Genomic DNA, 47,637 nt, shown 5'->3' on the forward strand with positions numbered 1-47,637 from the left:
AGTAAAAAATCATTGTTTAGCAAAATCAATTAGTGATGCTAGTTGGTATTTGTTCCGACAATGGATTGAATATTTTGCGGTTAAATTTGACAAGATTGCTATAGCCGTAGCACCTCATTACACTTCTCAAAAGTGTTCTAGCTGTGGCGTAATTGTCAAAAAATCTCTATCAACTCGTACCCATAATTGTAGTTGTGGATCATATCTTCATAGAGATACAAACGCCGCAATTAACATTCTTAATCTTGCAAAAAATAGGGGAGGGCATCCCCAAATTAACGCTACAGGAGTTGAAGCCACTACTCTGCTTGGTGTAAACCTGGAAAAGCCAAGTTTTGACGGTGAATGTAGAATCCCCGTGTCTTTAGACCGGGGAGTGTCAATTGTGTAAATAACTGATAACGGCTACGTATTTGTGGATAATAATAATATGACCGTGACAAATTTACCTATTATAAAGCTAACGCCACGCTATCGGCCAACTATAGATTGTCAATGTGAAACCGTAGTTATGGAAAAATTGGAAGACAGTAACCAACAAGACTGGATTGCAGAACCTAATATTGATCAACAAGCACAGATCAACTTAGAATTTCAGCAATTACTCAAGTTAAATACAGAATTAACTACAGCTAATAATCATCTCTATGCTCAGGTAGAGCAGTTAAAAACCGAATTAGCTGAAGCCGAAAAGATTTTGCAATGGCACAAAACCCGGTCTAGTGTGACGGAATCTATGTTTAACCAACAAAATCAAGAACTTTCCGCTGGTCAAGAACAAATTCATTCCCTGTATCAGCAGTTAGAAACTGCTGTCCAAACAGTTCAACAACAAGAAATTTGTATTGAAAATTATCAAGCTAATTTGCAAGTTAGCCAACAGCGGTTAGCGCATTTGGAAAGAGAATGTTCTCTTTTGCAGGCTAACTACAGTCAAGAGTCTCAACAGTTATTACACTCGGAAAATACTTGTCGTGAATTGCGGTCTCGGCTAATGCGTCAACAACGACAAACTATGCAATTTAAATCGGCTTTGGAAAAATGTCTAGATACTCCCATTCCTAGCCATGAAAATTTAGAAGATCATATCCATCATCCCCATGATGTGATTCACAAACAAACGCGATTCTCCAGAAAAGCCCGGTCTTTGTTTCCCAATGCTCAACCTATTCGACCTTGGACAGGGGAGACAGATTCTGTGAATGAGTCTGTAAATAATTCCTGGGTTAAGCCGACAGCAACAACTTCTGAAAATTATCCCCATGATCCAGAACCAGTAATCTCTCAGCCTACACAAGTTGATGAATCAACAACTCCATCAACAACTGAAGATGATTCTGGGGTATTATCCCTAGACCAGCAATTAGAAGGGATAATTCATCGGTTTTTTATTACACCATCATCTGACACAACGGAGGAGGGGACCCAGGCAAAAGTAAATATTCATCAAGGTGATATATCTGTTTTAGAAACTTTAGTATCTACTTCGGAAAATTATGCACAACCAGAAATAATAATTAAACAGGATTTGCAGATAGAAATTGATCCTTATGGTACTACTGAAAATCCTGGAAAGGAAGATTTTTCACTATCACTAATAGAGGAATTTCCAATTATTTCCACCGCTCTCAGCCATCAGATCAATACTGTGGAAATGGAAGATTATTGGTTGGATATTTCCCCGACAACGGAATCAAATTTACCCACTAATGATGTTTTGCCAAAGTTATTGGATGAAAATACATCTGACCATAAATCGCCTTCACCATTGATTTATCCCCAACGACCACCCAAGGGACGCAAATCTTTAGCATCTGTAGAATTGCCGAATTTTCAACCTAAGCACAAGTAGATGATTAAGACTTTATTTCTGGTCACGCATTTTATAAAATTGTTAATAGGCTGAAATAAATATCAAAATGATATTGTTGACTCTTGGCAGGCTAGAAGCCCACCCCACAATAAGTATAATATTATTGTGGGCTGGGCATCCTGCCTGCCCGTATTATGTTTAATTGTAACTATCAAACTCGTTTTGGCTGGGGTTATTTGTTGAATATTTGAACCGCATAAATCTTAATCACTAAAGGTTGATTGATTTAATGTTTCCATCAAAATTTCTCCAGCCCCGAAGTTATCATAAGGCGTTGCTAGGTGATATGTTTTGAAGGGTTCTAGTGGAGAAATATTTTCAGATGAATCTAAATTTTCTGCAAGAATGCGAATTAATTTGAGTTTTTCTGGTGCTGAGAGTTGTTGAATTGATGGGAGTAAATCGGTTAGTGTCATATTTTTCTCTTGATATATCTGAGGGATAGAGTCAAAATTACTTTATTCTATTTTATCTCAAAGCGATTTCTAGGTTGTGGTTTGTGATCACTCATTTTATCATGGTGGGATTAAAAAAATCTACAACTGTTTCTGTAGATTTACCTTCTCGCGGAATCAATAGACATCTCCGAAAATGAATGTAGAGACGTTCTATAGAACGTCTCTACAAGGGTTTCAAACCACGCACATTTAATTACCGGAGATGCCTAATGCAGAAAACGCCACAATATTCAGTCATATTGATACTAAGGGTGCGGAAGGTGGGTTCTAAATCAAAACTTTAATCTTGGGATTGTTCAAAAACTCCTGACTATCTTTTATCAACTTATCACCCCAATTATTCTCTTTTAGAAACTCAATTTTTCCATAACGTTTATCTAATTTTAAAGCCGTTTCTGCCGATTTCAAACCGGCTTCTTGATCACCTTTAGCATACAAAGCTACACCTAAAGCTAAATGTGCTTCTGCAAAATTGCTATTGATTTTGATCGCATTTCGCCAATAATTAATTGCTGTTTCTACTTCTCCCATTTCATAGGAAACTATCCCTAAATTCGTGTATGCTTCAGGATAGTCGGGTTTTAATTTAATGGCTTGATTCCAATCATTTATTGCTTGTTGGTAATCTTTGAATTTGTAGTTTGCGAAACCTCTACTGTAGTAATAATCAGCATTTTTCGGGTCAAGTTTAATGGCTTGAGTGAGATCATCAATTGCCTGTTTATAGTCTTTTGACTCAGAGTACGCAACACCTCGAACATGATAAGCACCAGCGAAATCGGGTTTTAATTTAATGGCTTGAGTGTAATCATTAATTGCCTGTTTGTAGTCTTTCAATTGTAAATAAGCATCACCCCTAGTACCATAGTATATTGCATTTTTAGGATCAAGTTGAATGGCCTGATTATAATCATCAATTGCCAGTTTGTATTCTTTCAATTGTAAATAAGCAGCGCCCCTTAAATTGATTATTTTTTTAGGGTCAATTTTAATGGCTTGAGTGTAATTATCAATCGCTTGTTTATAGTCTTCTAAGAAATGGTGAGCAATACCCCTACCACTATAGTAGTTTGCATTTTTAGGATCAAGTTGAATGGCTTGAGTATAATTAGCTATGGCTTGTTTGTAGTCTTTTAATTGTAAATAAGCAAGACCCCTCATACTATAGTGTATTGCCTCTTTAGGGTCAAGTTGAATGGCTTGAGTATAATCAGCTATGGCTTGTTTATAGTCTTTTAATTCTGAGTAAGCCCCACCCCTCATACCATAGTATGTTGCATCTTTAGGGTCAAGTTGAATGGCTTGAGTATAATCAGCTATGACTTGTTTGTAGTCTTTTAATTGTGAGTAAGCAATACCCCTGCTATTATAGTATTTGGCATTTTTAGGGTCAAGTTGAATCGCTTGAGTATAATCAGCTATGGCTTGTTTATATTCTTTCAATCCCTCGTAAGCAGTACCCCTGCTATGATAGTATGTTGCATCTTTAGGGTCAAGTTGAATGGCTTGAGTTGAATCAGCTATGCTTTGTTTGTATTCTTCTAATTGTCCGTACAACAAACCCCTGAAGTTGTAAGATACAGCGTCTTTAGGGTCAAGTTGAATCGCTTGAGTAAGATCAGTTATGGCTTGGCGATAGTTTTTTAACTCTACATAAGAAAAACTACGCACATTATAAGCAAATTTGAACAGAGGATTAATTTTAATAGATTGATTGTAAGCCTCAATTGCTTCAGGAAACCGCTTTAAGTAATGAAGCGTAAAACCTCGCCAGTAATAAAGATCAAATTGATTAGGACTCAGAGTAATGGCTTTGTCAAAAGATGTTAAGGCTTCAGAATATTTATCTAATGTAAACAGCAATCTACCCCGATCTTTCCAAGCTTGAGCAAAGTTGGGATTAATTTTAAGAGCTTTATCATAAGCAGCAATGGATTCTGGGTATTTTTTCTCACTATCAAATATCACCCCCTTGAAATACCAAGCTTGATAAAAATCCGGTTTTTTCGCAATCGCTTTATTAACAGCTTTTCTCGCTTCTGCATATTTTTGAGAACGCCATAGTTGATTGGCATAATTTAGCCATGATATTTCATTATCGCTGTTTTTAGGAACTTGATCCAATGGTAATAAATATTCACTAATTACATCCTCTTCCGATTTTTTCAGTGTAGCTGGTACAGTAGTTTCGACTTTTAAATCTGAATCTATTCCTCCTTGTTCAACCAAATTTAAAAATGTCTTAATGGGAACACCAGAACTACTACCTAAATTGATTTCACCATCAAAATCGAGTGATATTTCACCTTCCACTCTGCCATGAATACCAACTAATCTTCCTTGGGTATCTAAAACCGCACCGCCACTCATTCCTCCCTTAGTAATATTACTATAAAGTAGATCATAACCATCACTTAAAACAGTTTGTATTTGCACAGGTATCAGAGAACTTTGATTATTGAAACTTAGATAAGTATTTAACTTAATGAATTGCTGTTGCCTCAAAATTCCCGCTGTTAAAATCCGATGAGGTTTGTTTTTATTTTGTTGTTTATTACCAGGAAAACCAGAAACAAACACTTTTTTATCTTTAGTATTTAAACTATAATTTGCTAAAGTTGCAACTTGATATTTTTGATTACTGGTAAATTGAACAACGGCTAAATCAACTCCAGGCATTCTTTTCGCATTGCTGATATTTATAGCATATCTTTGATTATCTGGTGCGACTATTTCTAACTTATCTTTTAATTTTTTTTCATCACGATTCCAGATAACATGATCTGCGGTCAACACATAATAAATATTACCTTTCTGGGCAATAATTACCCCGGAACCCATATCTGTGGGGTTAGCATTAGGAATTAAAACCGTAATTTCTTGGGCAATTTTATCAATATCATTAATCAAACCTTTTTTCGCTATCAAAGCAGAATCATCAATCTTTTTAGGCGATTTAGCAATAACTTCATTGACTACTTTAGCGACACTATAAATCGGTAAACCCCAACTATATTGACGCATTTGCTGACGTTCGGCTGTACTGGGTTTACTATTGTCAATATAAGTATATATTTTATCAGAAATAGGATAAGCATGAACGGCATTAATACCAATAACTTCACCTTGATAATTTAATATAGGTCCGCCACTCATTCCTGGTTGAACTTTATTGCTGTAACCTATGCGATAACCTCTTTGAAAACTTTTATCTGGTAATAGAGAAATTTGTCCTTCTGTGAAAACCAATTTAGCACTATCACTCACAAATCCAGCCGCGACAATTTTTTGTTCTACTGCTATAGGTGCAGAAATTCCTAAAGTAGCTATCGTATATTCTGCTGTTGATTCAAACTGGAATAAAGCTACATCTTGATTTTTTAAAGATGGTGGTTTTTCTTTAATGACAGTAGCAGGATATATTTTTTCATCTGGTGTTTGAATGCGATAAGATGCACCTGGATTCATCACATGATCATTAGTTAAAATAGTGTAATTATTACCATTTTTAGCAATTAAAGTTCCTGAAGCACTGCCATTTTTAGTTAATATTTTCACCGTGATAGATTTGGCTAAAGCTTGTAATTGTGCTGAGGTTAATAGTTTTTTTGTAGGTTCTTGTGCGGTAACTGGTTGAGGAGAAATCAATAACAATTGCTGAGGAATAGTTAATAAAGCAGTTGTGCAAATGAGGGTAAAAAATAGGTGTTTCATGATCTTTTTTTGTTTGAGTAAATTAGGAGATGAATATAAGTAGGTTGGGTTGAGGAACGAAACTCTTGTAGTGTGGGCATCTTGCCCGCTAGATATGTACCTCATAACACCGGGAAGTGCTGTATAAGTAGGTTGGGTTGAGGAACGAAACCCAACACTTCTTGATAACTTCCTTAAATTAGTTGGGTTTCACTTCGTTCTACCCAACCTACAATTTTTGAGAATCTTCTTTATTGCATTTTATTCGCTGGTGGTGTATTGAGGAATTGGCGAATATCAATGTAAAATTTGTCTTCTCCAGAACTTTGTGCAATAGGTACTGTCGTAGCACTGCCAAACCAGAGTTTGTTTAACTGTTTGAGAACATCCCTAGACTTGTCCTGATGTCGCAATGTAAATAATACAGTATCACAACCACCATCAATTGAACTCACAGAACAAATTACTTTATTACCGTTTTGAAAACCATTGGTAACGTAATTAAGACTGCCGTTATTAAAAGCTGTTTGGAAGTTCTGAGAAACTATTTTACAACGTTGTTGTGGTTTAACTCCTCCTAAAACAGATGTCCAAGTCACCATTGCTTTTTGGAAATTTGGTGTCCAAAGAAAAGTGGTAGGAACAGACTTTCCATTTTCGGAGTAACGACTTGTAGAACAGATAAAGCGAATTTGATTATTAGCGTCTTCTTGAGCAAAAACAGGAGTAGATGCTAATGTGGTGGTTAAGAACAGTGTGGTTAATAATGTTAATTTCATCATTTCTTAAATCTCCTAATTTGGGAAAGGGACATTTAATTTCTGTGGGGTGGGCATCCTGCCTGTTCAGATAGACAAACTAGCTAGAAGCCTATACCAATCTCAATTCTCAACAGACTATTAGCGCCGTAAACGGGAAATATTTCCCTGACGAATTGCCGTTAAGAAAGGTTGTATTTTATTTACCAGGATGGCAATACTAATACCACTATTGCTGCCATTTCTATCAAGTTGAATAGCAGTATTTACGCCAATAACTTGGGCTTGGGAATTGAGAAGTGGACCACCAGAATTACCGGGATTAATTCTAGCATCATGTTTAATTATACCATCTTGCTCGTCAAGATTGCTCAAAACACCGGCAGTAAAATTATTTTGATTGTCATAGCTGAAGGGACTACCAATAGCATATACAGACTGTCCCACTTGGGCTGATTTTGCTAAAGACAATGTGGGTAAATTCTTCTGGTTACGAATTTTAATGGCTGCTAAATCTACTCCATTTTTAGCAAAGCCAATCACGTTAGCAGGAAGCCGTTTCCCGTCTTCTAAAACTACAGTAACGGTTGCGGGTGCATCTTGCAAAACGTGAGCATTAGTAATAATTAACCCGTCAGAACTAACAATAAAGCCACTGCCGCTTGATTTACCTGTGTTGATATAAACTACGGCTGGACTGGCTTTTTGATTCACTCGAATGCGTGTTTGTTCCTCCGAGTTTTGGGCTATGACAGGGTTGGAATGATGATTTGGTTGGGGAAATGCCAAGCCATTTGGTGATGCTAGAGCCTGTATGGATAAAACAGCAAGCCCTGTAACTGCTATCAGATATGGTTTTCTGTTCATTAGTGAACTTGGTATAGACTAAGGTAGCTATGACATTGTATTTAGAAGATTATCTAGGATAATTGACAAAATTCAACTGTTGTTACCATTTTTGTAACAGCCTCTTTGATGGTGATTGAGGATTGATTATAACAAAACCCTTGCGGGACAAGGGTTCTGAACAATTATCTCTATATTTTCAATGAAATGCCCACACAATAAGAGGTTGTTTGAAAAGTATTAGATGAAACCGATAATCTCCGAAACCTAACCCCCCTTCCCCCCTTCCCTACAAGGGAATGGGGGTTTCAAAGCCTCTCCCCGCGTCGGGGAGAGGTTTGGAGAGGGGTTTATTGATACATTAAAAACTTTTCAAACATCCTCTAAGGCCGCCATTGATTTTGAACCAGGTTTTCCATAAAAAGAACCGAATAACCGCATATTTTAGAAAATTAAATATTACAGCGGTTTCCGCTCTTATGAGGTACAAAGTTGAATCATGAAACTCTTGTAGTGCGGGCATCTTGCCCGCTGGATATGTACCTCATAACACCGGAAAGTGCTGTATCTTTAATTAATATTTTCGCTCTTTTGGTGCAAACATTGTGATTGTCACGGGACGATATTGAATATCAATTCCTGTGGTTGAATAATAAGCCATTGTGTGTTGTAAAAACTTATTATCGTCCCTTTCGGCAAAGTCTTCTCTAAAGTGTGCGCCACGACTTTCTTGACGGTTGAGGGCGGAAGTTAAAATGGTTTGTCCAACTACCATTAAACTTTGCAATTCTAAGGCTTCAACTAATTCTGTATTCCAGCTTTTTCCTTTGTCATCTAAATATATTTGTGAATATTTTTGTTGTAGTTGGGCGATTTTTTCCAATCCCTGACGCATGACTTCGTCGGTGCGGAAAACGCCACAATTTTCAGTCATATTATCTTGAAAAGCTTGACGGATTTGATTAATTCTGTACTGTCCTGGTTGGTCTATTAAGAGTTGTATTTGTTGTTTGGCTTCGTTGATGTAGCGTGTTTCATCTATGGATGGTAATTGCCGATTTTGGACATAATTAGCGATCGCTGCTCCAGTCCTTTTACCATAAACTACACATTCTAATAAGGAGTTACTACCGAGACGATTAGCCCCGTGAACCGACACGCAAGCAGTTTCCCCAGCAGCAAAAAAGCCTTCGACAAAACTATCATTATTACTTCTAACTTGTCCGTCAGTGTTGACAGGAATACCCCCCATACAATAATGATTGGTAGGACGCACAGGCATCGGTTGAGTCACAGCATCTACACCAACCAAACGATGGGCTTCTTCCCAGCAAAAGGGAACGCGACTCATAATTTTTTCCTTACCTAGATGGCGTAAATCCAGATAGACAAAGGGACCACCCGCGCTACCATCAGTATTCACTCCACGACCAGCCCGGATTTCATAGGTAATTGCCCGTGAGGTAATATCACGAGGGGCTAATTCCATGCGACTGGGGGCATAATTGGCCATAAAGCGATCGCCATCGGCATTAATCAAATATGCCCCTTCACCGCGCACAGCCTCGGAAATCAGCACACCCACAGGATACAAACCGGTAGGATGAAATTGGACAAACTCCATATCTGCCAAAGGCAAACCAGCCAAAGCGGTCATCGCCAAACCGTCACCAGTGGAAGCATAATCATTGGAAGTCGTGTTATAAACGCGACCATAGCCCCCGGTGGCAAACATCACAGCCTTTGCTCGTAATACCTCAATATGTCCATCCAAGAGGTGAAACATCACCACACCCTTAGCCTGACCATCCTCCAAAATCAGGCGCATTACATACCATTCTTCGTAAATTTGCACACCATAACGGCGCAAATTATTCACCAACTCATGTAAAATTGCATGACCGGTTTTATCAGCCGCGTAACAAGTGCGGTTGTGAGAATGACCACCAAAAGCCCGTTGAGCAATGCGACCATCAGGTAAACGAGAAAATAACACCCCCAGATGTTCTAAATCAATCACCACATCTGGAGCTTCCTGAGTTAAAATTGCGACTGCATCTTGATCTGCTAAATAATCAGAACCCTTAACAGTATCAAAAGCGTGAGCTTCCCAAGAATCGGTATCATCCACATTCTTTAAAGATGCCGCCATTCCACCTTGAGCAGCCACAGAATGAGAGCGAATCGGGTGAGTTTTGGCAACTACCGCTACCTTTAAACTAGGGTCAGTCCTGGCGATTTCCAGCGCAGCCCGACATCCAGCTAAACCGCCACCAACAATAATTACATCATGTTCGAGCATTATTAACCACCAATTATAAAAAAATTCCCCGTCTACAAGACAGGGTAATAGAGAAATTGATAAAATTCCTTTTAGCTAGTTGCTTGGACTGGGTTTTGTTGGGGAATATTATTTGAGATTGATTCTGTCTTTGTTTTTGGCTCTACAGCATTGAGTTCAATATTATTTAATAAAGTCGTCACAAAGGCAAAAAGTAAAAAAGGTAGAGATAAGAGAACAACAAGACCTACTGTAGCTAAAGCGTATACTGGTCTTTTTGCACCCATCAGAGCTAAAGCTGAAGCCAAGCTAATGGTAATCGTAATTAACCAAATAATAATTTGACCGTAAATATCACCAAAAGTTAAGGTACAGACAAAGCGATAGTTTTGAATATTATTTGTGTTCATTTTAAAACTGGCCTCAATTTTGTCCTCTAGCTTCTACCTTAAATCTATGTTTGCCTCCAGAACAATTTCTCAATATTTTTCCAAGGTTTGTAATATTACTTTACAAAAAACTAATTTTTCAGTCACATCTTCTGCAAAATTGTCAATCTATATATTTGATCATATTTGCAGGATAATTGATTTACGCCTCTAAATACCTGTGTTTTTATCTTACTTTTTAAAGATGCAGAGTAGTACACAACAGCGTAAATCAACCACCCATCCTCTCAATCAGCAATCTACAAAATAGCAAAAAAGCTAGATTAATTAGCTGCTTGACTAAGACATACTTTCATCATTCCTCAGCAAAAGCGAACAGCAATTAACATCATTTAAACAGACTTTACCCCATTCTAAAGCCCAACGCACCAAAGCCACACGGTTATCAGTTTTTGTCTTGGTGAGAATATTACTGATGTGGTTATCAACTGTCCGTTTACTAATTTCCAGTTTGACCGCAATTTCTTGGTTAGTTAAGCCTGTGGCCACTAAGTCGATGATTTGCAGTTCTCTGTCTGACAGACTAACACGGGTCCCAGGCTCACTAGTAGCCATGACTTACTATTTCTCCCTTAGTATATGTACTCAAATCTTATTCCTCATTCTAGAAGATTCTTTCCGAGGTAGATAGTTTTAAATGTTACTAATAATACTAATATCAAGATTTTCTTTTAATTTTAGGTTTGTAGTCACAGATGCTACAGATCAAAGGTATTTACTTTAACTTTACACGTAATTTATCTGCGTTTATCTGCGTTTATCTGCGTTAAATAATTCTGGAAACCTGATGATCTGGAGCTTCATTTTCAATTAGTGTCAAACTAAATTTAGATCATGCCCCATCGAAAATCAAAAATGCAATGAGTAATCCCTCTATTTTATGTCTTGGTGAAGTCTTGTTTGATTGTTTAGCTGATCAATTGGGACTTGAGTTAGATGCAGTGAAATCATGGACTCCCTACCCCGGAGGAGCGCCTGCTAATGTGGCTTGTGCTTTGGTGAAGTTGGGGACATCAGCCGGATTTATTGGTGCTGTGGGTGAGGATGAAGCAGGGAATACACTGGTAAAATTATTAGAAGATGTTGGTGTAGATATAATGGGTGTACAACGTCATTCTACAGCACCAACTAGACAAGTATACGTGGTTAGGGATTTGGGGGGCGATCGCACTTTTGCAGGTTTTGGTAAATATGATACTTCCGAATTTGCTGATACCCGTCTAGAATCTGCAAAATTGCCACCCGCGCTTTTTAATGAAGCTGATTTTTTGGTAGTGGGAACTTTAGAACTAGCCTATCCTGACAGTGAAAAAGCTGTTTTGCGGGCTTTAGACTTAGCAGAACAATATGACCTAAAAATTATTCTGGATGTCAATTGGCGACCAGTATTTTGGCAAGATGAAAATACAGCTAAGAGCAAAATTCTGGCATTATTAAAGCGATTTGATTTTCTCAAACTAACCAAAGAGGAAGCTCATTGGCTATTTGATACTAATGATCCAGGAGCAATTACTTATAGACTCAATTCCTTGGAAGGGGTTTTAGTCACAGATGGTGAAAATGGTTGTGCCTATTGTTTAGGGGAAAATGAAGGTAAAATCCCGGCGTTTTCCATGTCTGTAGTGGATACCACTGGTGCAGGAGATAGTTTCTTGGCTGGGTTTATTCATCAATTACAACAAGTTGGGATTCACAGCCTTAAAGACGGAGATACAGCAAACAGGATTGTCACCTATGCCAGTGCTGTGGGAGCATTAACTACTATTAAACCAGGTGCGATCGCATCCCAACCCACTGCGGCGGAAGTTGAGGCTTTTCTTGCTTCCCATAGACTTTAAATAGTAGCACATTCAACGGGAATATCAGCTAAAATTGCTTGATATTCCTGGTTGGAAACCGGACGAGAATCATCATCCCATCAACTAAAAAAGTTATAAGAGACTAGATTATAAATTATTGCAAAGTTATCTCAAGAAAGATTGTGTTTAATATAGATATATGAAGAATATGAGCAGTTAGATAATAATAGTATTAAGGTGCAGATATGACCAATTAAAAGACTTAAAAAAGGGCTATAGTATTATGGCTATCTCCGAAATGTTTATTGATATGGCTCAGTTTATTTCTGAAGCCTTCATGCGGATTTTCACCCCTGCTAATGATGCCTATCCTGTGATTGGAGTACAGCCTTTTACAGGTAAAATATATAAAAAAGGTAAAGCAGCTTGGTAAGTATTGACTTGAGAAAAGTCATACCATTTCTTTGGGGGGCATTCCCAAGGTTTTAACAAGGAACTGGCAAATAACGAGTTCTAGATTTGGTGAATAAAAAGATCCCCGACTTCTTCAAGAAGTCGGGGATCTGAATCCTATGAGCTGCTTTTAACCGCCTATTTCTTGCAGCATTGTTTGTATTCTGGCAGCGCCTTCTGGATCATTTCCCCGCTGATATAAATCTAATGCTTTCCTGAGAACTTTATTGGCTTGTGGAGTTTGCCGTTTTTGTTTGAACATAGAACCAATTAACTCATAGGTGCGGGGATTATTTTTATCTAAATTAACTGCTTGTTCATAAGCCCACATAGCTGCTTGATAATCACCCAAACTAGTTTGAGCAACTCCTAATCCTAAATAGGCGTTGACATTATTGCGATTTAACTGGATAGCCCGACGGTAAGCTTCTTTTGCACCTTTGTTATCTCTCGTACTGCTTTTAAGATAACCCACAGCATAGTAAAAATCACTATTATTAGGATTAATGGCAATAGCTCGACGATAAGCATCTAAGGCTGAGGTAAAATTGCCTTGTTGAGTATATAAGTAGCCAATACCAGCATGAATTCTCTCATTTTTGGGATCTAATTTTGCTGCTTGTTGATAAACAGCGATCGCTCCATTATAATCTTTAGAATCTACCAGTCTCTTCCCCTCATCTATCAAGTTTTTTAACTCTGGATTATTCGCCTGTGTCACTAAGACATCAGCTTTCGCTACTACAGGTGTACTAATAAATAAACATCCTAATAATAAAGTAGTTAACAGAAGTGATGTTTTTTTGTACATAGTAAATTTTCCTAAATTCTCTTAAACCGTTTTTATTCCTACATTAAAACAAAAATATTAATCTTTGTAATCTGTATTTATTCACATTTATACAATATTAATAATTTCTTGAATCACTTGATACCTTCGGAATTATAGCAATAAATTAATCTTTTCGCCAATCGGTACTGATAAATTACACAAAATTACAGGTATAATGAAGTATGAACGGATATTTCTCCCTAAATTTGGCCATAATTACCTATTTTACCTAAATTTATGCTTTTAACTACTACTGATGTTATTCAAGGTGCTGTAATTCAATCATACTTAGGTATTGTTACAGCCGAAGTTGTCTATGGTAGCAACTTCCTGCGGGATTTTTTAGCGAGTATTCGAGATATTGTCGGTGGACGCACTGGCAGCTATGAGCGTCTCTTTGAAGAAGGACAACGGAAAGCAATGGAAGAATTAGAACAAAGAGCGCAACGTTTAGGCGCAGATGCGGTTGTCGGCATTGCCGTTGATACAGGCACAATTAATGTTGATCAATCTGGTGTTTTATTAGTCATTACAGCCACAGGAACAGCCGTAAAAATTCGTTAATATTTTCCTGATTTTGTAATTTTCAAACAATCACTCATTCAGCCAATTTATAACTAAAGAAATAGCAAATAACTCTTGCTATTGATAGAGATTGAGAATTATAATTAGCGATTTAATTTTAAACATGGGGATAAAAAAGACGTAAGCAGAAAAGAATTCAAAACCAGGGATTTTTTTCTGTAAAAATATCCAATCTGTGAGTAACTTTGCTGTAATAGCAAGAGAGAAAAATAGCTATGGCATACATAAATCGGGTAGGCGAGGAAATTAATTCTTCCGAGTCTTTGTTAGCTGGTAGAGTAACTGAATATCGGGACAGAGTGCGCTGGGGTCCAATAGTTTCCGGTGTGTTAGTGGCTTTAGCAACTCAATTAGTCTTGAGTTCATTTTTTAGCGCCCTTGGTGCGGGGAGAATTGCTGATTCTTTAAACCCAAGAACAATTGCCCCTACTATTATTAGTAATGTCGGAATTTGGTCAACAATTGCTTTATTACTATCTCTATTTATCGGTGCTTGGATAACGACTCGTGCTTGTGGACCAATGCACAGAGATACAGCCATACTCAACGGGGCAATTCTCTGGGCAACAACTCTAGCACTTAGCTCTTTTCTCTTAGCAAATGGAGTCTGGGGGGCTTTTGGTGTAGTGGCTTATAATACAGCACAAGTTATTAATCAACTACAGCAACAAGGAAATGTTATAGCACCGAATGTACCGATATTAACTGCTGAACAAACTCGTGATGTTGCTGCTGCAACTTCGAGAACTTTGTGGTTTTATGTTTTTGGTTCTTTATTAGGTTTACTTACTGCTTTAGTAGGAGCAGTTGCCGGCGCACGTACCACCTCTAGAACTAATAATTACAATTCTTGATTGAACAATTATTGTAACTGTTCACAGGATTAAAGATGTTCCATTTTTCAAGTTTTGGGAAAATTTGTTGGAATTCTCCTTGATTGAGAGTTGCAAAATACATTTCAATTTCAATATCAGAATAGCGACTGCGAATTGATGAATACGCTTGATTTAAATAATCTGTATGTACTTGCAACTCTCGTTCTGGATCTTTACTTAAATTAGGATCAATCATCATTGCATAAGCCCCACAATCTTGATGATCAATAATAATAACTTTGTTGATATGATGGAGTTTATAGGAGATATCTAACTGATCCCAAAATGCTTCAGCATCAGATGGGTGGGGGAATCCTGTTAAAGCTAATGAAGCACCTGCTAAAGCTGTTAAATCATACTTATCTATGAGATTTTTATTCCTTAAAAAAGACTGTTCTGCTGTTAAAAACCGAAAGTCAATACAACTGAGAACTAACGCTTTTGTTTGATGAACTTCGGCCTTAGCTGATTGCGCTGATTGCAGGACAGTAAAGGCTATTACTCCCGGAAGGAAAGATCTCAGAAAATGACGACGACTAGAACAACAAAGACACTGATTGATATTTTTATTCATATTTGATTAGTCATTTAATTCCAGCAATTCTTTTGATTTTAAATCAGTTGCGCCCGGTTGCAAACATCCGACAATCTGGGGAGAAATAGAACAAATAGCATCTGTGGTTGTTTCAAAACAATTTGATAAACCAATAGTTTCTAATAATCCTGAACGTTCTAGCAGTTGTTTAACTTCCGGTTGTAAACCTGTGAGAATTAAACGGCAATTATGGCGTTCTAAGTCGTGGTAAATATCCTCTAACGCTACTAACCCAGTGGTATCCATATTTGGCACAAACCGCAACCGCAGAATTAAGTATTTTACCTCTGGTTCATCTCGAATAAAGGTAGCAAATCTCTCCGCAGCCCCAAAAAATACCGGACCATCTACTCGATAAACAGCAATTTCTTTCCCTAATTCTAGCGAAGTTCCGGGGGGGAATACTTCGGTTTCGGGAATCTTGACTAAACTCAAATCACTCATGCGTTTGATGAACAAAGCGCCGGCAGCAATTAATCCTACCTCGACAGCGAGAACTAAGTCAAATAAGATTGTTACCAACCAAGTCAGAATCATCACCGCAAAGTCAGAATAGGTAGCCCGCATTAATAAACCAATGGCTTCCCATTCAATCATTCGCACACTAACTACCATCAGGATTCCCGCTAATGCCGCTAGGGGAATCTGTGCCGCTAGGGGTGCTAAAGTTAGCACAATCATGGCTAATGCAGCGCCGTGAATTACTCCAGATAGTCGGGTTTTTCCACCAGAACGAACATTAACAGCAGTTCGCGCAATTGCCCCCGTGGCAGGAATACCAGCAAAAAATGGGACAATGATATTTGCTAACCCTTGACCAATTAATTCGCGATCGCTATTATGTTTCTCACTAACAGTCATACCGTCAGCCACCACCGCTGATAATAAAGATTCAATACTTCCCAATGCGGCTAAAGCCAAAGCTGGATTAATTAGTTCTCGAATGACACTAAAATCATTCCAATGGGGAATCCCTTGGGGCATGGGTAAAGATTGGGGAATCGCGCCAATTGTGGGAATATTCAGATGGAAATAAGTAGCTATTCCCGTCGCTAACACCAACCCCACTAAAGAACCGGGTATGGTATTATTAATCTTCGGCCACAAAACTGTAGTGACAATTACCACAATTGCCAGTCCCACTGCTGCCCAATTTAAAGCTTCTACATGAGTTAAACTTTGCCAAACTCCCGGCAAAAAATGTTCACTTCGGGGTAGTTTTAAACCAAAGAAATTATTTAATTGACCACAAAAAATAATGACAGCAATCCCATTAGTAAAACCTGCTGTCACTGGGTAGGGAATAAACTTCACTAGCTGTCCGAGTTTGGCCACACCCAAAGCAATTTGGATTATACCAGCCATGACCCCAGCAATCCAAACTTTCTCAATCCCGTATTTAGCAACAATTCCCACCAAAACCACGGCCATTGCCCCCGTTGGCCCGGTAATCTGGACTGGAGAACCGCCAAAAATGGCCGCCACAATTCCCGCTACAATAGCAGTATAGAGTCCCGCTTTTGGTTCGACTCCACTGGCTACAGCAAAAGCTAAAGCCAAAGGTAATGCTACTACTGCTGCTGTTAATCCTCCCGTCAAATCGCCACGGAAACTACTCAACCAACGACCTAGACGCGAAAGCTTTGATTCTTGCAGGGTATCAGAGATTGCCATATTGTTATTTCAACTCTTATACAAAATTAGTTGATACACGAAATATATGTTATTCTATCTTTTCTAAGTCTAAGGTACATGATTTTTCAAGTTTAAGCCTGTGGAAAAAATACCAGATGAAGCCTTAGTAGTGCGAGGAGGCCGCAACCGTCCAGAAGATATCCAAATGGGAATAGGTACTCATCCCAGTGGAATAATAGGAATTTCCATACAATGTGAGGTAGGATTATCAATAGAGGAATTAGTAAAAGTAATTCCTCATGGGCAAATAGGTGTTACAACAGTGGGAGAAGTTCGTAAAGCATGTGGTGATGTAATTAGAACTTCTGGAACAGGTTATCATGCAACACTAACTGGTTTAACTCCAGAACAAATCAGTAATCTTCTAACACCTACAATACCTAAACCAAAGCAACAATAGTCATGGAGGTTATCTATGAACACACCAGCACATTCTTTAAAATCGCCGGAAGATAATAACCAACAAAAACTTGTAGGTAATAGATTGAGAGTTTTTGCTGATTTTAATAACGCTGATGAACAGGATTGTCTTCGTTTAAATTGTATTGGTACTATTGATGATTTAGCCAGGCAAAAAATTGAATTAAAAGATGGTCAATCACTGACTTTTTATAGCGAAGACTTAGAAGTAGATGGAATAGTGAAATATTCTGAAGAAGAGAATATTTGGGTTGCAGTTATTGATTGGAATAACATTAGACAAACGGAAGAGATAAAAGTATCCGAGAGAAAATTACTTGAGTTCTTGGAAAAGCTAACATATACTTCTCAAGTCTTGGGTAAGGTTGAAAATACTTCCAAACCAGATGATAAAAGTTTAATCCAGAATGAGCTTGAACCTTTACTTGATGAAATGAAAGATGATTTGAAATATGCTCATGCTGGACTTACTCATGATCAAGAGATTAGTGATCATGAATTCTATAACCAATTTGTGGGTACTTTTGGGAAAGAAGAAGCCGATGAAGTATGGGCTGCTAGACAATGGAATACAAAGCTTGTTCTTAAAGATTTTCTGCTTATACTAATGGACGAGCCTGAATTACGTCAAAGAATTGAAAACAGAGGAGTCAATTTTGATGAATATATTGCTCTAATTTCTCAGCAAGAGCAGGTTAAAGAGTCTGAAACTGCGACGCAACAAATAGACAAGCAAGCAATGGACAGATTAATAGAATTAGTCTGCTTTCGCTAATTCTAGTAGTTATCCCGCTTGTTTCAAGGCATTGCAATCAAAAAGCTGGCAGTCTACGAATGACGGATTATTTACTACCACTTCAAAAACGCTTCCTCAATTCCCTTCTCTCTTCTAACTTTCGCATCAATTTCAAACCAAGTAATAATTTGCTTTGTCGTCAATTCCTCAATAGAAACATCATATTCCTTAGCAATATGTTGTAAAATCCTCAAAGAAGAAATTGTCAATCTACTTAAAAACTTTTCAGGAGAAGATAACAAAGCCGCGTCAACTTGAGCGGATTCTTCCGAAGATAAAAATTGAGTTGATGATTGATTAGGGGCGATATCCATAAAAATTTAAAATTCTGTTAATTGCCTTTATACCATTAAATCATATTATTGTCACCCCTGAGCAATAAAAGCCGAGCAATAAGTAACTCAACCTTAAAAAACATAATACGCAGATCACCGACTTCTTAATTTAATCAAGAAATTTGTGTTTTTAACCAACTCCGAAAATTTTTAATCATTGACACCTCACCCACTTGTAAACTAGAAGCTAAAAACTGAGGAACTTCTGTATTTAAAGGTAAATTTGCAAAGGTTGGTGAACCATTGCAAGGAATATATTTATCCTCAGATAAACTATAAATTTGCATCACAGGTTCTTCATAACGCCAAACTTCAGGAACACCTAAAGCTAAATAAATCGGTAATTTATCAATAGAAGAACTAGCATAATCAACTTCTATTACTAAATCAGGTGGGGGATCTTGAGTTAAATCTAAACTTGTTTTATTTCTCATGATTGGTTCATTTTGAATATAGAAACTAGAATCAGGTTCTACACCTCTAGCTAAATCTTCTCTTTTACAAGTTAATGAACCTGTGCTTTTGACATTGAGATTTAATTCTTCAACTAAAACAATAATTAGATTTTGTAACAAACGATTATTATGTTCATGGGGCATTAATGGAGTCATAATTTCTAATATTCCCTGATTATAAGTAAATCTGTGATGGCGATCATCACCTGTTTCTAATAAAATTCGTTCAAATGTCTGCCAAGAAATATGATGGAGAATGACGCTATTGGTGTGAGTGTCGCTGTGAGTAGGTGCTAGAGTTACCATAGAAATTCACCTCGCAGTTTTAATTATTCTATTATATCACTTTAGGGAATAAAGAAAATTCTCCCTAAGAACTAATTTAAAAGTTCTATCAGTTCATCTTTAGTCAAATCTGCATCTCGAATTATTTTTACTAATAAACCTTTTTCGATAGTTTTACCACTATGAGAAGGAATAGAAACAACTCGATTATCTTCATGTTTCATTCTGACATAACTTCCCTTTTGTCTGACTATATAAAAATCTGCTTTTTCTAATGCAGCAATCAGTTCTTCTCTTAATTGTTGGTAATTTAGTCATGATAATACTACTTTTTGCACACCAATAAATTCTGTGGTTAATTCCTCTTCTAGTTCTTCTAAACACATTTCAATAACTTCTTTAATATTTTTAATGAGTTCATCAATAGTTTCTCCTTGACTATAACAGGCTTTAAGTTGGGGAACTTCACCAATATACATACCATCTTCATCTCTTTCAATTACTACATAAAATTCTTTGTTTTTTATGGTTTTATTTGTCATTGCGATAGTTTCCTAATAGGGTTAGCAATATTCGACTTTTATTGTAACACAAACGAAAGATCCCCGACTTCTTAATTTAATCTTTGGTAAATAATGATAATTTATCAAAGAAGTCGGGGATCTGGGTATTGCATCATTTTGGTTTTTTGCTTCTTTCCCAAGCTTTTGATGCTGGTGGTGGTGATGATGGTTTTTCTATAATTTCAATAATTGTACTAATCACTTGATGAAGTTTATCATCTTTGAGTTTTCCAATGTACCGAAGTACATTACTTTTATCAACCGTTGCAATAATATTAGGGCGAATATAACAAGGGCTTAAATTTAATTTACCTACTCTAAAATCTTCATCTTCTAATTTAATTTCATAATCTCGTCCTGGTTTACTGGTAATAGGACAAATTATAATATTATTATTGTCCGATTCAGTTATAACTAAAGCTGGACGTTTCTTTGTGGTAGATGTATCAGAAAAAGGAAAAGGAAAAGGAACAGATATCACATCACCTTTAATTAAATGTTCTATAGATCCTTCCATGCTTCGTCTTCCTCTGGATTAAGCCAAATTTTATTTAATGATGATTCACTCATTTCTAAAAATTCTTTGACCAATATTTTATTATCATCTATATCAACAGCTTGTAAATTTTTAACTACGGCTAATGGTAATCCAGTTAGTTTGACGATAAAATCTAAATCAATACCTTCTCGTAACATATTTATAGCAACTTGGGTTAAACCTTGCAGTAAACCTTTTTCCCATGCTTCTTGTAATGTTTGCGCTGGAATTGATAGGTTGTTCATATTTTTTATATTTATGTAGTTAGATTTTTAGAACTCGATTATATTATATCATAAGAGGAAATGATTGACCAAAGGAATTTGATAGCAAAAGGTTGTTAATTTTTACGTTTGACTTATGAATATTCAAATAAAAGTTTACCGAAAGCGATGCCGGAAGTTTTAATAATGTTTAATTGCGAATTTGGTTTTATACTATTAAATCATATTATTGTAATCCCTGGGCAATAAACGCAGACCAATAGCGGGGATGTGCAAAGGGAAATTCTCCTTTTGATTTTTGGATATGATCAATTGTATTTAGTATTTTTAGGGATTTTTTATGTTGGAAATCGCACTCTAAATACTCTTTTGAATCTTGTGGATATTGTTTCTTCTGATTTCTAGCTTGTTTACGCTGATTTTCTGCTGCTTGGGATATTTCTTCTAAATCTGCTTTTCTTAATTCCCGCAATTTAATTTGTGCTGCTTTTAGTGCTGCTGGACGATTTTTACCTTCTTGTCTTTGTTGATAGTAAAATATAGAAAATAGCGCAGTTGCTAAATCATTAACTTTCCATAAGGAACTAATTACACTTATCGCACCAGCACATAAAAACCCTGTAGAAAGTGTCAGTAAATTATCAGTTATATCTGGTTTATCTAAATTAGTTTCGCAACAAGAAAGAAACACATCTAAAAGATTAGGTAAACGCCAACCAGGAGACATTAATTGACCTAAAGTAATACTACCATCACCTAATTTTAACTGAGATTCTAAAGGATTATATAAACAAGATTCTGCATGGTGACAACTGTGGAGAATTTGCACCTGTTCAGCTAATTTTCGGTAATTTTGAACCGTAGCTTGACTACTACCTATCAATCTTTTTTCTGATGGAATATTATACATTTGGGCGATTTGTTCACCTTCCCACTTAGCACAATATAGATCATCTGTTGCATCTTCTACAGTTCCATATTGAAAATATTGAACATCTAAATTTAGGCGTTTCTTCTTGTGGTTTTGATGACAAAAATCTAAAATTTGACAACTGGGAGTATAACGAATCAAAAATCTATCTACTAAATATTCTTGATACTCTCCTGTAGGTAAAGCAGCAAAAGGTATTTGATGTAATAACAAATGAGGTTCTATAATTAATTCTTCTATGTCTTGAAGATATTGATAGATTATTTTTGATAATTGTAATCTCTCTGCTAGTTCATGGAGAAAATGTTCCATGTCATTTTCCCACTGTTGAGAATTATAGATATAGTTTGATAACCAATTTCGTGCAATCCAGTTTTGGAATCTTGCTAAACCTTCACCTATACAGGTATGCAGATAAATTGAGTTTTGGGTAATGATAAAAATATGGGTGTCAGAGTTGGTAGTGTAGAAACTGAGAATAGCAGTTTTGGGATGATCAATTAATTGCTGAATCTCTAACAAACTCAGAGGTTTAACTTGAATTTCACCAGCTAAAATAGGATCTTCTTTTCTGAGTTGTTCCCAAATATCTTGTTTCGTATTTTCTAATGATGCTATTTTTTCATTATATACTTGCCAAATAGCGCGGGTTTCACTACGGTTATTTTCTGATTTATAATTTTGGCGTTCTATATCAATTTGTTGTTGTAATTCTTCGTATTTTTGTAATAATTCTTGGACTTTTGGCGGTATATTTTCACTTTGGGAAAGGTGAGAACTTGCCATTAAGTCTACCAGACGTTGAGAACGTGAGCGTTCAGAATATTCAAAGGCTTTATCTATTTGTTTAGTATTGATGTATGCTTGGACAATGTTTTGGTAAATCTCTATTGATTCTTCTAAAATCTCTTGACGACGTGCTTCTGATTTTATCCAAATGCGGCTAGTTTCTACTGCTTCAATAGCAATGCTATAACCTTCTATTGCTTCTGTCCATAGTCTTGATTTAAAAGCAGTATTTCCAAGATTACGAGCAGCCATTTTTGCTTTAATAGGATAAACTTCATGTGTATGAATTGCTAATGCTAACTTGTAAAAATGTATTGCTCTTTCTACTAAACCTTGATCACGGAAAACATTTCCCAAATTATTTTGAAGTATGGAATATACAAATGGGTGATTTTCACGAGTATAAAAATTTAAAGAATTTTCAAATGCTTGGACTGCCAATTTTAAATTATCTTCTTTATATCCCTGAAGCCTTTTATTATATGCAATACCCAAATTCATCTGAGTATTTGCCCATAGTTCAGGAAGAGTTTTTTGGTTTATGGATTCTAATATTTCATGATAAATATTGATTGCTAATTCCCAATTTCTTTGACCATGATCATTTGGGATATCACAGTAAGCAGATGCCATAGCATTTTTTAAAATAGCCCATTTTTCCAATAAATTATTTTGCTTGAAAATAGTTAAGGCACTGTTATAATTTAAATCTAATTTTTCTAAATTTTCATGAATATATGTTCCTTTTTTTATGGTTTTACTTATTTTAGTATATAAAATTACTAAATTTGTTTGAATTTCTGCCCACTCTATAGGAAACTCTTGAACAGAGTAAATTTTTAAAGCATCCTCATAAGCTAATCTTGCATTTTCAAAATTTTCTGAAGTATCACCATATATCCTATATCCATAAGCATTACCCAAATTAAGTTTAGATGTAGCCCATTCTATAGGAAAACTTTCACGGTTAAAGATGACTTCAATAACCTCAAAACAAGCAATAGAAATTTCTAAGTTATTAGCTATATTTCCTTGAGGAAACTGTCCAATTAGTGTACCAAAGTGACGAATATTTTTTGCTAATAATTGTGATTTACTCAAAGGTTCTTTACTAAAGAAACTTTTAGAAAAACGTCGTAATAATTCTGCCGAGTTCAAATTTAGTTTGTTAATGTTAGACTTCAGTAAAGTATAAACACTATTTTGATCACTATAAATTTGCGAAGTTTTGAGTAACTCTTTCAATAAAAAAAATATAGGTTCTTCTATCATAATTAATTTTGCATTACTTAATTAAATATATTTTAATTGGGTAAAATATAATACTTACCCCAAAATCTCCGTCAACTTCTCCATCAAATCTTCCGCTAATTCTAACAACTTAACTTCATCAATATAACTACTATTACCAGAAGCGCGACAACTTCCAGAAACCACAACATCACCAACTAAAAAATCCTTAGCAGCAAAAATCCGATCTTTATCCGTTAATTGACTCAAACAATATTCTAACCCACCAATAATTTCATCAATAGACTTATCCTGTAAACGTTTTCTTACCTCCACCGCAACCACATCATCACTTTCTAAGAAAGTAGTAAGTTTCTCAATATAACCGGGTTCATCGTCATCATCTCCCCAAGTTTCCAACCAATCACTATCTATATCTTCAAAATATAAATCAGCAGCTTCTAACCCATATTTCATAATATCATCTTCTAATTGACGGGCTGATTCTAAATGCTGTAAAAACTGTTCTAGTCTTTTTTGACGTTCAGTAATTTCTTGGTTAATCATAATTACCTCTGTGAGAATTTTTGCTATACATAATCAAACTAACGAAACACTATAAATTTATTTTTTGATAAATACCATTATTCAGATTATCACTCTTATCTAGTGCTAAATTAACTATCTGATTAATAAAATCACTTTCACCAGGATTAAAACTTAAAAATAATCCTCTCTCTATTCCCCAAGAAATTAAAGTATCTTCCCAATCATCAGATTTTGCTTGTGTAAATTCTTGAGATTGGCTAGTCAGTTGAATACAAAGGGGTTGTTCTTGAATACTACCAACTATTATATCACTTGCCATAGATAAGTCTACAATATAGCGTTGTAAGGCTTGACCACCATTCAGCTTAATGACATTAGCAATCAAATTAATTAATTTTTCATCCTCCTGATTGAACTCACCAGACATTAATTTTTTTCTCCAAATATGAAATTTGGGGTCATTTTTACTTAACCATCTAGGAAACAATTCACCATACCAGTATCTTTCAGGAGGTGTCATTAATTCATAAACGTCTTGTCTTTCTGCTTCAGAAGTTAAACGTTTTATATCCAGTCTAATTTCTGTATCTCGAATAAATTGTAGTAAAAACAAAATAACAAAACGTTTAGACATCAGTGTACCAGGTTTCACATCTTTGATCCAGTTGTTAATCTGATTTAACCTAATTGCTAAACTGGGATCTATGGTTGATGCTTCCTCAATTAATAATTTGAGTTGTTCCTTAATCTGTTGTGGATGCAAAATATATACCTGAAAAATAATAGAAATTTTTATTTAGTTTATATATTTTTAATGGTTTTGTAAAGTAACAATTTATTTAGTTAACCAGAGTACGTTTTAACGTAATTAAGCTATTAGCCCGGAAATTGATTTCCGGGTGGGTATAGAAGCATACAAATAACCCCTAATTAACTTTTTTCCACCAAATAACCACAACGATGTTCACCATGAATCAACCAATGAGTCCGTTCCACAGTACAATCTGGAAGAATAGCCGCAAACATTTCCAATTCATGACCACAAACGCTGGGAAAAGATTCCGCAACATCAGAAATAGCGCAGGTATGTTCCACAAAAATAAATCTTTCCGCACCACTAGCATCTGATTCCACAGCGTGAAACTCCGCCATAAAACCTTCAGCCTTTCGCAATTCTATCAAATTTGCGACCCGTTCCTGCAAAGAACCATTACCCACCCGTTCATGATATTCTTGGGCTTTACGTTCCCACTGTTTCCGTAAAATAGACTTTACTTGGTCACGTCCCACAGTTTCCGCTAAAGTGTCAAGAAGAGAAACCGCAAACTCGCCATAACCATCACCTAAGCGGTTAGCACTTTTTTGCAAATGTGATCTTCCCCCCCGACTCAAGTGATAAACGTGCTGGGGTCTGCCCATACTCGGCTGTTCTGATACCGAATATAGAACTAACTCCTCCATCTCTAAATCCTTTAAATGACGACGAATCGCTTGGGGACTCACATCCAAAAAGTTCGCCAACTCAACAGCCGTTGCTTGTGAGTGTTTCAATAGATACTCTAGGATATCCTGCTTAGTTGAGGTCTGCTGGGTAGTCGCCATCTTCTCTACTAGACGCTTCGCAAACGTCCCAAAATAAAAAACTTTTTTTCTGAAAATTTAACTTAAACAACATTGTTGTTGTTAATCTATCGTACAATGAAAATAGATTAAACAACAGCCGAATTGTTTTAGTCGTTAAACCTATTCTAGCAGTCCTGTTAGGAATTGGTAACAGAAAACGGGAATTAGCTTTGTGCAGCCCGTCGCCCGTCCTTTAAAGAGAACACAAGAGAACCGATGAGCGCATCCGTCACCACATTAGTCAACCAACCTTATAAGTACGGCTTTGTTACCGATATTGAAGCCGATACTATTCCTCGTGGGTTAAGCGAAGATGTTGTCCGCCTAATTTCCGCCAAAAAGAATGAGCCGGAATTTATGCTGGAATATCGTCTCCGAGCATATCATCAGTGGCTGAAAATGACAGAACCAACTTGGTCTCATGTCCAATATCCGCCTATTAATTATCAGGATATTATTTATTATTCCGCACCGAAACAAAAGAAAGCTAAACTCAACAGTTTAGACGAAGTTGATCCAACTTTATTGGAAACCTTTGCAAAATTAGGTATTCCTTTAAATGAACAAAAGCGATTAAGTAACGTTGCTGTTGATGCGATTTTTGATAGTGTTTCTGTTGCGACTACATATAAAGAAAAACTTGCCAAAGATGGCGTAATTTTCTGTTCTTTTTCGGAAGCTTTACAAGAACACCCAGAATTAATTAAAAAATATTTGGGTAGCGTTGTTCCCATTGCTGATAATTATTTTGCAGCTTTGAATGCGGCTGTATTTAGTGATGGTTCTTTCGTTTATATTCCCAAAGGCTTAAAATGTCCGATGGAATTGTCTACCTATTTCCGCATTAATACCGGAGATACAGGACAATTTGAACGGACTTTAATTGTCGCCGAAGCAGGAAGTTATGTTTCTTATTTAGAAGGTTGTACAGCGCCAATGTACGACAGCAACCAATTACACGCGGCGGTTGTTGAATTGGTAGCTTTAGATAATGCGGAAATTAAATATTCTACTGTGCAGAACTGGTACGCTGGTGATGTCAATGGTAAAGGCGGAATTTACAACTTTGTAACTAAACGTGGTTTGTGTCAAGGTGTCAATTCTAAGATTTCTTGGACTCAAGTAGAAACAGGTTCTGCTATTACTTGGAAATATCCTAGTTGTGTTTTGATTGGTGATAATTCTGTGGGTGAATTTTACTCGGTTGCATTAACAAATAATATGCAGCAAGCTGATACTGGAAGTAAGATGATTCACGTGGGGAAAAATACCCGCAGTACAATTATTTCTAAAGGTATTTCTGCTGGTAAATCTAGCAATAGTTACCGGGGTTTGGTGAAGATTAATCCCACTGCAAAAGGTGCGAGAAATTATTCTCAATGTGATTCGATGTTAATTGGGGATAATGCTCAAGCGAATACTTTTCCTTATATTCAAGTTCAGAATAATACGGGTAAGGTGGAACATGAGGCTTCTACTTCTAAGATTGGTGAAGATCAATTGTTCTTTTTTGCTCAACGGGGTATTTCTTCGGAAGATGCTATTTCGATGATGATTAGCGGTTTCTGTAAGGATGTTTTTAATCAGCTTCCTATGGAGTTTGCTGTTGAGGCTGATAAGTTGTTGAGTCTGAAACTAGAGGGTAGTGTGGGTTAAGAAAACGAACCACAGAGGCACAGAGTACGCAGAGAAAGAGAGGAAGAGAAGATGATTGTTGAGAATAGTGATTTGATTTTGTCGGTTAAGGATTTGACGGCTGATGTTGATGGAACTCCGATTTTAAAGGGGTTGAATTTGCAGGTTCGCGCTGGGGAAGTTCACGCGATTATGGGTCCGAATGGTTCTGGGAAGAGTACGTTTTCTAAGGTTTTGGCGGGACATCCAGCTTATACTGTTACTGGTGGTGAGGTGGTTTTTCAAGGACAAAATCTTTTGGAAATGGAAGCTGCGGAAAGAGCTAGGGGTGGTGTGTTTTTAGCTTTTCAATATCCTCTAGAAATTCCTGGTGTGAGTAATTTGGATTTTTTACGAGTTGCTTATAATTCTCGTCAGAAATCTAGAGGTTTGGAGGAGGTTGACGCTTTCGATTTTGATGATTTGGTTGAGGAAAAGTTGGATATTGTGAAGATGAATTCTTCTTTTCTTAACCGCAGTGTGAATGAGGGTTTTTCTGGTGGGGAAAAGAAGCGGAATGAAATTCTGCAAATGGCGATTTTAGAACCAAAGTTGGCGATTTTAGATGAAACTGATTCTGGTTTGGATATTGATGCTTTGAAAATTGTTGCTAATGGAGTTAATCAGTTAACCAATGCTGAAAATGCCACAATTATGATTACTCACTATCAGCGTCTTCTCGATTATATTGTTCCTGATTTTGTTCACGTTATGGCACAAGGACAAATTATCAGAAGTGGTGGTAAGGAGTTGGCGTTAGAGTTAGAATCTCGTGGTTATGATTGGGTTCTCGAAGAAGCTTTGGGAGTGGGTGTGTAATGTCTATTCCAGTTTCTCTTACTTCTATTCCTAATTCTCTATTAGATAGAGATGCTTTTTTAACTGGTTTGTTAAATCAGGTAACTACCAAAAAATCAGATGGTTGGTTACAGGATTTGCGCGACGGTGCTGCTAATTGGGTGCGTCATTCTGTTATTCCCAATACCCGCGAGGAAGAATGGCGGTTTACTGATTTATCATCTTTGAAACAGGTAACATTCAATAATAATGTAGAGACGTTCCATGGAACGTCTCTACAATCCATTATTTTACCTGAAGTTTCTCAGCGGTTAGTGTTTGTTAATGGTGTGTACTCACCTGATTTATCTAATACTGAAAATTTACCTTCTGGGTTAATTGTTGGTAATTTGAATGTTTTATCCAGTGAGATTGTAGGGGAATATTTAGCTCAAGCGGAAGGTGCGAAGGAAGTTTTTACGGCTTTAAATACTGCGGCTTTAAATGATGTCGCTGTGGTATGGGTTGGTAAAAATGTGGTGCTGGAAACACCAATTCATCTATTATTTATTTCTGTTTCTGGTGAGTCTGCGACTATTTCCCAACCTCGCGTTTTAGTAGTAGCTGAAAGTAACTCTCAAGTAACTTTAATTGAAGAGTATATTGCATCTTCACAAAATGAGGGTGTTTACTTCACTAATAGTGTTACGGAAATTTGGGTAAATGAAAATGCTCAGGTGAGTCATAATAGAATTGCGCGAGAAGGTGCTGCGGCTTTTCATGTTGGGAAAACTGCTGTTACTCAGGCGCGATATAGTCGTTATAGTTGTAATGCTGTGACGGTTGGGGGGAAAATCTCTCGTCACAATTTGGAGATTTTGCAAACTGGTGAACAAACGGAAACGACGCTGAATGGTTTGACTGTGATTGCTGATAATCAATTGGCTGATACTCACAGTACTTTATCTTTAAATCATCCCCATGGTGTGAGTAAACAGTTACATAAGTGCATTATAGGCGATCGCGCTCATGGTGTCTTCAATGGTAAAATATTTGTTCCTAAACTGGCGCAATTAACTAACGCATCTCAATTAAATCGCAATTTGCTATTATCATCTAAGTCCAGAATTGACACCAAACCTCAATTGGAAATCACTGCTGATAATGTTAAATGCGCTCATGGTGCTACGGTCAGTCAGTTGGAAGATGATCAAATATTCTACCTGGAAAGTCGCGGCATTGATGAAAATAATGCTCGAAAATTATTAGTTAATGGTTTCGCAATGGAAGTTATTAACTTTATTCCTGTTGCTTCTTTGCGTGAGAGTTTGTTGAAAACTGTTACAAGTCTCACCAATAAATGATAAAACTTCGGGAACTCACCCCTAAAAAAGGTGAGTAAACCCCGCACCTACTAACACAAAAAGCTCTAAAACTTTCTTTCTCTGTGTCCTCTGTGCCTCTGTGGTTCGTTCTTCTTAAATTCTGCAATACTCCTAAATTCTAGTTATTATTCTGAACATCTAAACTCCTGAACTTCTTCTTCAACATGACCATCACTTCTACCAAATCTCTCGCTGATAAAGTTCGTTCTGACTTCCCCATTTTACATCAGGAAGTCCACGGTAAACCACTGGTTTATCTCGATAATGCAGCTACTTCTCAAAAGCCTTTATTCGTATTAAATGCTTGGCGTGATTATTACGAACAATATAATTCAAATGTCCATCGTGGCGCACATTTTCTCAGCGGAAAAGCTACTGATGCTTATGAGGGTGCGCGTGATAAAATCGCTAAATTTATTAATGCTAAATCACGCCAAGAAATTGTTTACACCCGCAACGCAACTGAGGCTATTAACCTAGTCGCTTACAGTTGGGGAATGAACAATTTACAGCCAGGAGATGAAATTATTCTCTCGGTCATGGAACACCATAGTAATATCGTTCCCTGGCAATTTGTCGCTCAAAAAACGGGTGCAATATTGAAGTTTGTGGAGTTGACGACCGAAGAAACTTTTGATTTAGAGCAGTTTAAAAACCTGATTTCTGAAAAAACAAAACTGGTGTCTATTCTGCATATTTCTAATACTTTGGGTTGCATAAATCCAGCTAAAGAAATCGCCGAAATTGCTCATAAATACGGTGCGAAGTTCTTACTTGATGCTTGTCAAAGTGTCCCCCATACTCCTATTGATGTCGAAGAACTTGACTGTGATTGGTTGGTAGCTTCTGGACATAAAATGTGCGCTCCCACTGGCATTGGATTTTTGTATGGTAAGTTGGAATTACTAGAAGCAATGCCGCCATTTTTTGGTGGTGGTGAGATGATTGCAGAGGTATTTTTAGACCATTCCACCTATGCAGAATTACCCCATAAATTTGAAGCTGGTACTCCGGCTATTGGGGAAGCGATCGCCCTTGGTGCAGCGATAGATTATCTTACTAATATTGGTATGGATAAAATCCATGCTTATGAAGCGGAATTAACGGCTTATTTATTCGCGCAATTAGGGCAAATACCCCAAATTAGAATCCACGGACCAAAACCCAATGCTGAAGGGGAAGGGAGAGCCGCATTAGCAGCTTTTACGGCAGAAGGTGTTCACGCTAATGATTTAGCAACTTTGTTAGATCAAGAAGGTGTGGCAATTCGTTCTGGACATCATTGTACTCAACCATTACACCGTCATCTAGGTTTAGCAGGAACTGCACGGGCCAGTTTATCTTTTTACAATACCCGTGAGGAAATTGATGTTTTCATCAAAGCTTTGAAGGAGACTTTGGACTTTTTTGCTGGAGTGTTTGCTGAGTAAATGTAGGGTGGGTATTTCCCACCTTGTCGCTTGCCAGATTAAATGACCACTTGACAAATTAATGTCCACAAAAATATTAACACCTAAACCCTTGCTATGTAAGGGTTTTATTATTTTAACCTATATTGAGCCTCTTCAACATCAATTGACAAAATAACTGTCCGAGTTGAAATACCTGACTAATTAGTTGTCCTCTATCGAAAATCGTGATTTTTCCAATCCTTACTTTACTTGACAAATTAATTGTCCTCCGATAGAGTATAATTCAACTATGTTTTTAATAAACATATATGCTAGAAACACAAGATGATAAACCCAATGACGATGAAGTAGAAGATAGCGAGATTATCACTCAACTATCCGCAGGTGATAAAGAACTATTGGAACTAATCCAGAAATTACTCGAACCATGCGATCGCACAACCTACGGAGAAAGACAAAGGGAGGTAGCAGCCAAACTAGGTAAGTCAGTCCGAACAGTCCGCAGACTGGTTAAAAAATGGGAAGAACAAGGTTTAGCCGGACTGCAAACCACTCAACGGGCTGACAAAGGTAAACACCGCATAGATTCTCAGTGGCAAAAATTCATCATCAATACCTATAAAGAAGGTAATAAGGGTGGCAAGCGAATTACTCCCCAACAGGTTGCCATTAGAGTACAGGCAAAAGCAGCAGAATCGGGTGATGAGAATTATCCCAGTTATAGAACCGTTTATCGAGTTCTACAACCGATTATTGAGGAACAAGAGCAAAAAGCGAGTGTTAGAAATCGTGGTTGGCGCGGTTCTCGATTATCACTAAAAACCCGTGACGGACTAGATTTATCTGTAGAATACAGCAATCATATCTGGCAGTGTGACCATACTCGTGCTGATATTTTACTGGTGGATCAACATGGTGAACTTTTAGCTCGTCCTTGGCTGACAACAGTTATAGATACTTACTCCCGTTGCATCATCGGCATTAATTTAGGTTTTGATGCACCAAGTTCTCATGTTGTGGCTTTGGCTCTGCGTCATGCCATATTACCTAAAAAATATGGATCAGAATACGGACTACATGAGGAATGGGGAACTTATGGCAAACCAGAACACTTTTTCACTGATGGGGGTAAAGATTTTCGCTCTAACCATTTGCAACAGATTGGTGTGCAGTTAGGATTTGCTTGCCATCTCCGAGATTCCTACGGAGCGCTTCGCTATCGCCCCAGTGAAGGCGGTATTGTCGAACGTCCTTTTGGGACTTTAAATACTGATTTATTTTCTACCTTACCAGGATACACAGGCTCAAATGTGCAGGAACGTCCAGAGGAAGCGGAGAAAGAAGCCTGTTTAACTTTACGAGAATTAGAACGTCTATTGGTAAGGTATCTCGTAGACAAATATAACCAAAGTATTGATGCTCGTTTAGGAGATCAAACCCGTTATCAAAGGTGGGAAGCTGGGTTAATTGTTGCCCCCAATTTAATCTCAGAAGAAGATTTGCGTATTTGTTTGATGAAGAAAATTCGACGCTCGATTTACAGGGGTGGATATCTGCAATTTGAAAATCTCACATATCGGGGTGAAAACTTGGCTGGTTACGCTGGGGAAAGCGTGGTGTTGCGATTTGAACCCAAAGACATTACAACTATCTTGGTTTATCGTCAAACAGGTTCTCAAGAAGAATTTTTAGCTCGTGCTTATGCTCAAGATTTGGAGACGGAACAATTGTCTCTTGATGAGGCTAAAGCCATGAGTCGCAGGATTCGCCAAGCAGGTAAAGAGATTAGCAATCGTTCGATTTTGGCTGAAGTAAGAGACAGAGAAACTTTTGTTAAGCAAAAGAAAACCAAAAAGGAACGCCAAAAAGAAGAAATTGTTGTAGTTGAAAAAGCTAAACAACCTGTGATTGTTGAACCAGAAGAAATAGAAGTGGCATCTGTGGAAACGGCTTCATTACCAGATATGCCAGAGGTTTTTGATTATGAACAAATGCGCGAAGATTACGGGTGGTAAATCATGACTTCACAACAAGCCCAAAGTGTTGCTCAAGAATTAGGTGATATTCTCCCCAATGACGAGAAATTACAAGTAGAAATTCACCGATTGAATCGCAAGAGTTTTATTCCCTTGGAACAGGTGAAAATGCTCCATGATTGGTTAGATGGCAAGCGACAATCACGGCAGTCGGCTATTCGGACTTTAAAGAAGGGATTATCAAAGATTGATTTGGAAACTCTGAAGGAAGTAACGGCGGAGTTTGACACTCTCAGGGCTAAAGCCGCTGAGATTCTTGGTTCAACGAGTCCACTTAACTTAAACCCCTTGCGGTATCTAAGCCAGAGGTGGTTCTCTCCCCAAGCGTTAACTTTCCCCCTGCCCGGAGGTAGTTGCATTATTGCATATTGCATTATTGCAAATTTTACTTGAGTTTAAATTCTGTGTCGCCTAGCTCCCATGAAGATTTTACCTATTCCTGGGTAGGAACTAGAACTATGGAATAGAACCCCATATCTTCAGTTGTCAAGGTACAGATTGCCGTTAGGCAGTTAGGTTTTTAGACAGGTTGATTACCATTCCTGTTACAAAAAGTATAACACCATAAAACACAGAAAAATAAATAATGGAAGTTGGGGAAATTAATCCTTGGTTGTTTCAGGTAGAACCATATCCGGGAGAAAGTCTGAGTCATTTTTTGGGACGCTTTCGACGGGCAAATGATTTAACAACAACTGGTTTAGGTAAGGCTGCTGGGGTTGGGGGTGCGATATCCAGATGGGAAAAGTTTCGTTTTAATCCCCCTCCTTCTCGGCAACAATTGGAGGCTTTCGCTAAGGTTGTGGGCGTTGATGCTGATAGGTTGGAGCAGATGTTGCCACCTGCTGGGGTGGGAATGAATCTTGAACCTATTCGGCTTTGTGCTGCTTGTTATATGGAGTCGCCTTGTCATCGGATTGAGTGGCAGTTTAAGGTGACTCAGGGGTGTCAGCATCATCATTTAAGTTTGTTGTCTGAATGTCCTAATTGTGGGGCTAGGTTTAAAGTTCCGGCTTTGTGGGTTGATGGTTGGTGTCATCGGTGTTTTTTGCCGTTTGGGGAGATGGGGAAGTGGCAAAAGTTTTGGCTTATGCAAGGTAATATTATCGATCTTTAATTACCCGTTGCATATTTAATTACTGACTGTGATATATTAGGGTGATCTCACATTATATCACTGATAATCTTTCAGTGTTTATATATGACTCTTACTTAAATTTAGATATGGTTGTAGGTCTGAACTCTGTTCGTGAACTTTTAGAAGCTGCTTACTCAACTCTCAATTTTCAAGAGGGTGAGCTTCTTGCTACAGATATTCCTCCTACTAACTTGACGCTGGAACAATGGATTGAAAAAGGAGATTGGCTATCTTTAGGTAAGCAAGTTGGGGCAGAAAAGATTTTTTTTGTTAACAATAATCCTATAATTGTTTTTGCTGGTGTAGAAGAAACAGAAGATGATGAGGTTTTACGTCGTGTTTTTAATAAAATTTGGTGCATGGCAAGACCTCAATATTTATTTTTAGCGAAACAAGGTGAACTTGCTGTTTATGATTTAACTAAGCCTCCATCTAAAACTATTAAAGAGTGGCAAAACAAGGAGTCATTAGCTGTTGCTAGAACTACAGCCGAGGTAGCATCAAAATTATATCAATATAGGCGTGAGCAAATAGAGTCTGGTAGATTATTTGAAGATCACCGTTTTGGGACAGACAACCAACGGGCTGATCAATCTTTAATTCAGGATCTTAAGAGAGTCCGTTTTGCTCTCATGGATGAAGGGCTTATAGGAGATAAATTAAAATATGCTCATTCCCTTATAGGTAGATCAATTTTTATTAGATATTTAGAAGATAGAGAAATACTTTCACAGGAGTATTTTGATGAAATAGCACAAGAAAATCCACAATGGCAACATTTACTAAATGCACCAGACTTCCTGCCACGTAATCTTGAGCCTGAAGCTAAACAATTCTATATCAGGATTCTAGGAAACAAAGATTTTACCTATGCACTTTTTGAAAGACTAGCTAATGATTTTAATGGAGATATGTTTCCCTCCGATCTTCAAGAGAAACAGGCAATTACAGCAGATCATCTTGAGCTTTTACAAAGTTTTTTAACGGGAGATTTTTCTTCACAAAGATCATTATTCTTTTGGGCTTATAAATTCCAAATTATACCTATTTCCCTAATTAGCAGTATTTATGAAGAATTTTATCATGAAGAAAATGAAGAATCAGATAATTTTGGTACACATTATACACCTGGTTCGTTAGTAGAATATCTTCTTTCCAAAGTTCTAAACCCAGAATGTCTAGATACAAATCCTCGTGTTATTGATCCTTGCTGTGGATCAGGAATATTTTTAGTTGAATCCTTCAGACGCATAATTCGCCATCATGTTTATAAAAATAATGGACTCCGGTTAAATGCAGAAAAAATGAGAGAGATTTTACGCAATCAAATTGCAGGTATTGAAATTAACGAAGAAGCTATACGCATAACATCATTTAGTTTATATCTTGCTCTTATTCACTATCAAGAAGCTCCGGATATACTTAAACAAATTAAAAATGGAAAACATCTACCCAATCTTATTTACCAAGATGGTTGGAGTGATGACAAACAGCATTTTAATAATTTACTGAGAGCAAATACGTTTGATATTGCTTCAGCTATAAAAGATAATAATGAAATATTTAAAAGGTTTAATAGTAATTGTGCTGATGTAGTAGTTGGTAATCCTCCTTGGGGTTCAAGTCCAACTGGATGGAACACAATAGCTAAATGGTGTAAAACGCATGAATACCCAGTTGGAGATAATGAAAGATCCCAGGCTTTTATCTGGAGAGTGCTTGATTTATTGCGTGATAATGGTTGGGCATCTCTTCTAGTATCTACAGGTGTTTTGTTAAAGACACACAAAAACAGTAAATCATTTAGGAGCGAGTGGCTTAAAAAAGTTGAACTTAAGGAAGTTATTAACTTTGCTCATGTCAGAGATGTTTTTTTTAGTCGAGCTACAAAAGCTCATAGAAAAAATAAAACATCCGCAAAAACTAGTAGTAAAAAATCCAAAAAATCCTCTGCAATTGCTCCATTTGCCTCAGTTTTATTTTGCAAAAAAAGTGATGTACAAACTCAGAAAAACTATGTTTTATATTGGTCAGCTAAAAAAACTGCAATGGTTAAGGAGCTTCAAGCAGTTGTTTTGAGTGTTGTTGATCGTCATGTAGTAAAACAAGCAGACTTTTTGCGTAATGATACTCTTTGGAAAATTTACTGGTGGGGTAATCATAGAGATGTAGCCCTGATATCAGCTATAAATTTATATACTCCTCTAGGAGTTTTGCATGATCCAGATAATAGTGGACAGGGTTTTCCTAAAGGAATTAAAAATACAAAACCTTCAGGATTTTTGCTTGAATATAGACAGTTACCAGTTAAAAAGTTTCAGAGATACGGTTCTATTAATTCCAACGATTTTGAACAACCACCTGCAAGAGTAAATCGAAAAGGTAAAGCAAGTTTCTATCAAGGAGATAGATTACTTATAAAGCATGGTATTACTCAATCTTCTGATCAAAAAGGGCAGATTATAGCTCGCATGGAATCAGCCAAATTCTGCTTCACTAATTCAATCAACTGCATTAAATTAATTCAACCAGAAACGTGGAAATATAAAGTTATTCTGGGGATTTTGTGGTCTTCATTACCACGTTATTACTTTTTTCTGACTTCCAGTAAATGGGGTATATGGCATGATGGAATCTATATGGATGAATATCTAAATCTTCCGATTGCTTTACCTACAGATAGCAATCTACGTGAGCGAATTATTCAGATTGTTGAAGAACTACAAAATTGGAATCCAGTTGAAAGATATGAATTAGTGAAGCAAGTAAGAGATTCACTGCTTAATACCATACCAATTATTTGGCTACTTATTGGGAGAATCAACTGTATAGCGGGTAGGATATTTTTGTACAAGTTCCACAATTATCAAATACAGTTAAATAATCAACTAAAAGATTTAGAGTATAGGTTAGATGAAGCAATATTTGATTTATATGAGTTGAATATATCAGAACGTGACCTAATCAGAGATATGTGTGATGTTGGAATAGAATTTTTCTACAACCACAGTAATAGTCAGGCTGTGCAATCTTTAAATATAAAATCTCTTCCAAAATTGCAAGGTACTATTGCAGATATTTCCAATATACGTGGTAATCAAAATCATATTCAAAGCTATATTTACACTTTTCTCAATATTTGGAATCGTGAACTTGAACCTGATGGTGAGTTTAATTGGAAAGTCATTGATGCTGAAACAAATTCAAGTATGTTAGCTGTTGTATTTTCAACTCAAGAGAAAAATATTTCTCTACCAGACAGTTCTAATTCTAGTGAAGATGAATGGAAAGAAATATTAGGAAGCATTGGTCAACATAATTTAGTTCCTTATGACAGCCATCAAATTTATATTGATGGTATGATTCGTGTAGTTAGCGATACTCAAATTATTATCATTAAGCGTAATGAAATGAGATTGTGGACTCGTAGTATGGCTCGTGAAGATGCTGAAGCTACCTTGTTACAAGCAATTCACTTACAAGAAACTATTCAAGATGATGAGGGTGAGATATTATGATCCGTATTAGTAGGCAAAGAGAAGATATATGGACTAGACATGAAAAAAGAGTATTGGAAATATTTAAACTAGCTTTAAAAATGCTCCGTGAAGAATCTTCACTTCCAGATAATGAAAATGAAATAAATCGGAAATTATGTCTTCTTGTACGTCGCGCAAACGGGGATTTACAAAATCAAAATCAAGGTATTGAGTGGCCTATTACCTATGAATCAAATAACCAACCAGATGCAGATGATGTAACTCAAAGTACACGAGAATTTAAACGTCCAGACTTTCAATGGGGTGTATGTGATACTAACGAACTTGACCCTGATAGAAGGGACAAATTTTATATTATTGAATCCAAGCGACTAGGTTCTCCATCAAGTTCCACATGGATATTTAATAAAAACTATGTAGTTAGGGGTATTAAACGTTTTGTTGATCCTGAATGGAGTTATGGTAAATCATCACACTCAGGCGCAATGATTGGCTATATCCAATATATGGAATTGCAAACTATTTTGGAGGAAGTTAATACTAATGCTGCATCTGAGTTATTACCTAATATTACTATATCTTCTGATGGTGAACAACCAGATATCACAAGACTAGACCAAAGATTAGAACGTGAACAGATTCAACCTACGCCATTTGATCTGAGACATCTTTGGGTTGATTTAAAGCACCATTATAAAGATAAAGATAAAACAAACCAACAAATAGAAGAAGAAGTTAGTAAACCCAAGCAAACTAATAATAAATCTAGAACGACCAAGAAAAGTAAAGGTGGAGAACCTTTAGAAAAAGAGGTTAGTAAACCCAAGCAAACTAATAATAAATCTAGAACCACTAAAAAAAGTAAAAGTGGAGAGCCTTGATTATTTAATATTTGAGCTTTTTGCAAAAATAAACAGATATTAAAGTTAGTTTGCTCGAGCGAAATTAATTGTTATTAGCTAAATATAATTTTTCCCTAATTTCAGAACTAAATGTTGATAAATAACATCTAACCACACCGGAATAACAGCCTTACCTTCATCCAGAGATGCGATCGCTTTTTTCCTGTCAAATTCTACCAAAGAAAGCGAATCATCCTGTGATAACAACAACATATACCGCTTCCCCTGACCCGAAATAAACAACTCCGGTTCTTGTTCCTTCAGTGTTTTGTGAGTTTCACAGGCAATATCAAAACTTATCCCCGTAGACAGCCAATAGACCAAAGCAGCCAGTTCCACCAGATTAGACCTGGAGTAATAAATACTGCGTCCCGTTCCCGTATCACTAATCACAGGCACAACAATCCCCTTCTCTCGCCAATACTGGATCTGGCGGAGAGTACAACCTGTAATTTGAGCCGCTTCCTTACTTGTGAAAAATGTTTCTTGCATAAAAAACATTTTACAGAAAACCAACATAATACAAATATGTTAGTATTAGACAAATATGTTTATTAAGTATGAGCCAAATCACTATTCAGTGTCGTTTAGTAGCCAGTAAAACCACCCGTCAACAGCTATGGCAGTTGATGGCAGAGAAAAACACGCCACTGATTAACGAACTACTGAGTCAAATTGGTAAACACCCGGAATTTGAAACATGGCGACAAAAAGGTAAACACCCCACAGGTATAGTCAAAGAACTGTGTGAACCCTTGAAAACTGATCCGCGCTTCATGGGGCAACCTGCACGGTTTTACACCAGTGCCACAGCATCAGTAAACTATATTTATAAATCCTGGTTTGCCTTAATGAAGCGGTTTCAGTCCCAACTAGACGGCAAACTGCGCTGGTTAGAAATGCTCAATAGTGATACTGAATTAGTAGAACAAAGTGGAGTCTCTTTGGATATACTTCAGACTAAATCTGCCGAAATTTTGGCTCAATTTGCTCCCCAAAATCCTGCTGAAACTCAACCAGAGAAAGGTAAAAAGACTAAAAAAGGGAAAAAATCTCCAACTTCAGATAGCGAACGTAATTTATCAAAAAACCTATTCGACACTTACAGTAATACAGAAGATAATTTAACTCGTTGTGCCATTAGTTATTTACTCAAAAATGGCTGTAAAATTAGCAATAAAGCAGAAAATACCGATAAATTCGCTCAACGTCGCCGCAAAGTAGAAATCCAAATTCAACGTCTCACAGAAAAATTAGCCGCTCGAATTCCCAAAGGACGAGATTTAACCGACACCATAAGATTAGAAACTCTTTTTAATGCCACTCAGACCGTTCCTGAAAATGAAACAGAGGCGAAATTATGGCAAAACATTCTGTTAAGAAAATCCAGTCAAGTGCCGTTTCCAGTCGCTTATGAAACCAACGAAGATTTAGTTTGGTTTAAAAATCAATTTGGGCGGATATGTGTAAAATTCAGTGGCTTGAGTGAGCATACCTTTCAAATTTATTGTGATTCTCGCCAACTTCACTGGTTTCAACGATTCCTAGAAGATCAACAAATTAAGAAAAATAGTAAAAATCAACATTCTAGTGCCTTATTTACCCTGCGAAGTGGTCGTATCTCTTGGCAAGAAGAAGAAGGCAAAGGAGAACCCTGGAATATTCACCATTTAACCCTTTATTGTTCTGTAGATACTCGTCTATGGACAGAAGAAGGAACAAACTTAGTCAAAGAAGAAAAAGCCGAAGAAATTGCTAAAACCATCACCCAAACAAAAGCTAAAGGTGATCTAAATGATAAACAACAGGCACATCTCAAACGTAAAAATTCCTCTCTAGCCAGAATTAATAACCCCTTCCCTCGTCCAAGTCAACCTTTATATAAAGGACAATCTCATATTCTAGTTGGTGTGAGTTTGGGTTTAGAAAACCCTGCCACAATTGCAGTTGTAGATGGTACAACGGGAAAAGTTTTGACATATCGCAATATCAAACAACTACTTGGTGAAAATTATAAATTACTCAATAGACAGCGACAACAAAAACACCTATTATCCCACCAACGCCATATCGCTCAAAGGATATCAGCACCAAATCAATTTGGCGATTCAGAGTTAGGAGAGTATATAGATAGGTTACTGGCAAAAGAAATTATTGCAGTTGCCCAAACATATAAAGCTGGCAGTATTGTTATCCCAAAATTGGGAGATATGCGAGAGCAAATTCAGAGCGAAATTCAATCTAAAGCTGAACAAAAATCAGATATAATAGAAGTTCAACAAAAGTATGCCAAACAATATCGAACCACTGTTCATCAATGGAGCTACGGTAGATTAATTGCCAATATTCAAAGTCAGGCAAATAAAGCAGGAATCGCTATAGAGGAGGGAAAACAACCAATTCGAGCGAGTCCCTTAGAGAAAGCCAAAGAATTAGCCATAAACGCTTATCAATCCCGAAAAGCCTGATTGACAAAATACCGAACCTTGATAATAGAATAGGAAATAACAATAGCGCCGCAGTTCATGTTTTTTATAAACCTCTGTCCTGTGATAAATGCGGGTTAGGTTGACTGTTGTGAGACAGTCGTGCTTTCTGACCCTGGTAGCTGCCCACCTTGATGCTGCTGTTCCTAGTGAACAGGAATAAGGTGCGCCCCCAGTAATAGAGGTGCGGGTTTACCGCAGTGGTGGCTACCGAATCACCTCCGAGCAAGGAGGAATCCACCTTAATTATTTATTTTTGGCGAACTATAAGCGAGGTCAATTTCCCTGGAGTTTTGCCAAAAGTCCAAATCCCCTGTCTAGTCTGTGTTTCAGATGTTGAGATGCTTTGATAATCCTCCCTTTAAAGGGAAATTAAGAGCAAATTTAGGACATCCGCCAAAATTGCTTTTGGAAGTGTCTTCAGATAAGGGTTTGGTCGGGCGGAGTTTCAACACCCCTCCCGGAGTGGGGCGGGTTGAAAGGGATAACTTCAGACTGAGTTAATCTGCGAAATGCGTTTTAACACCCTCGGGGAGTGAGGCGGGTTGAAAGTTGCCCATTCTTCACAGAGTTCAACATCACAATGTTGTTTCAACACCCCTCCTGGAGTGGGGCGGGTTGAAAGATTTTTATGCAAAAATACTAAAAAATTTTTAGGTGGGTTGAAAGATCGGAAGGTCGTCGGTTTAATTTGGACGGAGCTTATAATAGTAAACGAACTATTGAGCATAAGGGACAATAATTTGGCAAGACGGACACTAATTTGTCAACGCGGTCAAATAATTTGGCAAGTGACATCCCACCTTTTTTAATTAATAATAAAGGCCAGCAGTTGGATTTGAACCTACGACCTTCCGATTACAAGTCGGATGCACTACCACTGTGCTATGCTGGCGATTTTGGTAAGAAGGTTTTTGATTGCCTCACCGATTTCATATTATAACATGGGGACATGATTTGTCTAGAGGGTAAGCAAAATATTTTTCTGATTGCCAAAAATTGGCAAAACTAGCCGCTAGGTTGTAGATTGATGCAAAAATATTTGGTACAGTGCAATTGGAGTATTCCTGGTGACACGGTTATACAAAGGCGCGGAAACATTTGTTCTTTATAGATAATCAAGCATGGCAGCATTAATAGGCAGAGATTTATTAAGTCTAGCGGATCTGAGTTCTGGGGAACTGCAAGAACTTCTGGAATTGGCTACTCAACTAAAGTCGGAAAAACTCAAGTTGCATTGTAATAAAGTTTTGGGTTTGTTGTTCTCCAAAGCTTCAACACGCACTAGAGTGAGTTTTACAGTCGCAATGTATCAACTGGGGGGACAGGTAATTGATCTTCATCCTCATGTCACTCAGGTAAGTCGAGGAGAACCTATCCAGGATACTGCTAGGGTGTTAGATCGTTATTTGGATGTTTTAGCCATTCGCACCTTTGCTCAACAGGAGTTGGAAACTTTTGCGAAGTATGCGAAAATTCCTGTAATTAATGCCCTCACAGATTTAGAACACCCTTGTCAAATATTGGCTGATTTACTCACCATTCAAGAAAAATTTGGAACTTTGGCAGGTTTAACTTTAACCTATGTCGGTGATGGTAATAATGTCGCTAATTCCCTGATGTTGGGTTGTGCTTTGGTGGGAATGAATATCAGAATAGCTTTTCCGTCAGGATACTCCCCAGACGCGGAAATTGTGGAAAAATCTCGAGAAATAGCCAATAAAAAAACTGAAGTTCTCTTAACCCATGATCCCGAAGCAGCAGCTAAAGGTGCATCTGTACTTTACACTGATGTTTGGGCAAGTATGGGACAAGAAACACAGGCAAATAACCGGTTCCCTGTTTTTCAACCTTATCAAATTTCTGAACAATTATTAAGTCTTGCAGATCCAGAAGCAATTGTTTTACACTGCTTACCAGCCCACCGTGGTGAAGAAATTACTGAAGAAGTAATTGAAGGTTCACAATCACGGGTTTGGGACCAGGCAGAAAATCGTCTCCACGCTCAAAAAGCTTTACTTGCAAGTATTCTTGGGGCAAAATAACAATATTGGTAATTGGTAATTGGTAATGGGTAATTGGTAATGGGTAATTGGTTAAATTTTTATCTGTTCCCTGTTCCCTGTTCCCTATTAGTTACCAATTACCATAAATATTTAATAAAAGCTTGTTAAGGGAAGATTTTTGTAGTACCAATGTTCTAGGGACATTTATTATTTACTTCCCGATAAAATTATGGAACGTCTCACAGATCCTCAAAAAGAACTATACGAATGGTTGGTTGAATATATCAGGTTGAATCAACATTCTCCCTCGATTCGCCAAATGATGGAAGGGATGAATTTGAAATCTCCAGCACCCATTCAAAGTCGGTTGGAACATTTACGCAATAAGGGTTACATTGGCTGGAATTTAGGTAGGGCGAGAACTTTGCGGATACTTCATCCTGTTAAACAAGGTGTACCAATTTTAGGAACTATTGCCGCAGGTGGTTTGATTGAACCGTTCACAGATGCCGTCGAACATTTGGATTTGGCTAATTTATCATTACCACCTCAAAGCTATGCTTTAAGGGTCGCTGGGGATAGTATGATTGAAGATTTGATTGCAGATGGTGATGTGGTATTTTTGCGTCCTGTTGCTGAACCTAACCAATTAAAAAATGGGACTATCGTGGCTGCGAGAGTGGAAGGACACGGTACAACTTTAAAACGTTTTTACCGCCATGATGATCTTGTTACTCTCAAACCTGCAAATCCTAATTACAATCCCATAGAAGTATCGGCTATGCAAGTAGAAGTGCAAGGTTCTTTGGTGGGTATTTGGCGTAATTATAACTAAAGGTTGTCAGTTGTCGGTTGTCGGTTGTCGGTAGGGGCGAAGCATTTGGAAGATAAATTATCGATCATTGCCAAAAATAGTTCTCCAAATGCTTCGCCCGTACAGTTGTCAGTTGTCAGTTGTCAGTTGCAAATAAAAAACAAGTAACTACTGATTCTTACCAATTACCAATTTATGTACCTAACGCGAAATGCAGTACCGAAATTGCCTACTTTTAAACTCAAGTTACCTTATGCGGGGGAGAAAAAGGGCAGCTATCAAGTTAAGCAACCATTACCGGGATTTCCGAAAATGCCTTTATCTCTGCAATTGCGGGGATATCAACGTCAAGCTGTGACTAGCTGGTTTGCTAATCATGGTCGGGGGACATTAAAAATGGCTACTGGTAGTGGTAAAACTATTACTGCATTAGCGATCGCTTGTGAATTGTACCAGCAAATTGGTTTACAAGTCTTGTTGGTGGTGTGTCCCTATCGTCATCTTGTTACCCAGTGGGGCAGAGAATGTGAGAAATTTAACTTACAGCCGATTTTAGCCTTTGATAATTTACGCAGTTGGCAAAGTCAACTTTCTACGCAAATCTATAATCTGTGTTCTGGTTCTCAAGATTTCGTGACGATAATTACCACTAACTCGACTTTAATTGGTGATGGTTTTCAGACACAACTTAAATATTTTCCGCCGAAAACGTTGATTATTGGTGATGAAGCTCATAATTTAGGCGCACCGAAACTAGAGGAAAGTTTACCCCGAAATGTGGGTTTACGTCTAGCTTTATCAGCCACACCAGAAAGATATTTTGATGATGATGGTACAGAATCTTTATTAGATTATTTTGGTCATATTCTCCAACCTGAATTTAGTTTACAGGATGCGATTTCTCAAGGTGCATTAGTTCATTATATCTATAATCCGGTATTGGTAGAATTGACAGAAACGGAGAGTATCGCTTATTTAAAATTAACCAAAAAAATTGGGCGTTCTCTCCTTTATCGAGATCGAGATATGGGGGAAATGGGAGATTTTGAAGACAACGAAGATATCAAATCATTATTAATGCAAAGGGCGCGGTTAGTTGGCACTGCAGAAAATAAATTAACAGCCTTACAAGAGTTAATGGCAACTCGTCGAGGAACTACCCATACATTGTTTTATTGTAGTGATGGTTCTCAAGAAATCGGACAACGTTATTCTCTGCGTCAACTCAAAGCTGTTGCTCAAATTTTGGGAGGAGAATTAGGTTATAAAGTCAGTACCTACACAGCAAATACTTCTTTGGAAGAAAGAGAAATTTTACGTCGTCAATTTGAAAGTGGAGAATTACAGGGTTTAGTCGCAATTCGGTGTTTAGATGAAGGTGTGGATATTCCCGCTATTCAAACCGCAGTAATTTTATCAAGTTCGGGAAATCCCCGGCAATTTATCCAACGTCGGGGACGGGTTTTGCGTCCTCACCCTGGGAAGGAACGGGCAACAATTTTTGATATGATTGTTTTACCGCCAGATTTAGATAGAGAAACTATTGAAGTAGAACGGAATTTATTAAAGAAGGAATTACGGCGGTTTGTGGAATTTGCTGATTTAGCTGATAATGCTGGGGAAGCAAGAATGAAGTTATTAGCATTGCAAAAAAGATATGGGTTATTGGATATTTAACAAAGTTAAAAAACTCCCCAAAAAAAACCTCAACAATTCGCAATATTTAGTGGAAGCTTGAGGTAAGTGAGGTTAAAATTACAAGCAATGTCTAAATCTGAAGTAGAACTATGAAGACGGCTGAAAAACTGGCTGCTGGTTGGTTACTCACACTCGGATTCATGTTTTTGGCGATATCAGTCTCAGAAATAATAGATAAATCAGCGCAGTCAGGAGTAACAGTATATCCTGTGGAGGGGGAACAGGTATTTTCTGCTCCCAATGCGGCTCAGAAGAGTAAAGATACGATTGTGGGAGGGATAATTTTTGGTGTTCCTAGTGCGATATTGGGGAGTTGGTTAGCATTAGGATTGTATAAACAAAGTCAACAAGAGAAAAAAGCCTTAAAGCAGCAAAACAGTGAACAATTACAAGCGCAGTTTTATCAAATGTTACTAGAAAATCAAGGACGAGTAACTTTGTTAAGTTTTGCTATGCAGTCTCAATTACCAGCAGCGGAAGCTAAACAATATTTAGATAAGAAAGCTAAAGAATTCAATGCGAATTTTCAAGTAACCGAAGAAGGGGCTGTATCATATCATTTTGATGTTTAATAGGTGAGATGACACAATTTTTCTTAACTATAGCCGCCATTTTTGGCGGTTTGTCTGTTGCTGGTGGTGCTTTTGGCGCTCATGCTTTGCGGGAAAAAATTAGCGAGCGCTCTTTAGAAATATTTGACACTGGCGCTCGTTATCAAATGTACCACGCTCTGGCACTTTTGTTGGTTGCCATGCTCATGAGTCGTTTAGAAAATCCCCCAAGGACGCTTTTAGTCAGTGGTTGGTTATTTATTATTGGTGTGGTGATTTTTTCCGGTAGCTTATATGCTCTCAGTTTAACTGGTATTAAGTCTTTAGGCGCAGTTGCCCCATTGGGAGGATTGGCATTAATGCTGGGTTGGGCTGCTTTAGCTGTGGCTGGTGCAACCATCAAGTTTTAATCAGTAGCAAATGGGAAATGGAGTCTAAATTATCACTCAAAATCTTCGTTTTCCCTTGCCTGTTACCTTTTCTCTCTTATCTATTGAAAAATAGTATCATCAGTTGGTGACATCAAGTAGGTAGAATATTACCACAGTCTTATGAAATAGGTGTAGCCAGCACGTGAAGATATTTATATATCACACTCCCGAATTGACCCCAAATGATACAGTTCCAGAATGTGCGATCGCTGTTGATGTTCTGCGAGCAACTAGTACAATGGCCACAGTATTAGCCGCTGGAGGTGAAGCTGTACAGGTTTTCAGCGATTTAGATCAACTGATGACAGTGAGTGAACAATGGCCTTCAGACAAGCGACTTAGGGCTGGAGAAAGGGGTGGTGCTAAAGTAGCTGGTTTTGAGTTGGGTAACTCACCCTTAGATTGCACAGCCGAATTAGTTGCTGGAAAAAGGTTATTTATTAGTACCACCAATGGGACAAGGGCTTTACAGCGGATACAAAACGCCCCCATTGTTCTCGCAGCAGCTTTGATTAATCGGGCAGCAGTAGTTAAATTTCTTTTAGAAAAGCAACCGGAAACAGTCTGGATTGTTGGTTCTGGCTGGGAAGGAAGTTATTCTTTAGAGGATACAGTATGTGCGGGGGCGATCGCTCATAGTATTTGGCAACAAACTAATTGTCCCCTAGAAGACATCAGTGGCAATGATGAAGTGGTTAGTGCGATCGCTCTTTATTCCCAATGGCAAAATGACCTATTAGGATTATTACACAAAGCTAGTCATGGTCAACGATTATTACGCTTAGAATGTTTAGAAGACCTGAAATATTGTTCCCAAACTGATACTTTAGATATTTTACCGATTCAAACAGAACTAGGAGTATTAAAAAGTCAAAATAACTAATAGGAGTCAGGAGT

Annotated in this window: 45 protein-coding genes and 1 tRNA gene; 24 read left to right on the forward strand and 22 right to left on the reverse strand. The window is 37.3% G+C overall.

Going from position 1 to position 47,637, the window contains the following annotated elements; genetic code table 11:
- Both FJR08_RS03220 and FJR08_RS03225 read left to right on the forward strand, forming a co-directional pair.
- On the forward strand, window positions 1-391 hold a 391-nt coding region (locus tag FJR08_RS03220; RefSeq protein ID WP_168632134.1), incomplete at its 5' end, for a zinc ribbon domain-containing protein.
- 39 nt (window positions 392-430) lie between these two features.
- The gene (locus FJR08_RS03225) at window positions 431-1,852 is read left to right on the forward strand and encodes a hypothetical protein (protein ID WP_168632135.1); all 1,422 of its coding nucleotides are present in this window, start codon (window positions 431-433) and stop codon (window positions 1,850-1,852) included.
- A gap of 224 nt (window positions 1,853-2,076) precedes the next feature.
- Here the strand turns inward: FJR08_RS03225 and FJR08_RS03230 are convergent, their stop codons facing one another.
- The 7 genes from FJR08_RS03230 to FJR08_RS03260 form a co-directional block, all read right to left on the reverse strand.
- Entirely contained in the window at window positions 2,077-2,289 is a 213-nt protein-coding gene (locus tag FJR08_RS03230; RefSeq protein ID WP_168632136.1) for a hypothetical protein, read from the reverse strand.
- Window positions 2,290-2,598: 309 nt separating this feature from the next.
- Entirely contained in the window at window positions 2,599-6,045 is a 3,447-nt protein-coding gene (locus tag FJR08_RS03235; protein WP_168632137.1) for a serine protease, read from the reverse strand.
- 230 nt (window positions 6,046-6,275) lie between these two features.
- Entirely contained in the window at window positions 6,276-6,806 is a 531-nt protein-coding gene (locus FJR08_RS03240; protein ID WP_168632138.1) for a COP23 domain-containing protein, read from the reverse strand.
- A 117-nt stretch (window positions 6,807-6,923) separates the two neighbouring features.
- On the reverse strand, window positions 6,924-7,649 hold the full coding sequence (locus FJR08_RS03245; RefSeq protein WP_168632139.1) for a S1C family serine protease: 726 nt from the start codon (window positions 7,647-7,649) through the stop codon (window positions 6,924-6,926).
- A 553-nt stretch (window positions 7,650-8,202) separates the two neighbouring features.
- The gene (locus FJR08_RS03250) at window positions 8,203-9,930 is read right to left on the reverse strand and encodes a succinate dehydrogenase/fumarate reductase flavoprotein subunit (RefSeq protein ID WP_168632140.1); all 1,728 of its coding nucleotides are present in this window, start codon (window positions 9,928-9,930) and stop codon (window positions 8,203-8,205) included.
- A 71-nt stretch (window positions 9,931-10,001) separates the two neighbouring features.
- The gene (locus FJR08_RS03255; RefSeq protein ID WP_168632141.1) at window positions 10,002-10,319 is read right to left on the reverse strand and encodes a hypothetical protein; all 318 of its coding nucleotides are present in this window, start codon (window positions 10,317-10,319) and stop codon (window positions 10,002-10,004) included.
- A gap of 318 nt (window positions 10,320-10,637) precedes the next feature.
- Window positions 10,638-10,913: a LuxR C-terminal-related transcriptional regulator gene (locus FJR08_RS03260; RefSeq protein WP_148761575.1), complete on the reverse strand. Its 276-nt coding sequence runs from the start codon at window positions 10,911-10,913 to the stop codon at window positions 10,638-10,640.
- 305 nt (window positions 10,914-11,218) lie between these two features.
- Between FJR08_RS03260 and FJR08_RS03265 the strand changes: the two genes are divergently transcribed.
- Together FJR08_RS03265 and FJR08_RS03270 are read left to right on the forward strand one after the other, a co-directional pair.
- Window positions 11,219-12,196, forward strand: a complete 978-nt coding sequence (locus FJR08_RS03265; RefSeq protein WP_168632142.1) for a carbohydrate kinase — start codon at window positions 11,219-11,221, stop codon at window positions 12,194-12,196.
- A 244-nt stretch (window positions 12,197-12,440) separates the two neighbouring features.
- On the forward strand, window positions 12,441-12,590 hold the full coding sequence (locus FJR08_RS03270) for a nicotinate phosphoribosyltransferase (protein WP_168632143.1): 150 nt from the start codon (window positions 12,441-12,443) through the stop codon (window positions 12,588-12,590).
- Window positions 12,591-12,740: 150 nt separating this feature from the next.
- On the opposite strand, the gene FJR08_RS03275 is transcribed toward FJR08_RS03270, so the two are convergent.
- Window positions 12,741-13,421 (reverse strand): tetratricopeptide repeat protein, encoded by a 681-nt coding sequence (locus tag FJR08_RS03275; RefSeq protein ID WP_168632144.1) that lies wholly within the window; start codon window positions 13,419-13,421, stop codon window positions 12,741-12,743.
- 258 nt (window positions 13,422-13,679) lie between these two features.
- On the opposite strand from FJR08_RS03275, the gene FJR08_RS03280 reads away from it, so the two are divergent.
- Together FJR08_RS03280 and FJR08_RS03285 are read left to right on the forward strand one after the other, a co-directional pair.
- Window positions 13,680-14,006, forward strand: a complete 327-nt coding sequence (locus FJR08_RS03280; RefSeq protein ID WP_027402424.1) for a YbjQ family protein — start codon at window positions 13,680-13,682, stop codon at window positions 14,004-14,006.
- Window positions 14,007-14,242: 236 nt separating this feature from the next.
- Window positions 14,243-14,881, forward strand: coding sequence for a hypothetical protein (locus FJR08_RS03285; RefSeq protein WP_148761586.1), 639 nt, complete (start codon window positions 14,243-14,245; stop codon window positions 14,879-14,881).
- Here FJR08_RS03285 and FJR08_RS03290 read toward each other — a convergent pair.
- Window positions 14,862-15,476, reverse strand: coding sequence for a carbonic anhydrase (locus tag FJR08_RS03290; RefSeq protein ID WP_168632145.1), 615 nt, complete (start codon window positions 15,474-15,476; stop codon window positions 14,862-14,864). The two genes, FJR08_RS03285 and FJR08_RS03290, sit on opposite strands and share 20 nt — an antisense overlap.
- Window positions 15,477-15,482: 6 nt before the next feature.
- Entirely contained in the window at window positions 15,483-17,171 is a 1,689-nt protein-coding gene (locus FJR08_RS03295; RefSeq protein ID WP_168632146.1) for a SulP family inorganic anion transporter, read from the reverse strand.
- A gap of 100 nt (window positions 17,172-17,271) precedes the next feature.
- On the opposite strand from FJR08_RS03295, the gene FJR08_RS03300 reads away from it, so the two are divergent.
- Both FJR08_RS03300 and FJR08_RS23450 read left to right on the forward strand, forming a co-directional pair.
- Window positions 17,272-17,592: a flavoredoxin gene (locus FJR08_RS03300; protein ID WP_168632147.1), complete on the forward strand. Its 321-nt coding sequence runs from the start codon at window positions 17,272-17,274 to the stop codon at window positions 17,590-17,592.
- A 15-nt stretch (window positions 17,593-17,607) separates the two neighbouring features.
- Complete coding sequence (locus tag FJR08_RS23450) at window positions 17,608-18,387, forward strand: hypothetical protein (RefSeq protein ID WP_228043719.1); 780 nt, start codon at window positions 17,608-17,610, stop codon at window positions 18,385-18,387.
- A 74-nt stretch (window positions 18,388-18,461) separates the two neighbouring features.
- Here the strand turns inward: FJR08_RS23450 and FJR08_RS03310 are convergent, their stop codons facing one another.
- From FJR08_RS03310 to sufR, 10 genes are all read right to left on the reverse strand, one after another.
- Entirely contained in the window at window positions 18,462-18,722 is a 261-nt protein-coding gene (locus FJR08_RS03310) for a hypothetical protein (protein WP_168632148.1), read from the reverse strand.
- 134 nt (window positions 18,723-18,856) lie between these two features.
- On the reverse strand, window positions 18,857-19,504 hold the full coding sequence (locus FJR08_RS03315; protein WP_174782966.1) for a Uma2 family endonuclease: 648 nt from the start codon (window positions 19,502-19,504) through the stop codon (window positions 18,857-18,859).
- 71 nt (window positions 19,505-19,575) lie between these two features.
- The gene (locus FJR08_RS03320) at window positions 19,576-19,770 is read right to left on the reverse strand and encodes a type II toxin-antitoxin system HicA family toxin (protein ID WP_254435678.1); all 195 of its coding nucleotides are present in this window, start codon (window positions 19,768-19,770) and stop codon (window positions 19,576-19,578) included.
- A 27-nt stretch (window positions 19,771-19,797) separates the two neighbouring features.
- The gene (locus FJR08_RS03325; RefSeq protein WP_168632149.1) at window positions 19,798-20,025 is read right to left on the reverse strand and encodes a type II toxin-antitoxin system HicB family antitoxin; all 228 of its coding nucleotides are present in this window, start codon (window positions 20,023-20,025) and stop codon (window positions 19,798-19,800) included.
- Between the two features lie 133 nt (window positions 20,026-20,158).
- Complete coding sequence (locus FJR08_RS03330) at window positions 20,159-20,563, reverse strand: type II toxin-antitoxin system PemK/MazF family toxin (RefSeq protein ID WP_168632150.1); 405 nt, start codon at window positions 20,561-20,563, stop codon at window positions 20,159-20,161.
- The gene (locus FJR08_RS03335; RefSeq protein ID WP_168632151.1) at window positions 20,548-20,829 is read right to left on the reverse strand and encodes a hypothetical protein; all 282 of its coding nucleotides are present in this window, start codon (window positions 20,827-20,829) and stop codon (window positions 20,548-20,550) included. Before FJR08_RS03335 ends, FJR08_RS03330 begins: the two co-directional genes overlap by 16 nt.
- A 205-nt stretch (window positions 20,830-21,034) precedes the next feature.
- Window positions 21,035-23,800 (reverse strand): CHAT domain-containing protein, encoded by a 2,766-nt coding sequence (locus FJR08_RS03340; RefSeq protein WP_168632152.1) that lies wholly within the window; start codon window positions 23,798-23,800, stop codon window positions 21,035-21,037.
- Window positions 23,801-23,854: 54 nt separating this feature from the next.
- Window positions 23,855-24,325 (reverse strand): hypothetical protein, encoded by a 471-nt coding sequence (locus tag FJR08_RS03345; RefSeq protein WP_168632153.1) that lies wholly within the window; start codon window positions 24,323-24,325, stop codon window positions 23,855-23,857.
- A gap of 49 nt (window positions 24,326-24,374) precedes the next feature.
- Window positions 24,375-25,070 (reverse strand): hypothetical protein, encoded by a 696-nt coding sequence (locus tag FJR08_RS03350; protein WP_168632154.1) that lies wholly within the window; start codon window positions 25,068-25,070, stop codon window positions 24,375-24,377.
- A 167-nt stretch (window positions 25,071-25,237) separates the two neighbouring features.
- The gene (sufR, locus tag FJR08_RS03355; protein WP_015080913.1) at window positions 25,238-25,909 is read right to left on the reverse strand and encodes an iron-sulfur cluster biosynthesis transcriptional regulator SufR; all 672 of its coding nucleotides are present in this window, start codon (window positions 25,907-25,909) and stop codon (window positions 25,238-25,240) included.
- Between the two features lie 237 nt (window positions 25,910-26,146).
- Here sufR and sufB point away from each other — a divergent pair, with 237 nt between their 5' ends.
- The 9 genes from sufB to FJR08_RS03400 all read left to right on the forward strand — a co-directional run bounded on the left by sufB (window position 26,147) and on the right by FJR08_RS03400 (window position 38,733).
- Window positions 26,147-27,586 carry a Fe-S cluster assembly protein SufB gene (gene sufB / locus FJR08_RS03360; protein ID WP_015080912.1) on the forward strand — a complete coding sequence of 480 codons (1,440 nt, stop codon included), beginning with the start codon at window positions 26,147-26,149 and terminating at the stop codon, window positions 27,584-27,586.
- 51 nt (window positions 27,587-27,637) lie between these two features.
- Window positions 27,638-28,423, forward strand: a complete 786-nt coding sequence (gene sufC / locus FJR08_RS03365; protein WP_168632155.1) for a Fe-S cluster assembly ATPase SufC — start codon at window positions 27,638-27,640, stop codon at window positions 28,421-28,423.
- Complete coding sequence (sufD, locus tag FJR08_RS03370) at window positions 28,423-29,745, forward strand: Fe-S cluster assembly protein SufD (protein ID WP_168632156.1); 1,323 nt, start codon at window positions 28,423-28,425, stop codon at window positions 29,743-29,745. The genes sufC and sufD overlap by 1 nt, the downstream gene beginning before the upstream one ends.
- A 185-nt stretch (window positions 29,746-29,930) precedes the next feature.
- On the forward strand, window positions 29,931-31,196 hold the full coding sequence (locus tag FJR08_RS03375) for a cysteine desulfurase (RefSeq protein ID WP_168632157.1): 1,266 nt from the start codon (window positions 29,931-29,933) through the stop codon (window positions 31,194-31,196).
- 290 nt (window positions 31,197-31,486) lie between these two features.
- Complete coding sequence (locus tag FJR08_RS03380; RefSeq protein ID WP_168632158.1) at window positions 31,487-33,193, forward strand: Mu transposase C-terminal domain-containing protein; 1,707 nt, start codon at window positions 31,487-31,489, stop codon at window positions 33,191-33,193.
- 3 nt (window positions 33,194-33,196) lie between these two features.
- Window positions 33,197-33,607 (forward strand): hypothetical protein, encoded by a 411-nt coding sequence (locus FJR08_RS23455; protein ID WP_254435674.1) that lies wholly within the window; start codon window positions 33,197-33,199, stop codon window positions 33,605-33,607.
- A 193-nt stretch (window positions 33,608-33,800) separates the two neighbouring features.
- Window positions 33,801-34,331: a TniQ family protein gene (locus FJR08_RS03390; protein WP_168632159.1), complete on the forward strand. Its 531-nt coding sequence runs from the start codon at window positions 33,801-33,803 to the stop codon at window positions 34,329-34,331.
- A 74-nt stretch (window positions 34,332-34,405) separates the two neighbouring features.
- The gene (locus FJR08_RS03395) at window positions 34,406-37,870 is read left to right on the forward strand and encodes a class I SAM-dependent DNA methyltransferase (protein ID WP_217357473.1); all 3,465 of its coding nucleotides are present in this window, start codon (window positions 34,406-34,408) and stop codon (window positions 37,868-37,870) included.
- A complete protein-coding gene (locus tag FJR08_RS03400) occupies window positions 37,867-38,733 on the forward strand; it encodes a hypothetical protein (RefSeq protein WP_217357474.1) in 867 nt (288 codons plus the stop codon). Before FJR08_RS03395 ends, FJR08_RS03400 begins: the two co-directional genes overlap by 4 nt.
- A 78-nt stretch (window positions 38,734-38,811) precedes the next feature.
- On the opposite strand, the gene FJR08_RS03405 is transcribed toward FJR08_RS03400, so the two are convergent.
- Window positions 38,812-39,246 carry a MerR family transcriptional regulator gene (locus FJR08_RS03405; RefSeq protein ID WP_168632160.1) on the reverse strand — a complete coding sequence of 145 codons (435 nt, stop codon included), beginning with the start codon at window positions 39,244-39,246 and terminating at the stop codon, window positions 38,812-38,814.
- Window positions 39,247-39,314: 68 nt separating this feature from the next.
- Here FJR08_RS03405 and cas12k point away from each other — a divergent pair, with 68 nt between their 5' ends.
- On the forward strand, window positions 39,315-41,222 hold the full coding sequence (gene cas12k / locus FJR08_RS03410; RefSeq protein WP_168632161.1) for a type V CRISPR-associated protein Cas12k: 1,908 nt from the start codon (window positions 39,315-39,317) through the stop codon (window positions 41,220-41,222).
- 841 nt (window positions 41,223-42,063) lie between these two features.
- Here cas12k and FJR08_RS03415 read toward each other — a convergent pair.
- A tRNA-Thr gene (locus FJR08_RS03415) sits at window positions 42,064-42,135 on the reverse strand.
- A 229-nt stretch (window positions 42,136-42,364) separates the two neighbouring features.
- Between FJR08_RS03415 and argF the strand changes: the two genes are divergently transcribed.
- The 6 genes from argF (at window position 42,365) to FJR08_RS03445 (ending at window position 47,623) form a co-directional block, all read left to right on the forward strand.
- On the forward strand, window positions 42,365-43,285 hold the full coding sequence (gene argF, locus FJR08_RS03420) for an ornithine carbamoyltransferase (protein WP_015080838.1): 921 nt from the start codon (window positions 42,365-42,367) through the stop codon (window positions 43,283-43,285).
- Window positions 43,286-43,475: 190 nt separating this feature from the next.
- On the forward strand, window positions 43,476-44,081 hold the full coding sequence (gene lexA, locus FJR08_RS03425) for a transcriptional repressor LexA (protein ID WP_015080837.1): 606 nt from the start codon (window positions 43,476-43,478) through the stop codon (window positions 44,079-44,081).
- Window positions 44,082-44,255: 174 nt separating this feature from the next.
- Window positions 44,256-45,737, forward strand: a complete 1,482-nt coding sequence (locus FJR08_RS03430; RefSeq protein WP_168632162.1) for a DNA phosphorothioation system restriction enzyme — start codon at window positions 44,256-44,258, stop codon at window positions 45,735-45,737.
- A gap of 110 nt (window positions 45,738-45,847) precedes the next feature.
- Complete coding sequence (locus tag FJR08_RS03435) at window positions 45,848-46,330, forward strand: hypothetical protein (RefSeq protein ID WP_168632163.1); 483 nt, start codon at window positions 45,848-45,850, stop codon at window positions 46,328-46,330.
- Between the two features lie 8 nt (window positions 46,331-46,338).
- Window positions 46,339-46,719: a DUF423 domain-containing protein gene (locus FJR08_RS03440; RefSeq protein ID WP_168632164.1), complete on the forward strand. Its 381-nt coding sequence runs from the start codon at window positions 46,339-46,341 to the stop codon at window positions 46,717-46,719.
- Between the two features lie 163 nt (window positions 46,720-46,882).
- Window positions 46,883-47,623, forward strand: coding sequence for a 2-phosphosulfolactate phosphatase family protein (locus FJR08_RS03445; protein WP_015080833.1), 741 nt, complete (start codon window positions 46,883-46,885; stop codon window positions 47,621-47,623).
- Window positions 47,624-47,637: the final 14 nt, after the last annotated feature.

Source organism: Dolichospermum sp. UHCC 0260 (assembly GCF_009711985.1).
GTDB lineage: Bacteria > Cyanobacteriota > Cyanobacteriia > Cyanobacteriales > Nostocaceae > Dolichospermum > Dolichospermum lemmermannii.

What these genes read in the sequence shown, in the direction of transcription:
- FJR08_RS03435 (WP_168632163.1), top strand. Translation starts at nt 45,848, where the DNA reads ATGAAGACGGCTGAAAAACTGGCTGCTGGTTGGTTACTCACACTCGGA.
- FJR08_RS03280 (WP_027402424.1), top strand. Translation starts at nt 13,680, where the DNA reads ATGCTTTTAACTACTACTGATGTTATTCAAGGTGCTGTAATTCAATCA.
- FJR08_RS03390 (WP_168632159.1), top strand. Translation starts at nt 33,801, where the DNA reads ATGGAAGTTGGGGAAATTAATCCTTGGTTGTTTCAGGTAGAACCATAT.
- FJR08_RS03225 (WP_168632135.1), top strand. Translation starts at nt 431, where the DNA reads ATGACCGTGACAAATTTACCTATTATAAAGCTAACGCCACGCTATCGG.
- sufC (WP_168632155.1), top strand. Translation starts at nt 27,638, where the DNA reads ATGATTGTTGAGAATAGTGATTTGATTTTGTCGGTTAAGGATTTGACG.
- FJR08_RS03240 (WP_168632138.1), bottom strand. Translation starts at nt 6,806, where the DNA reads ATGATGAAATTAACATTATTAACCACACTGTTCTTAACCACCACATTA.
- FJR08_RS03430 (WP_168632162.1), top strand. Translation starts at nt 44,256, where the DNA reads ATGTACCTAACGCGAAATGCAGTACCGAAATTGCCTACTTTTAAACTC.
- FJR08_RS03285 (WP_148761586.1), top strand. Translation starts at nt 14,243, where the DNA reads ATGGCATACATAAATCGGGTAGGCGAGGAAATTAATTCTTCCGAGTCT.
- FJR08_RS03440 (WP_168632164.1), top strand. Translation starts at nt 46,339, where the DNA reads ATGACACAATTTTTCTTAACTATAGCCGCCATTTTTGGCGGTTTGTCT.
- FJR08_RS03375 (WP_168632157.1), top strand. Translation starts at nt 29,931, where the DNA reads ATGACCATCACTTCTACCAAATCTCTCGCTGATAAAGTTCGTTCTGAC.
- FJR08_RS03295 (WP_168632146.1), bottom strand. Translation starts at nt 17,171, where the DNA reads ATGGCAATCTCTGATACCCTGCAAGAATCAAAGCTTTCGCGTCTAGGT.
- FJR08_RS03250 (WP_168632140.1), bottom strand. Translation starts at nt 9,930, where the DNA reads ATGCTCGAACATGATGTAATTATTGTTGGTGGCGGTTTAGCTGGATGT.
- FJR08_RS03260 (WP_148761575.1), bottom strand. Translation starts at nt 10,913, where the DNA reads ATGGCTACTAGTGAGCCTGGGACCCGTGTTAGTCTGTCAGACAGAGAA.
- FJR08_RS03380 (WP_168632158.1), top strand. Translation starts at nt 31,487, where the DNA reads ATGCTAGAAACACAAGATGATAAACCCAATGACGATGAAGTAGAAGAT.
- FJR08_RS03330 (WP_168632150.1), bottom strand. Translation starts at nt 20,563, where the DNA reads ATGGAAGGATCTATAGAACATTTAATTAAAGGTGATGTGATATCTGTT.
- lexA (WP_015080837.1), top strand. Translation starts at nt 43,476, where the DNA reads ATGGAACGTCTCACAGATCCTCAAAAAGAACTATACGAATGGTTGGTT.
- FJR08_RS03270 (WP_168632143.1), top strand. Translation starts at nt 12,441, where the DNA reads ATGGCTATCTCCGAAATGTTTATTGATATGGCTCAGTTTATTTCTGAA.
- sufB (WP_015080912.1), top strand. Translation starts at nt 26,147, where the DNA reads ATGAGCGCATCCGTCACCACATTAGTCAACCAACCTTATAAGTACGGC.
- cas12k (WP_168632161.1), top strand. Translation starts at nt 39,315, where the DNA reads ATGAGCCAAATCACTATTCAGTGTCGTTTAGTAGCCAGTAAAACCACC.
- FJR08_RS03315 (WP_174782966.1), bottom strand. Translation starts at nt 19,504, where the DNA reads ATGGTAACTCTAGCACCTACTCACAGCGACACTCACACCAATAGCGTC.
- FJR08_RS03230 (WP_168632136.1), bottom strand. Translation starts at nt 2,289, where the DNA reads ATGACACTAACCGATTTACTCCCATCAATTCAACAACTCTCAGCACCA.
- sufD (WP_168632156.1), top strand. Translation starts at nt 28,423, where the DNA reads ATGTCTATTCCAGTTTCTCTTACTTCTATTCCTAATTCTCTATTAGAT.
- FJR08_RS03290 (WP_168632145.1), bottom strand. Translation starts at nt 15,476, where the DNA reads ATGAATAAAAATATCAATCAGTGTCTTTGTTGTTCTAGTCGTCGTCAT.
- FJR08_RS03265 (WP_168632142.1), top strand. Translation starts at nt 11,219, where the DNA reads ATGAGTAATCCCTCTATTTTATGTCTTGGTGAAGTCTTGTTTGATTGT.
- FJR08_RS23450 (WP_228043719.1), top strand. Translation starts at nt 17,608, where the DNA reads ATGAACACACCAGCACATTCTTTAAAATCGCCGGAAGATAATAACCAA.
- FJR08_RS03340 (WP_168632152.1), bottom strand. Translation starts at nt 23,800, where the DNA reads ATGATAGAAGAACCTATATTTTTTTTATTGAAAGAGTTACTCAAAACT.
- FJR08_RS03325 (WP_168632149.1), bottom strand. Translation starts at nt 20,025, where the DNA reads ATGACAAATAAAACCATAAAAAACAAAGAATTTTATGTAGTAATTGAA.
- FJR08_RS03405 (WP_168632160.1), bottom strand. Translation starts at nt 39,246, where the DNA reads ATGCAAGAAACATTTTTCACAAGTAAGGAAGCGGCTCAAATTACAGGT.
- FJR08_RS03245 (WP_168632139.1), bottom strand. Translation starts at nt 7,649, where the DNA reads ATGAACAGAAAACCATATCTGATAGCAGTTACAGGGCTTGCTGTTTTA.
- FJR08_RS03235 (WP_168632137.1), bottom strand. Translation starts at nt 6,045, where the DNA reads ATGAAACACCTATTTTTTACCCTCATTTGCACAACTGCTTTATTAACT.
- FJR08_RS03345 (WP_168632153.1), bottom strand. Translation starts at nt 24,325, where the DNA reads ATGATTAACCAAGAAATTACTGAACGTCAAAAAAGACTAGAACAGTTT.
- FJR08_RS03400 (WP_217357474.1), top strand. Translation starts at nt 37,867, where the DNA reads ATGATCCGTATTAGTAGGCAAAGAGAAGATATATGGACTAGACATGAA.
- FJR08_RS03335 (WP_168632151.1), bottom strand. Translation starts at nt 20,829, where the DNA reads ATGAACAACCTATCAATTCCAGCGCAAACATTACAAGAAGCATGGGAA.
- FJR08_RS03275 (WP_168632144.1), bottom strand. Translation starts at nt 13,421, where the DNA reads ATGTACAAAAAAACATCACTTCTGTTAACTACTTTATTATTAGGATGT.
- sufR (WP_015080913.1), bottom strand. Translation starts at nt 25,909, where the DNA reads ATGGCGACTACCCAGCAGACCTCAACTAAGCAGGATATCCTAGAGTAT.
- FJR08_RS03310 (WP_168632148.1), bottom strand. Translation starts at nt 18,722, where the DNA reads ATGGATATCGCCCCTAATCAATCATCAACTCAATTTTTATCTTCGGAA.
- FJR08_RS23455 (WP_254435674.1), top strand. Translation starts at nt 33,197, where the DNA reads ATGACTTCACAACAAGCCCAAAGTGTTGCTCAAGAATTAGGTGATATT.
- argF (WP_015080838.1), top strand. Translation starts at nt 42,365, where the DNA reads ATGGCAGCATTAATAGGCAGAGATTTATTAAGTCTAGCGGATCTGAGT.
- FJR08_RS03255 (WP_168632141.1), bottom strand. Translation starts at nt 10,319, where the DNA reads ATGAACACAAATAATATTCAAAACTATCGCTTTGTCTGTACCTTAACT.